Origin of the sequence: Rhodococcus triatomae (assembly GCF_014217785.1) — a bacterium.
GTDB classification, from domain to species: Bacteria; Actinomycetota; Actinomycetes; order Mycobacteriales; family Mycobacteriaceae; genus Rhodococcus_F; species Rhodococcus_F triatomae.
The window spans coordinates 1,255,319-1,312,989 of the sequence record NZ_CP048814.1 but is presented as its reverse complement, the minus strand read 5'-3'; the positions used below and the strand labels follow the sequence as shown (position 1 = coordinate 1,312,989).

The window sequence follows — 57,671 nt, the reverse complement described above, 5'->3', positions numbered from 1 at the left end:
ACCGAGCGTCACGGCGTCCTGATCGGGAGCACCGTCTGCCCGATCCCGTTGTGCCCGATCATCAATCCTCCGAGCACCGGAACTCCCAGTGACCCGAGTCGATCCCGGAGAACATCGAGGATGTTCCAACCGCGGGCGGTCCGGTGCGGCAGAGTCATCGCGTCATCCTCGCGGACGAGTGGTCCCGCGTCGTTCGCCACGCGATGTTCGGATTCCTCACGGACCTGCGGGACCTGCTGGTGTGCCTTAAAAATCCCGAGTGCGAGAAATGTCGACTCTCCTCGGGGCCGGACGTATGTTTTTGCGACCACACCACGCCCCGGGAGTCTGCTCATGCCCCAGTGTTCCAGCTGTCGTAGCTGACAGCTTTCGCATCTCGCTCCGGCTCGTCGCCGGCTGCCGCGACCTCCCGACTCGCGGCACACACTCTCGGCTCTACTCGACCGCGACTCTCGCGGCCTGAAACAAGGAAGAATTTCGATGACTCGTACCCGTTTCACGCGGGCTCTGACCGCTGCCGCTGCACTGCTGACCGCCACCAGCGTGGTGGCGGCCTGCTCCGGTCAGTCACAAGCCACCCAGACCGAGGACGGCAAGACCGTGCTGCGGTACGAGGGTTCCGCCTCCCAGGTCGGGTTCGTCGAGCTGGCCGAGGACCTCGGTTACTTCGAGAACGTCGAACTCGAATGGGTGGGTGACCAGACCAGCGGCCCGCAGAGCATTCAGAACGCCGCGACTGGAGAGACCGACTTCGGCGGGGCGTTCAACGGCGCCGTGCTCAAGCTCGCCGCGGGCGGCGCGCCGATCACCTCGGTCATCTCGTACTACGGGTCGGATCAGGAGACCTTCAACGGCTACTACGTCCTCGAGGACAGCCCGATCCGCTCGGCCCGCGACCTCATCGGCAAGAAGGTCGGCATGAACACCCTCGGCGCGCACCACGAGTTCGTGGTGCGAGAGTGGCTCGAACGGGAAGGATTGACCCCCGACGAGATTCGCCAGGTCGAACTGATCGTGGTCCCCCCGGTCAACACCGAGCAGGCACTGCGCCAGGGCCAGATCGACGTGGGCACTCTCGGCAGTGTGTTCCGCGACAGCGCCATCGAGCGCGGCGGCATCCGCCCGCTGTTCACCGACGAGACGCTCTTCGGTTCGTTCAGTTACGGGACGATCCTGTTCCGGGACGACTTCATCGCGAAGAACGAAGACGCCGTCGCCGACTTCGTCCAGGGCACTGCGCGGGCGATCCGGTGGACACAGACCCAGCCACGGGAAGCGGTGATCGAACGTGCCAAGGAGATCATCGAGAAGCGCGGCCGCAACGAGAACACCGACCTCGTCGAGTACTGGAAGAGCCCCGGAGTCGCGGGCCCCGGTGGAGTGATCACCGAGGAGGAGATCCAGACCTGGATCGACTGGCTCGAGCGCAACGGTGAGCTGGAGCCGGGTGCCACCGCCCCCGGCGACGTCTACACGAACGAGTACAACCCGTACTCCAACGGAACCTATTCGCCCGAGAGCGGACCCGACGGCGAAGCACTGGAGGGCTGAGATGACCGGCACCACGAGCAAACTCAGTATCGAGCACGTCAGCAAGACCTTCCCGATCCGTGGCACCGGTGAGCAGTTGACCGCGATCGAGGACATCGACATCCGGGTCGCCGAGGGGGAGTTCCTCGTCCTCGTCGGCCCCAGCGGCTGCGGAAAGTCGACCCTGCTCGATCTGCTCGGTGGGCTGACGACGCCGAGTACCGGCCGGATCCTCCTCGACGGGGTCCCCGTGTCCGGTCCCGGTCTCGATCGCGGAATCGTCTTCCAGCAGTACGCGTTGTTGCCGTGGCGCACCGCCCGGCACAACATCGAGTTCGGGCTGGAGGCGAAGGGCCTGCCGAAGAAGGAGCGGCGCGAGATCGCCGACCACTACCTGGAGCTCGTCGGGCTGAGCGGGTTCGCGGAGCGGTACCCGCACGAGCTGTCCGGGGGGATGAAGCAGCGGGTGGCGATCGCGCGCAGCCTCGCCTTCGACCCCGAGGTGCTGCTCATGGACGAGCCGTTCGCCGCGCTCGACGCACAGACCAGGGAGTCGTTGCAGGACGAGCTGCTCCGGATCTGGAAGACGACCGGCAAGACGATCCTGTTCATCACGCACGGAATCGACGAGGCCGTGTACCTCGGACAGCGGGTTGCGGTCCTCACCTCGCGTCCCGGCCGGGTGAAGACGTTCGTCGACGTGGACATCGATCGTTCCGGGGAGGACACCCGCTCCTCCGAGCAGTTCCGCGAATACCGCCACCGCATCTGGAGCCTCCTGCACGGTGAGGTCGAGCGCGCCCAGAAGAAGGAGATCGCCCATGTCTAGCGCACTCGCGACCCCACCGGTCGAAGAGCCCACGGTCTCGCCGACGCCGGCCACCGCAGCCCCCGAGCCGCCGGTGGTCCGTGGTGCCGCGACGCGAGCGGCGCTGTGGCGGGTGACCAAGCCCTCGATCGCGATCCTGGCGTTCCTCGGCTTGTGGGAACTCGCACCACGGGTCGGGCTCGCCGACGAGGTCTTCCTGCCGCCGTTCAGTACCGTCATCGACGCGCTCTTCGGTCTCGCGTCCTCGGGTCAGCTGTGGGAACACCTGTCGGCCAGCCTCACTCGCGCCGTCATCGGATTCTCGATCGCCGTCGTGATCGCCATTCCGCTCGGTATCGCCATCGCGTGGTACCGCCCGGTCTCGGAGTTCCTCAGCCCGATCCTCGAGGTGTTCCGCAACACCGCGGCACTCGCGTTGCTGCCGGTGTTCGTCCTCATCCTCGGCATCGGCGAGGAGTCGAAGATCGCGCTGGTGATCTTCGCCTGCACCTTCCCGATCCTGCTGAACACCATTTCCGGGGTGCGCACCGTCGACCCCCTGCTCATCAAGTCCGCCTCCTCGCTCGGCCTGCCTCCCGTGCGGCTGTTCCAGAAGGTGGTGCTGCCCGCCGCGGTGCCGACGATCTTCACCGGTATCCGGATGGCTGCAGCGGCATCCATCCTGGTGCTCATCGCCGCCGAGATGGTCGGCGCGAAAGCGGGGCTGGGATACCTGATCACCGCCTCGCAGTTGAACTTCCAGATCCCCGACATGTACGCGGGCATCGTCGCGATCTCGATTCTCGGGGTCACGCTCAATGCCATCCTCGTCACTATCGAGCGCAGGCTCTCACGGTGGCGTGAGACCAACTAGAAGAGACGGTTCATGACCAAGCAGTTCCACCTCAACGCCTTCCTGATGGGCGTAGGTCACCACGAGGCGGCGTGGCGGCATCCGCGCACCGACGCCCGCCGGGTGCTCGACGTCACGCACTTCCAGGAGTTGGGCCGTATCGCCGAACGCGGCAAGCTCGATTCGGTGTTCTTCGCGGACGGGCTCGCGGTCGGCCCGCGGATCAAGCACAACTCGCAGGCGATCTTCGAGCCCGTCACGCTGTTGTCCGCCATCGCCGTCGTCACGGAGCGGGTAGGGCTCATCGCGACCGCCTCGACGAGCTACGGCGATCCCTACCACCTCGCTCGCAAATTCGCGTCCCTCGACCACATCAGTGGAGGACGCGCGGGCTGGAACATCGTGACATCGGCGGGCGCCGACGAGGCCGCGAACTTCGGTCTCGACGGCATCCCACAGCACCGAGGGCGCTACGAGCGGGCCGAGGAGTTCGTCGATGTCGCGCTGGCCCTGTGGGACAGCTGGGAGGACGGTGCGGTCGTCCTCGACCGCGAGAGCGGTGTGTTCGCGGACCCGGTCAGGGTGCACCCCGTCGACCACGTCGGTGAACGTTTCCGGGTGCGCGGGCCGCTGAACTCGCCGCGATCCGAGCAGGGTCGTCCGCTTCTGGTCCAGGCCGGATCCTCGGAGAGCGGCAAGGAATTCGCCGCCCGGCACGCCGAGGCGGTCTTCACCGCACAACGGTCCCTCGATCAGGGGCAGGAGTTCTACCGGGACCTGAAGGCGAGGGTGGTGCGGCACGGCCGGCACCCGGACGAGTTGAAGGTGCTCCCGGGAATCGTGCCCTTCATCGCGGACACCGAGGAGGAGGCGAAGGCGCTCGAACAGTCCTTCACCGACCTGATCTCGCCGGAGTACTCGCTCCGGCAGCTGTCGACCCTACTCGGCGTGGACCTCACCGAGCACGCTCTCGACGCGCCACTGCCCCCGTTGCCACCGCTCGAACAGATCGAGGGACACAAGAGCCGCTACCAGTTGGTACGTGACCTCGCGGAGAGCGAATCACTCACGGTGCGTGAGCTGATCGCGCGTCTCGGCGGCGGTCGCGGACACCGTACCTTCGCCGGCACACCCGAGCAGATCGCGGACGAATTGCAGGTCTGGTTCGAGCAGGGCGCCGCGGACGGATTCAACATCATGCCCCCGTATCTGCCCGGTGGGCTCGAGGACTTCGTCGACCGAGTGGTGCCGATCCTGCAGCAGCGAGGGCTGTTCCGGACCGACTACGCCGAGACGACGCTGCGCGGTCACTACGGGCTGGCGGAGCCGGGCAACCGGTTCGCCGCGGACGGAGGGCGGCACGCAGGGCGCGACGTGAGCGCATGACGCGGAGTTCGTCACCGCTGCGTCCCTTCTTCGGCACCGTGTTCGTCCCGGCCGCCATCTTCGGGATCGGCCAGGGTGCGGGCGCCCCGGTCATCGCGCTCGTCGCACGCGATCTCGGTGCGTCGGTGGCGGTGTCCGGCCTCATCGTCGCGGCCGTCGGGCTGGGTGCGGTGCTCGGCGACCTCCCCGCGGGCCGTCTCGTGGCGAAGTTCGGCGAGCGTCGGTCGATCATCGGCGGCAGTCTCCTCGGTGCCGCCGGTGTCCTGGTGGCCCTCTTCTCGGTGGCCCCGTGGATGCTCGCGGTCGGCGCGCTGATGACGGGCCTGGCGAATGCGGTCTGGGGGCTGGCGCGGCAGAGCTACCTCGCCGAGGCCGTCCCGATCGAGGCACGGGCCAGGGCGATGTCGGCATTCGCGGCGATGTGGCGGCTCGGGTTCTTCATCGGCCCCCTGATCGGTGCCGGCGTGATCCTCCTTCTCGGCGTGCGCGGCGGTTTCGTCGTGCAGTTCGTCGGAATCCTCGTCTCCGGCTGGCTGATGGCGCGGGTGCCCGACATCCCGCGAGCCGCCTCGGGCAGTGCCACGGGCCCCACTCACGCGACGTTGCCGTCGATCCTGTCCCGCCACCGGCGGTTGTTGCTGACGCTGGGATCGGGGTCGCTGCTCATGGGCGCCGCCCGTGCGTCCCGGGAAGCGGTGCTGCCGCTGTGGGCCGCGCACATCGGACTCGATGCGGCCCAGGTCAGTCTGGTGTTCGCCGTGGGTGCCGCCGTCGATCTGCTGTGCTCGTATCCGGCTGGACGGCTCATGGACAGGTACGGCCGCAGATTCGTCGCGGTGCCGTCCCTGCTCGTTCTCGGGCTGTCCTATGCGCTGATACCTCTGTCCCATGATCTCGTCACGATCATGGCGGTCGCGGTGGTGCTCGGCATCGGAAACGGCTTCGGGAACGGCGTCATCATGACCCTCGGCGCCGACACCGCTCCTCCCGCCACTCGCGCGGAGTTCCTCGCCGCCTGGCGACTGACCCACGACTCCGGCATGTTCGCCGGGCCGTTCGCGGTGGGCGCCCTGGCCGCGGTCGTCCCGCTCGGCGGCGCGATCGTCGCACTGGGCGGATCCGCGGTCCTCGGTGCCGGAATCCTGTTCCGGTACATCCCCCGTTACGTGCCCTGGCCGCCACCGCGTCCGGCCGTGCCGACGGAGCCGGCGAGCAGCCCGCCGGGCCGTTCCACCGCGGAGAAAGCCGCATCACCTCAGGCCACGACAGTGTAGATAGGATCCGGCACATGCGATTCGGTTTGTTCATTCCCCAGGGCTGGCGTCTCGATCTCGTCGGCGTCGACCCCGCCGACCAGTGGGCGACGATGCGTGATCTCGCGCTGCGCGCCGACCGCGGGCCGTGGGATTCGCTCTGGGTCTACGACCATTTCCACACCGTTCCTGCACCGACCGAGGAAGCCACCCACGAGGCGTGGACGCTGATGGCGGCGTTCGCGGCCGTCACCTCGGAGGTGCGGCTCGGTCAGATGTGCACCGCGGTGAGCTATCGCAACCCGGCCTACCTCGCGAAGGTGGCGGCCACCACGGACATCATCTCCGGCGGCCGTGTCGAGATGGGCATCGGCGGTGGCTGGTACGAACACGAGTGGCGGGCATACGGATACGGTTTTCCCTCGGCGGGAACGCGTCTCGGACGCCTCGACGAGGGCGTGCAGATCATGCGGCAGGCCTGGACCACGGGAACGGCCACCCTCGACGGCAATCACTACCAGGTGGACGGCGCGATCGTCCGGCCGCTGCCACTGCAGGACGGCGGCATTCCCCTGTGGATCGCCGGAGGCGGCGAGAAGGTGACACTGAAGATCGCCGCGAAGTACGCCCGATACACCAACTTCGACGGCACCCCGGAGGGCTTCGCCGCCAAGTCGGACATCCTGCGTGAGCACTGCGCCGACGTCGGCACCGACTTCGACGCCATCGTCCGCTCGTCCAACTACAACGTCGCCATCGGGTCCACCGAGGCCGAGGTCGAGCAGCGGTTGATCGATCTCCGGAACCGGTTGACGCCTCACGTGGGGGAGGCTGCCGCCGAGGGTGCACTGCAGGCATTCCGAGGGATGCCCGGTGTGGGCACGCCGGAGCAGATCGTCGAGAACCTCGGCCGGCTGAAGGAACTCGGCCTCGGGTACGGAATCTTCTACTTCCCCGAGGCCGCCTACGACACCTCGGGCATCGAACTCTTCGAGCGGGAAGTACTGCCCGCACTCCGGTGAACCCGGTCAGCGCAACTCGTCCGGCAGTTCGGCGATCGGAAGCACCTGCCGCTGTGCGCGGCTGGTCCGGATCTGCTCGGCCTCGTCGATGCGGGACGCGAGGAACTGCCATTCCACGTCCGGGATCTGTGCCTCGGCGCGGGCATGGACGGCGACGTCGCGTGTGCCCCACTCGACGGGCATCAGGCTGACCATCTCCCAGGTGTCGTCGCGATTGCGCTTGGTGCGGTCGTTGAGCAGGCCCACCGACGGCACCCGGTCGCCGACGCGTGGCCGCTGCTTCGGCCGCACCGGGATGTTGCGGGTCACCAGCGCATAGGTCGGCCCGTGGCCCGGCTTGGCGACGTCGATCAGCGACAGCAGCGTCACCCCGCGGGGATGCACCGTGCCGACGACGGCGGGAACCAGAGGCCCGTTCGCGTACAGGTCCTCGATGCTGCCCACCTTGCGCGGTACCCACAGCACCAGCCAGATACAGGTGAGGGCGGCTGCCGCGACGACGACGCCGAGGATCGTCGACCACAGGTCTCCGACCACGAACAGCACCACCGCCCCGACGGTGAGAGCGAGGGCCACCACGCCGGAGGACACCTGGAGGCGGCGCATGTCCGCGAGGGTCTGATTCACCGACCGGGCATGGCCGTGATCGACGGGGAAATCGAAATGTCGCACACGTCGAAACTATCGGATCGGGAGTGCGGCGTGCCCCGCCAGCCCGGTCGAAGCACTCGAGCAGAATGCACAGAACATCGCAATTGCACGCGAGCATGTTCGGACACTGTGTCCTGCCCCACACTCGACGGAAACCGCGACTCGGTAGACGCGGGCCCGAAACGAGAAGGTGGGCAACGATGCTCGTAGCACTCGGCTTCCTCATGGTCGCCACGTTCATGTATCTCATCCTGGCCAAGCGGGCGACGCCCGTCGTCGGGCTGATCCTCGTCCCGGTCGCATTCGGGCTGGTCGCGGGGGCAGGCACCGATCTGGGATCGATGGTTCTCGACGGGATCGAGAGCCTCGCGCCCACCGCGGCGCTGCTGTTCTTCGCGATCATCTTCTTCGGGATCATGATCGACGTCGGCCTGTTCGATCCGCTGGTCCGACTGATCCTGCGGCTGGTCCGCGACGATCCGGCCCGGCTGGTCGTCGGCACCGCAGTACTCGCGATGGTGGTCTCGCTGGACGGCGACGGGTCGACGACGTTCATCATCACCACGTCCGCGATGCTGCCGCTCTACCTGAAACTGCGGGTCAGCCCGGTGGTCCTCACCGTCGTGGCCGGGCTCTCGAACGCCACCATGAACATCATCCCGTGGGGTGGACCGACCGTGCGTGCGGCGAGTGCCCTCGGCCTCTCGCCGTCCGAGGTGTTCGTGCCGATGATTCCGTCCCTGATCGCCGGCCTCGTCGTCGTCATGCTGTTCTCGGTCCACCTCGGGGTGATGGAGCGACGGCGCATCGGCAAGCTGGTCCTCACCTCGGAGCCGATCCTCGCGGCGGCCGGCTCGACCCGGACACCGACCGGCTCCGCGGGTGGTGACGAGCCCCGCACCGGCGGCGGGTCCGGCGACGCCGGTGGCGGCGAGGTCGGCGAGGTCGGGCAGCTGGCGGGAGGCCTCGACCCGAATCGTGCCACGCTCCGGCCCCGTCTGCTGCCGTTCAATGCGGGACTCACCGCCGTACTGCTGGTGGTGCTCGGGCTCGACATCCTCCCGATCCCGGTGCTGTTCATGATCGCCGCGGGCATCGCCCTGGCCGTGAACTTCCCCCGCGTCGCCGACCAGTCCGAGGCGATCGCCCGGCACTCCTCGTCGATCGTCTCCGTCGTGGCGATGGTGTTCGCCGCCGCGGTCCTCACCGGAGTGTTCCAGGGGACCGGGATGGTGGAGGAGATGGCCCTGTGGCTCACGGGTGTCATCCCGGACGGACTCGGCCCCTTCCTCGCCGTGATCACCGGCGTCCTGAGCATCCCGTTCACGTTCTTCATGACCAACGACGCGTTCTACTTCGGCGTGCTCCCCGTACTCACCGAGACCGCCGCGCAGTACGGCATCGAGCCGGTGGAGATGGCCCGGGCCTCCATCACCGGCCAGCCGGTCCACATGCAGAGTCCGCTGGTTCCGGCGATCCTGTTGCTGGTGACTCTGGCCGGGGTCTCGCTGGCCGACCACCACCGCAAGGTGCTCTGGCGAGCGGCGCTGGTGTCGATCGTGATGCTCGTCGTCGGCGTCGTCCTCGGCCAGATTCCGTTGGGATAGCCCGGTGAGCCGTGCAGACTGAGGTGATGTGCGACCGGGAGCGAACGTGAGGCTGCGGACCCAGGTCCTCGTGTTGCAGACGGCCGTCGTCGGAGTGGCGCTCGTCGTCGGATACGGGTTCTTCGCCAGCACCACCGAGGGGCGGGTGACCGACGAACACGGTCAGCGCGCACTGGCCGTGGCGCGGTCGGTGGCCGCGGATCCGATGGTGCGCGCGGACGTCGGCCGCCTCGCCGCCGCCGACGACGGGGTGGTCGGCCCGGGAAATCCCGAACTCGTCGACGGCGTCGTGCAGCGCACCGCCGAGTCGATCCGGACCGCCACCGAGTCGCTGTTCGTCGTCGTCACCGACGAGAAGGGGCTGCGGCTGGCGCATCCGGACCCTGCTCTGCTCGGTCTGCGCGTGAGCACCGATCCGGACGAGGCGCTGGCAGGGCGTGAGGTCGTGGTCCGCGAACGGGGGACACTCGGGGACTCGGTGCGGGCGAAGGTGCCGGTCACCGATCCCGGCAGCGGAGCCGTCGTCGGCGAGGTCAGCGTCGGGGTGTCCACCGAGCAGGTGCGCGCGGATCTGTGGTCCGACCTGCGCTGGACGGCACTGGTCGCCGGGCTGGCGCTGCTCGCCGGCATCGTCGGGTCGGCGTTGCTCGCCGCCCGCTGGAAGCGCCTGACGCTGGGGCTGGAACCGGAGCAGCTCGCCCAGATGGTCCGCGAGCAGGAGGCCGTCCTGCACGGGCTCGGCGAGGGGGTCGTCGGTGAGGACGGCGACGGCACGGTCACGGTGGCGACGGCGGAGGCGGTCCGCCTGCTGCAACTCCACGGTGGTCCGGGCGACGACGTCGACGAGATCGGGCTGACGCCCCGGCTCCGGGAGGTGCTGCGCACGCTGCCCGACGAGCCGGTCGCCGCGGCGGTGGGGGACCGGGTCGTCCTCGCGATGGCCAGCCGGGTCGAACGCGACGGCATCGACCTGGGAACGGTGATGTCGGTGCGGGACCGCACGGACGTCCAGACCCTGACCCGGGAACTCGACGCGGTGCGTTCCCTCGGCGCCGTCCTGCGCGCACAGCGGCACGAGTTCGCGAACCGGCTGCACCTGCTCCACGGGCTGCTGGCCGGCGGCGAGACGGAGGCTGCGGCCGCGTACCTCGACCGACTCGTCGAAGGGGGACCCCTCGGTGAGGACCTTCCGGGCATCGAGACGGTCGAGGACCCGTATCTGCGGGCATTTCTCATGGCGAAGGCCGCGCACGCGCGCGAACGGGGCGTGAATCTGGTGCTCGGTGCGAACACGTGGGTGACGGGCAGTCTGCTCGAACCGGTCGACGTGACGACGGTGGCCGGCAATCTCGTCGACAATGCAGTGGACGCGGCGGCCGCCGGAGAGGCACGGCCCGCGGAGGTGGAGATCGAACTGGTCGAGCACGCCGGCGATCTGATCGTCACCGTGGCCGACACCGGCCCGGGCCTCGAGGTGGACGAGCCGGACGACGTGTTCCGCGAGGGGGTGACGACGAAACCCGCCGGAGATCGCCCGGGTGGCCGCGGTATCGGGCTCGCGTTGAGCCGGCAGCTGGCCCGCCGGTACGACGGCGACGTCGTCGTCGGCGACCCCGGCGGGAGGCGTACCGGCGACAATCCCACGGGCGGCGCGGTATTCGTGGCGACGCTACGGAACGTGTGCGAAGGAGGGACGGCATGAGTGGCGCCGAACTGGCCGTGCTGGTGGTGGACGACGACTTCCGGGTCGCCGAACTGCACGCCGGAACAGCCTCGGCGGTCATCGGCTTCCGGGTCGTCGCCACGGTGGGCACCCTGGACGCCGCACGCGCGGCGGTCGAGGAGCACGCGGTCGATCTCGCGCTCGTCGACGTCTATCTTCCGGACGGCTCGGGAATCGATTTCGTTCGCGAATTACGCTGCGATGCCTTCGTTCTGGGCGCGGCGACGGAGGGACGTGCGGTCCGGGACGCCATGGCGGCAGGTGCGCTGGTGTATCTGGTCAAACCGTTCACCAATACCGAACTGGCACGCCGACTCGGTGCCTATGCGCACTACCGCCGCATCGTCGACGCCGCCGAACTCGATCAGGGACGGATCGACAGTGCCGTCGCCGCTCTCCGGTCGGCTCCACCGCGGGAAGCGTCCCCGCAGCAGTCCGTCACGCGCCGGAAGATCGTCGACCTGCTCGCCCGGGCGCCCGAGCCGCTGTCCGCGGCCGAGGTCGCCGCCGCGATCGGCATCTCGCGGGCGACGGCCCAGCGCTACCTCGCCGCGCTGGTCGCGAAGGGACGGCTGCGGATGCAGCTGCGGTACGGCAGCACCGGCCGCCCGGAGCAGGAATACGCGCCCAGCGGCCGGTGACTCACCCGATGGCGGGGCCGAGGAGGTCGTCCGCGTCGGTGATGCGGTACGCGTATCCCTGTTCGGCGAGGAACCGCTGCCGGTGTGCCGCATACTCCGCGTCGAGGGTGTCCCTGGCGACCACCGAGTAGAAGTGCGCCTGGCCCCCGTCCTGCTTGGGGCGCAGGAGCCGCCCGAGCCGCTGCGCCTCCTCCTGGCGGGATCCGAAGGTGCCGGACACCTGAACTGCGACGGACGCCTCGGGCAGATCGATGGAGAAGTTCGCGACCTTGCTGACGACCAGCGTCTGGAGCTCGCCGGTACGGAACTTGTCGAACAGCTCCTCGCGTTCCCTCGTCTTGGTCGACCCCTTGATGACCGGCGCGTTCAGCGCCTCACCGAGCTCGTCGAGCTGGTCGAGGTACGCGCCGATGACGAGGGTGGGTGCATCGGTGTGCTTGGCGAGGATCGACTTCACGACCGGGATCTTCGTGTGCGCCGTCGAACACAGCTTGTACCGTTCCTCCGGCTCGGCGACGGCGTAGGCCATCCGCTCCGCGTCGGTCATCGTCACCCGGACCTCGACGCAGTCCGCGGGCGCGATCCAGCCCTGCGCCTCGATGTCCTTCCACGGTGCGTCGTAGCGTTTGGGGCCGATGAGGGAGAAGACGTCCCCCTCGCGGCCGTCCTCGCGGACGAGTGTCGCGGTGAGCCCGAGGCGCCGACGCGACTGCAGATCCGCGGTCATCCGGAACACGGGCGCGGGCAGCAGGTGCACCTCGTCGTAGATGACCAGGCCCCAGTCGCGCGAGTCGAACAGCTCCAGGTGCTTGTACTCGCCCTTGCTCTTGCGCGTGATGACCTGATAGGTGGCGATGGTGACCGGGCGGATCTCCTTCTTCTCGCCCGAGTACTCGCCGATCTCCTCCTCGGTGAGGGACGTGCGGGCGATGAGCTCGCGCTTCCACTGCCGGCCGGCCACGGTGTTGGTGACCAGGATCAGCGTCGTGGCCTTCGCCCTCGCCATGGCGGCGGCACCGACCATCGTCTTCCCGGCACCACAGGGCAGGACGACGACACCGGAGCCGCCGGCCCAGAACGAGTCCGCCGCCATCTCCTGATAGTCGCGCAGTTCCCACGTACCGTCCGCCGAGCCGGGCGTGCTGCCGTCGAAGTCGAGGTCGATCGCGTGCGCCTCGCCGTCGACGTATCCCGCGAGGTCCTCCGCCGGCCAGCCCACCTTGAGCAGCATCTGCTTGAGGCGGCCACGTTCCGACGGGTGGACGATCACCGTGTCCTCGTCGACCTTGGCGCCGAGCATGGGGGCGATCTTCTTGTGCCGCGTGACCTCGGTGAGAACCGCGCGATCCAGACTGACCAGGGTCAGGCCGTGTGCGGGGTTCTTCACGAGCTGGAGGCGGCCGTACCGTGCCATCGTGTCGACGATGTCCACCAGCAACGGCTGGGGCACCGCGAACCGGGAGAACGTGACCAGCGCGTCCACGACCTGTTCCGCGTCGTGCCCGGCGGCGCGCGCGTTCCAGAGCGCGAGCGGGGTGATGCGGTAGGTGTGGACGTGTTCGGGTGCCCGCTCGAGTTCGGCGAAGGGGGCGATGGCCTGGCGGGCGTCGTTCGCGTGCTCGTGATCGACTTCCAACAGCAGGGTCTTGTCGGATTGCACGATCAACGGTCCGTCGGTCACGGATACCTCCTCGTCGGGGCCGGGTGCGGCCAGCCTTTCCATTCTGCTCGTGACATGGGTGACTGCGCCACGTCGTCGTTGTCTCAACACCGCACGACGGAGTTTTATTCAGCGCTAGCGAGTCCGTTGACCAGGGTATTCACCGCCGATACGGTCGCCGTACCCAGGTGGAGTGGCGCGGGCAGTGTGAACGTGATCATGGTCCGCCCTGGTGCAGGTCCACGGCGAGCGACGTTCACGGAAGGGGATCCGATGCGGACCGATCGCGTCCCGGGTCGCTCCCGGGTACCCGGTGCCAGTGCCGGGACCGTCCTGCGTGCCGTCCTGGACCGTGGGCCCATCGCCCGGAGCACCGTCGCCCGGATCACCGGTCTCTCGCCGGCGACCGTCTCCACGGCGAGCAGCCATCTCCTCGGTCACGGCCTGCTCCGCGAACTCCCCGAGATCGCCGGACCCAGCGGCCTCGGCCGTCCTCATGTCCCCGTCGCGCTCGACGAGAACCGCTACCTCGTCTACGGCATCCATCTGGCCTTCACCCACGTCACCACCGCCCTGGTGAACCTGCGCGGCGAGGTCCTCGCGAGCAGGCGCGCCGAGCACACCGGTCGCGGACCGGCGCAGGTCCTCGCGGACGCCGTCGAGTCGCTGGACGGACTGGCCGACGAACTCGACCACCCGCACACCGCGATCGGGATCGGGTTCGCCGCCGGCGGATGGATCGACTCGGCGTCCGGGGTGGTCCGCGACCATCCGATCGCAGCGTGGCGGGGATACCCGGTGCGGACCGATCTCGAGCATCGGACCGGCCTCGCGGCCCGTGTCGACTCGCACGCCCGGGCGCTCGTCGACGCCGAGGTCCTCTTCGGGGACCCCCGCGCTCGCGAGAGTGTGGTGCAACTGTTCGTCGGCAACGTCGTCGATGCCGGCTTCGCCACCGGAGGAGTGGTGCACCGCGGCCCGCACGCTGCAGCCGGTGCCGTCGCGCACGTCCCGCTGGAGGACAGTCACGAGGTATGCGCCTGCGGACGCACCGGATGCGTGCAGGCGACCGTGTCGGACCGGGCGCTCGCGCGACGCGCAGTGGAAGCGGGCATCGTGGCGCGCCCGGTCTTCGCGGACCTGCTCGCCGCGGCCACCGGCGGGAGGCCGGAAGCCCTGGCGCTGCTCACCCGTCGCGCCTACACGGTCGGCGTGGTCGCGGCCCGGCTACTCGATCTCTTCGACCCCGAGGTTCTCGTCGTGTGCGAGCAGGGCGTCAACAATCTGCCCGCCTGCCTCGACGCGCTGCGACGCGGCGTCGCCGATGCGTCCGCGACCTGTCTCGATCCCTCAACCTCGGTGGTTCCCACCAGCTTTCCCGGACGGGCATTGCCGGTGTCGGCCGGGGCGGTCGTCCTCGCCGAGCTCTACCGATCCCCGCTCGACAGCTTCGTGCACCCGCTCGCCGACATCTCGTGACACGCATCACACGCGCCGACTTAATTCGGCAAGACGCAATGTTTACTCAGAATTCCTTGGAATACAAGGTTATTGATGTGAACACCTCGAGGATGCATGCTGCGCGCCGCTCGTGTCGGCGCCCGGGCCGTTGTCGGCTCACCGGCGTTCCCCGCTGTCGTCGCTGACGACCAGCTCGTGCACTCGGCCTGCAGAGCCGAATTCTCTTCTGCCTTCTACTTTCCCGTACTCCCTTCACCGAGGACCATCCATGTCTCGATCTGCCCTGCTTCCACGCGCTCGCCGGCTGTCGCGCATTGCGCTCGCCGGTCTGCTCGCCGTCGGAATAGCCTCCTGCTCAACAGGTTCAGGGGGCGATACGCTCTCTGCGTCGGATCCGATTCCCGACGAAGTGCCGGAGGGTGTCTCGCTCAGTGTCGCCGTGAAGACCGCCCGTATCCAGAGCCAGGTCACCGACCTGTTCGACGATCTGCCGTTCACCGTCTCGGACTGGCCCGACGTCCAGGGTGGACCCGACGTCATCCAGGCCTTCCGTGGTGGTGCCGTCGACCTGGCGACGAACGCGGCGATTCCGCCGATTCAAGCCGAGGCGACCGGTCTCGACGCGCGGATCGTTGCGGTGCGCGAGAAGGAGATCGCGTCGTACCAGATCGCGACGGCGCCCGAAACCGATATCGAAACGCTCTCCGATCTCCGCGGCAAGAAGATCGCCATCTCGCCCGGGCAGGCCCAAGGCGTCGTCGTCCTGCGTACTCTCGCGGCCGAGGGTATCGGACTCGACGAGGTCGAGTTCATCGAGCTGCCCAGCCCGCAGTTCCTCACCGCACTGCAAGCCAAGCAGGTCGATGCCGCCGTGCTGAGCGAGCCCGCGATCACCAAGTATCTCGACCAGTACGGCGCGGACGGTGCACGTGGAATCCCCACGGAGGCGCTCGATCTCCTGTCGATTCTGTGGGCACCCGTCGAGGTCCTGGAGGATCCGGCGAAGGCGGCGGCGATCAAGGCATTCATTCCGCTCTGGGCCCGTGCCGACGTGTGGACGTGGGAGAACAAGGACGAGTGGGCCCGGAAGTACTACGTCGACAGCGAGGGAGTCTCCGTCGAGGACGCCCAGCGGATCATCGAGACCGTCGCACAACGCCCGAACTATCCGGCCAGCTGGGACGAGGCGGTCGCCTGGACGCAGGAGACCATTGATCTGCTCGACGAGAGCGGCTATTTCGAGAAGTTCGACGCCGAGAAACTGTTCGACCGCCGCTTCGAAACCGTCGCGTCCGATGCGGTTCCTGCCGAGTACCGGACAGGAGTCGAGGGATGACGAACACGCTCTCCGCTCCGCCTCCGCCACGGCTGGCACCCCGGGAACCCTCGGTTGCCCCGGTCGCCGGAAGCAGCCGGGATGTCCGTCGGCTCGGGCTCCGCAAGTCCTTCCCGTTCGCGAGATTGTCGGGAGTATTTCTGCTGCTGGCGATCTGGGCAGCCGGCAGCGCACTCGGGCTGATCGACGAACGCAAGCTCTCCGCCCCCTGGACCGTTGTCGCCACGACGTTCGAGTTGATCTCCACCGGTGTCCTGCAGCAGCACATCGTGGCCTCGCTGGCCCGGGCGGTCACCGGTTTCGCGATCGGTGTCGTCATCGGAACGGCATTGGCGGTGGCAGCCGGACTCACCCGAGTCGGTGACGCCCTCATCGACGGGCCGATTCAGCTCAAGCGTGCGATTCCGACACTCGGCCTCATCCCCCTGTTGATTCTCTGGCTCGGCATCGGGGAGACGTTCAAGATCACGATCATCGCGCTCGGCGCGATCGTCACGATGTACATCCAGACCCACAACTCGCTGACGTCGATCGACAACCGATACGTCGAGTTGGCCGAGGTGCTGGGTCTGTCTCGTGCCACGTTCATCCGCAAGGTCGTCCTTCCCGGGGCACTGCCCGGATTCTTCCTCGGCCTGCGGTTGTCGATCACCGGAGCCTGGCTGACGCTGATCGTGGTCGAGAGCATCAACGCGATCACCGGTCTCGGGAAGATGATGTTCAACGCTCAGAACTACGGCCAGTCCGATGTCATTCTCGTCGGTCTCTTCGTCTACGGCGTCTTCGGACTCACGTCCGACGCACTGCTGCGCATCGCGGAGAGGAGGGCCCTGTCATGGCGCAAGACACTGGCCGGATAGATCGGCCCACCGTCGAGGTACGCGGACTGGTCCGCCGTTTCGGCGAGAAGGTCGTCCTCGACCACATCGACCTGGAGATCCCCGACGGCCAGTTCGTCGCTCTGCTGGGCAAGAGCGGCTCGGGCAAGAGCACCTTGCTGCGTGCCCTCGCCGGACTGGACTACGACGTGGAGGATCGTGAAGGTTCGTTGATCGTCCCCACCGACGTGTCGGTCGCGTTCCAGGATTCGCGGCTGCTGCCGTGGCTGCGTGTCCTCGACAACGTCACTCTCGGGCTCGGCAGTGGTGGCACGGAGCGGGGTGTCGCGGCGCTCGACGAGGTCGGCCTGTCGGGACGTGAATCGGCGTGGCCGAAGGAACTGTCCGGTGGTGAACAGCAGCGTGTCGCCCTGGCCCGCGCCCTGGTGCGTGAGCCCGCACTGTTCCTGGCGGACGAGCCGTTCGGAGCACTCGACGCGTTGACCCGGATCAAGATGCACGGACTGCTCCAGGAGCTGATCGACCGGCATCGCCCGGCTGTCCTCCTCGTCACGCACGACGTCGACGAGGCGATCATCCTCGCCGACCGGGTCCTCGTCATCGACAACGGTCGCATCTCGGTGGACGAGTTCGTCGACCTCCCCTCGCCGCGATCGCTCGCGGACAGCGCATTCCAGGATTTTCGACACATGCTGCTCGGCGCACTCGGCGTCGCAGCGGCAGCACACTGAGGAGCAACCATGGGTACATCACGACGGAAGCTGCATCTGAACGCCTTTCTCATGGCAACCGGCCACCACGAGGCGGCCTGGCGCCTGCCCGAAAGTGACCCGAACGCGAATCTCGATATCGATCACTACATTTCACTCGCACAGACGGCGGAGCGAGGCAAGTTCGATTCGGTCTTCCTCGCGGACAGCCCCGTGCTGTTCACCCACACCGAACGGCGCCCCAGCGGCAAGCTCGAGCCGACGATCATCCTCACCGCCATCGCAGCGGCCACGAAGAAGATCGGGCTGATCGCCACGGCATCGACCAGCTACAACGAGCCGTTCAACCTGGCCCGGCGGTTCGCCTCGCTCGACTTCGTCAGCGGTGGCCGCGCGGGATGGAACATCGTCACCACCGCCGGCGCCGAGGCCGCGCAGAACTTCGGACTCGACGACACCCCGGCGCACCGCACTCGCTACGAGCGCGCGGCCGAGTTCGTCGAGGTGTCGACCAAGCTGTGGGACAGCTGGGAGGACGACGCGATCGTCGCCGACAAGGACGCCGCCATTCACGGCGACTCGTCGAAGGTGCACGTCATCGGCCACGAAGGCGAGTTCTTCAAGGTTCGCGGTCCGCTGAACGTGCCGCGTTCGCCGCAGGGATACCCGCTACTGGTGCAGGCCGGGTCGTCGGAGGATGGCAAGGAGTTCGCGGCCAGGTACTCGGAGGCGATCTTCACGGCACAGCCCACCCTGGAGGAGGGCAAGGCGTTCTACGCGGACGTCAAGGACCGAGTCTCGCGGGTGGGCCGCGATCCCGAGCAGGTGTTGATTCTGCCGGGCATCGTCCCGGTCATCGGCGACACCGAAGAGGAGGCCCGAGAGCTCGAGGCGGAGTTGGAGCGGCTGATCTCGCCGGAGTACGCGCGTGCACAGCTGGCCTCGCGGTTCGGCGTCGAGCCGCACGAGCTGGCACTCGACGAGGAACTGCCCGAGGATCTGCCCTCCGAGGACGAGATCGAGGGAGCGAAGAGCAGGTACACGCTGATCGTCGAACTCGCTCGCCGGGAGAAGCTGACCGTGCGACAGCTCATCGGACGGCTCGGTGGCGGTCGTGGTCACCGGACGTTCGCGGGAACCGCGCAGCAGGTTGCCGACACCATCGAGCACTGGTTCACCAACGACGCAGCCGACGGCTTCAACATCATGCCGGCCGTGCTGCCGTCCGGGTTGGAGAAGTTCGTCGACCAGGTGGTGCCGATCCTGCAGGAGCGTGGTCTGCTGCGCACCGAGTACACCGAGTCGACGCTGCGTGGTCACTACGGTCTGGCTCGTCCGGAGAACCAGTTCACCGAGGAGTCCGCGCTGGTGTCTGCCCGGTGACGATCGCCAGTACGGGAGCTGCCGGAGCTGCCGCCGACACCGGTTGGCTTCGTTACCTTTTCGGCTATTGTCTGCGGCAACGTCGCGACTTCGTCCTCGCGTACGGTGCGGCGGTGGTTGCCGCGGCAGCCACCGCCGCCATTCCGCTGGCCGTCCGCCACGTCGTCGACTCCTTCGACGGCGTGGCGGACGAGTCGCCGCTCGGGATCTGGATCGCGCTGCTGGTGTTCCTGGCGCTGGTCCGGTTCGTCGCCGCATACACCCGGCGGTATCGATCGGGGCGGGTCTCGCTCGGCGTCCAGTACGAACTGCGCGGGGACGCATTCCGCTCCCTGCTGAGACTGGACGGCGTCAAGCAGGACGGGCTGCAGACGGGGCAGGTGGTGAGCCGCTCGATCTCCGACATCACGCTCGTCCAGATGCTGCTGCAGATGTTCCCGCACATGACGGGGAATCTGCTCATGTTCGTCATGTCGCTGTCCGTGATGGCAGTGCTGTCGCCGACTCTGACGTTGGTGGCGCTCGCGATCCTGCCTGCCCTCTGGTTCATCTCGCTGCGCAGCCGCGCCGATCTGTTCCCGGCGAACTGGCATGCACAGGAGCAGTCGGCGGTCGTCGCCGGTGGCGTCGAGGCGGCCGTCACCGGCGTGCGGGTGGTGAAGGGCTTCGGCCAGGAAGAGCGTGAACTCGCGGATCTGGAGGCCAGGGCGGGCAACCTGTTCCGTTCGCGGCTCCGTGTCATCCGGTTCACGAGCCGGTACAACCCTGCGTTGCAGTCGGTTCCGATGATCGGGCAGGCATTCGTCCTCGTCGTGGGCGGCTGGCTCGCGCTGCGCGGCGAGCTGAGTCTCGGCACGTTCGTCGCGTTCACCGCGTACCTCGCCGGATTCGCGGCCCCCGTCCGTCAACTGGCGACGTTGCTGACCGCGAGCCAGCAGGGGCGCGCCGCCGTCGAACGCATCCGGGAGGTCATCGACAACGAGCCCTCCGTCACCGACGCAGCGGATGCCGTGGCCCTGCCGCAGGGGCCACTGTCCATCGAGTTCGACGCGGTCGGTTTCGGATACGTGCCGGGACGTCGACTCCTCGACGGGCTGTCACTGCGTATCGAGCCGGGTGAGACGGTCGCGATCGTCGGATCGGCCGGATCGGGCAAATCGACTCTCGCCATGCTGGTTCCGCGGCTCTACGACGTGGACTCCGGCTCGGTGGCCGTCGGCGGCGTGGACACCCGCGCCCTGTCGTCGGCATCGCTGCGGTCGGCGTCGGGGGTGGTGTTCGAGGAGAGCTACCTCATGTCCGACACGATTCGTGCGAACGTCGCCTACGGCCGTCCGGACGTCGACGAGGAGCGTATTCGTGAAGTACTGCGGATCGCTGCGGCCGAGGACTTCGTGGACGCACTTCCCGAGGGGCTCGACACCGTGGTCGGCGAACAGGGTGTGACTCTGTCGGGCGGTCAGCGCCAGCGGATCGCGTTGGCACGGGCGCTGGTCACCGACCCACGGATCCTCGTCCTCGACGACGCCACGTCCGCAGTCGACGCCCGGGTCGAAGCGCAGATCCACCGAGGTATGCACGCCGAGACGACGGGCCGCACGACGTTGATCACCGCCCACCGACGCTCGACGCTGACGCTGGCCGATCGCGTCGCCGTCCTCGACGGTGGCCGGATGGTCGACATCGGTACCACTGCCGAACTGGACGAACGATGCGCGTTGTTCCGGACCCTGCTTCGCGGTGGGGAGGACACCGCGGAGGCCGTGAATCGCGCGTCCGTGCCAGCGGTGAGCGGAGAGTCCGACATCACCGAAGAACTGTGGCGCCGTGAGGATGCGGATGCCGGGGAAGGTGGCCTCGGTGCCCGGGCTGCGGCCGCGTTCGCCACTGCGGCGGCAGGTTCGAGCGGACCGGGACGCGGTGGTGCGGGGGGCGGCAGCGTGCTGTCCGCGGCCCCGCCCAGCGAGCAGGTGCTGGCACGGATTGCGGAACTTCCGACGCCGACCGGCGACCCGGAGGTCGACCGGGTGCAGACCCGTGCCGCCGATCCGAGTTTCGGGCTCGGCCGACTGGTCGCGCCGTTCGCGTGGCCACTCGCAGCGGGCCTCGTGCTGGTCGGGCTCGACGCTCTGGCACAGATCGCCGTCCCGGTACTGGTGCGTTTCGGCGTCGATCACGGTGTGCTCGACGGATCGGGCACCGTACTGGGGTGGGCAGCGGCGGCCACGCTCGCCGTCGTCCTCGCGAACTGGGCGGTGGGTGTCGCGCAGGTGCGGGTCACCGGGCGGACCGGCGAGCGTCTGCTGTACACCTTGCGGGTCAAGACGTTCGCACAGTTGCAGCGCCTCGGATTGCAGTACTACGAGCGCGAGCTCGGCGGACGCATCATGACGAGGATGACCACCGACGTCGACAGCCTGTCCAACTTCCTGCAGACGGGTCTGGCGACAGCGGTGGTGAGCGCCGCCACGATGGTCGGCGTCCTGATCACCCTGCTGGTGATCGACGTCGAGCTCGCCGCGGTGCTGCTGCTGATCGCTCCGATACTGGTCGTGGCGACGGTGATCTTCCGTCGTAAGTCGGTGCCCGCCTATGCCGAGGCGCGGGACCGGGTCGGCATCGTCAACGCGTATCTGCAGGAGAACGTCACCAACATCCGCGTCACCCAGGTCTACCGGCGGGAGGCGTACAACTCGGTCCAGTTCTCACAGCGCGCGTGGGCATTTCGCGATTCGCGGCTGCGGGCACAGCGTTACATGGCGCTGTACTTCCCGTTCGTGGAGTTCCTGTCGGTCGTGACGACCGGACTGGTGCTCGCGATCGGCGTGGGCCGCGTTCACGACGGGACGCTCACGGTGGGCACCCTCATTGCGTTCGTCCTGTACGTCGAGTTGTTCTTCGCGCCGGTCCAGCAGCTGTCCCAGGTCTTCGACGGCTATCAGCAGGCAGTGATCGGGCTCGGTAGGCTACGGGGCCTGATGCGCACGCCGACCACCACGCCGCAGGCAGCCAGACCGATACCGGCACCGCGGCTGCGGGGCGAGATCGAGTTCGACGACGTGCACTTCGGATACGGAACCGGCGCCGGTGAGGCGTTGCGCGGGGTGTCCCTGCACATCGCTGCGGGCGAGACCGTGGCGCTGGTCGGCCGGACCGGTGCCGGCAAGTCCACGGTCCTCAAGCTCCTCGCGCGATTCTACGATCCGACCTCCGGAGCGGTACTTGTGGACGGAACCGACACGCGAGCATACGATCTCGGATCGTTCCGGCGGCGACTCGGTGTCGTCCCGCAGGAACCGCACCTGTTCGGGGCCACCGTGCGCGATGCCATCGCCTACGGCCGTCCCGGGGCGAGGGATGCCGAGATCGAAGCCGCGGCACGGGCCGTCGGCGCACACGAGATGATCGCCGAGCTGGCACTGGGGTATCTGCAGCCGATCGGGGAGCACGGGCGCAACCTGTCCGCCGGTCAGCGCCAGCTGTTGGCGCTCGCCAGGGCCGAACTGGTGGACCCGGACATCCTGCTGCTGGACGAGGCCACCGCGTCGCTCGACCTGGCGACCGAGCAGCGGGTGCGTGCCGCCACCGATGTGCTCACCCGGCGCCGGACGACGGTGATCGTGGCGCACCGGCTGGCGACCGCGGTCCGAGCGGATCGTGTCGTCGTGCTCGGCGACGGTGTCGTTCTCGAGGTCGGCACCCACGCCGAACTGCTCAATCGCGCCGGAGCGTATCGAAAACTGTGGGACGCATACGCACCGAGCGGAGACGAGGCCGTCCCGGCCGGCTGACAGGGGCTGTAGGTCCGCCGAGGCGTCGGGTGGGTCTGCTTGGATGTGGGCATGACACAGCCACCGCAGCAGCCGCCGTTCGGGCAGTTCCCCGGTGGGCACTCCTTCCCGCCGGGCGGTGGATTTCCGCCGCCGAAGAAGTCACGCAAGGGCTGGATCATCGCGGTGGCCGTGATCGGCGTGATCGGCGTGATCGGCGTGCTCGTGGTGCTCGGCGCAGTGGCGCGGGTGGGTGTGAACGTGGTGGCGGACAGGCAGGCGACCGCATTCGAGGTCGGCGACTGTCTCGAGGCAGCGGTGCCCAGCGGGAGTGTGCCGCTCTCGGAACTGGATTCGGTGCCCACCCGGCGTGATTGTGCCGACGAACGCGCCATCTACGAGGTCGCGAACACCGGATCCGGTCCCGACGAATGCGGGGTGTTCGACAGCGTTCTCTCGCGAGACGGTAAGGCGCTCTGCCTCATGGCGAACTTCCACGAGGGACGTTGCTACGCGGTCAGCGAGGTCGGTGTCGAGATCGTGGCGGCCTCGTGCGCCGTGTCCGCGGGAGAGTCCGGAGCAGACATGGTGATCCGGGTGGTCCACCGGATCGACGACCTCGGTGGTGCCTCGTCCTGCGACGAGGCCCTCGCTCCGATGGAGTACGAGGAGTACGGACGACTGTATTGCTTCGAGGTCCTCTGAGTTTTCGATCACGCAGCGGTCCTGGTACTCCGCGTCCCGACTATGCCGTGTTCCGACTATTCCACGTCCCGACTATTCCACGTCCCGACTATTCCACGGGGCGCACCGAGATGATCCGGTGCAGGGTGAACCTGCGGACCGCGCCGGTGCCGGGATCGAAGGCCTCGAGTTGGCCGCCTCCCACCCCGATGGGGTCGACGATCCGGTGCATCGCCACACCCTGCGCATCGACGTAGCCGATCGCGACACTGGTCCGGTTTCGGGCGGCCGTCGCCAGCATCGCGACGGTGGCCGCGCTGCTGGCGCGGGACCCGTCCGAGCGGATGCCCGAGGTCTTTCCGGTGTCCGCGGCGAGGTCGCCCGCCCGCATGGTGCGTACCATCGAGGCCAGTTGCTCCGCGTCCGGAGTCGCGACTGCGCGGGTACGTCCCGAGCGGTTCCGCCGCACCGGCACCCGCGCGCCGCGGGGGCGCAGGTCGACCAGGGCTCCGGACGAATCCTCGCCTGCCGGAGCGAATCCCGCGGCGCGCAACTCCTCCAGCACGGCCCGCAGGGGCGCCTGGGACACCGCGACAGTGGGTGCCAGGGCGCGCAACGCGAGCGCCTCCGCGACCGGTGAGGCGAGAACCTCGGCGAGCAGAGCAGGATCTTCGCAGCGCAGGAACGACGACGCGACTCCGGCCCGGAGCCTCCCGTGTCGGCGCGCGACGTCGTCCACCAGGTAGGTGAGGGACTGGGGCACCGGTGTGCGTGAGTGGGTGCCGAACAGGGCGCGGATCTCGGCAGCGGTCATGCCCGCGTCGAGCGCCCGTCGGATGCTGTCCTCGCTGATCCGGTACATCGACGCCGCACCCGCGGACTCGATGTCCGCCACCAGGGTGACCCGGTCCAGCAGGTCCGCGGTGAGCGGGCCGGGCGCGACGATCGTGAGATCGGCCTGCACCAGTACGTAGTCGATCGGATCGGGCAGCACCTGCGCCATCTGGGCCTCGGTGTCGCCGCCGTGGAGCAGCGCTCGCCCCGGAGAGCTCAGTGCCCCGCGAGCAACCAGCCCCACCGCCGCGGCCTCGTGCAGCGTGTTCTCCACGGACCGGGTACGCAGCCGAGACGACCACCGGGGCCGCTGCCAGGAGAGGGAGACGCTCACGTCGGCCGGCGGAACCGCGTCGCCCGGTTCGAGCTCGGCGAGCACCGAGAGGATCGCGCGACGATCCTCGGGCGCCGAGGGTGCGCGGCCCTCCTCCGAGAGCGCTGCGATCGGCTTGTCGGCGGAATCTCGCTGGCCGATGAACCAGGGCATACGGGGCATCTCGTACCACGCACCGGCGAGCGTGTACCAGCGGTGCGCGGTGGACGCGTTCAACCACGAGTCGGCTGCCGTCGTCGGCGCCCAGTAACTGTCGCCGGTGTCGGACACCGGCGGATCGGGCGGGCCGGCGGCGACCAGCCCGGCGGCGACCAGGATCTCCACGACCACCCCGAGCCGGGTCTCGTCGATACCGGTCGCCTTCACCAGTCGCTTGAGCTCGCGCACCCCCAGCCCGCCGGCACGCAACACGGGCGCGGGGGAGGCCCCGAGTGCCGCGAGGACGTCCTCACCGTGCCGAATGAGCTCGAGCGCCTCGCCCGCGGCCGCCGCGTTCACGTCGGCGGGCTTGTGATGCGTCGTCCGCACCGGCGGTGGCCGCAGGCTCGCGGGGTCGTAGGCGACCTCGCCGCGGAGTACCTGACCCACCTCGTGGGGGAGTTCGACGGTGTCGTCGTCGATCCAGCGCAGTAGCTGTGCCGCCAGCAGGCGTTGCACCGGGCGGTCCGGGGGTGTGCCGGGCGCGGCGTCCCTGGTGCGCCCGAGCGGACTGGAACCGGCGAGTGTGTCGAGGAGGTTCCGTTCCGCGGGCTCGATCCGCTCCAGGGCCGCGACGATCTCGTCTTCACCGAGCGTCGTCGCTCCGTCGATGGCCCGTCCCACCCGCCAGGGCAGTGCCGACGTCGCGGCCGGGACGAGGCGCAGCCCGGTGTCGTCACCCCAGACGAGGGCCCGGGCGCGAAGCATGTCCAGCACCCGCCGCAATTCCTTGACCGGGACCCGCCCGTTGACGGCGTCCCGGAGCACGTCGAACGTGACCGGCGCCTCCTCGGCCCGTTCGAGCGCGAGCAGTTCGATGACGGAGAAGTGCAGCGACGTCAGGCCGTCCGCGACCCGCATCACCGAGGTGCGCTGTTCGGCTCTGCCTGCGAGTACGGCGACCGTCGCCGGGGGCGGCACCGCCAGGTCCGGTCGCAGCCGTAGCAGGTCGGCGAGTTCGTCGTCGCTGCGACCCGACAGCCATTCCGCGAGGTTCGCGGCAGGCTGCCGGGTGCCGCGAGGGCGCTCCGGTCGGGGGGCTGTGTCGGTCATCGCCCCTCAGATTAGTGACCTGGGCTGTACTGCGACGAAGGCTGGTGTCAAAATGTCTGCGTGGCTAACAAAGCGAAGAATCAGTATGTGGATCCAGGCTGGCCGGACGTCGCTGACGGTGACCATGCGGTGACGGAGTTGTCGTCGTCCCGTGCAGGCGGTCTGTCGCCGTTCGGTGAGGACACCGAATTCCCGCTTCCTGTCGAGTCCCTGCCCTACGCGCACCCGCACACCGTCATCAATCGCTGACACGGCATCCGACGGAAAGGCCCCGCACCACACCGGTGCGGGGCCTTTCCGTCGTGTTATGTCGCGTGTGCCGCGTGTGTTCGCTCGCGATCCGCGGGGTTCACGACAAGATGAATGGCACTTTCATCGCCTCAGGGGCGATGAAAGTGCCATTCATCCGGTGAAGCTGTCTTACTTCAGCAGGTGGCGGTTCGCGTCGATGAACGCGAGGACCTGCGGGTCGAGTTCGATGCCCTGCGCACGGACGGTCTCGATCGCGGTGTCGATGACGTCCTGGACCTGGGCGGCACCGTCGACGGTCGGAACCTCGGTGACGGCCGGTGCGGGAGTGGTCTCCGCTGCCGTTGCCGGGGCCTGACGCTGCGTCGGAGCGCTCGACAGGCCGAGGCTGGACGAGCAGGACGGCCAGGCGCCCCAGCCCTGGGACTCGAGGACGCGCTCGGCGACGACGATCTGCTGTTCGCGGCTGGCGTTGTGGGCGGAGGCGGCGAATTCTCCGCCGCCGTGTGCGTTCCAGGTGCTGGGCGAGAACTGCAGCCCACCCTGGTATCCGTTTCCGGTGTTGATGGCCCAGTTGCCGCCGGACTCGCACTGTGCGAGGCGGTCCCAGTCGGAATCGGGTGCAGCGTTGGCGGTGCCGGCGAATGCGGCTCCGGCGACACCCATGATGGCGCCGGTGACGGCGACCTTGGCGACGTTGCGGCCAGTGTTCGTGGGCTTGCGATGGCGTCCGCTCATGATGGTCGAGATCCTCTCCACGCGCGCCTGCGAGGTCAGCTGTCGGGTTCGAGCTGAGAGGTCGCTCGGCCTCGCCTTTCCTGGCGGGAAAGGGCCTGGCTTCACCCCGAGGCCGTGGCATGCGGTGCATGTCGCGGCCGGTGTCCTGTGCGGAAACCGGAGTCTCCTGGAGGACTGTGGGTCCCCCGTCCCCGTCCCTCGGATTGCTTCGTCGGGAATCCGGTTCCCACGGGACAGGGTTTGGCGCGGCGGGACCGGATCTGGCCGAGGTTTCCTCGACCGGAGACGACGGTAACGCTCCTCGGCCCTCGTGTCACCATTTGGTAACGCGGCGCGTCTCCCGTTGTTCCGGTCCGGCTTTCGGCCCGCATCGCCTCTTCCCAGCTAGTCGGCCCGAACGGTGGCCGAGAGCTGCCGTACACCTGTCCGTTATAGGCTCGTTATGTGAGGAAGGTCACATCGAGTGGGGAATGGTCGCGCTCGGTTCCACGTGCGGGTGGCACTCGGTTCCACGTGCGGGTCGCACTCGGTTCCACGTGCGGGTCGCACTCAGTTCCACTGCGTGGGCCGTGCGTCGACGTCGACGATGTCCTTGCCGAGTGGCATCAGGGAGATGGGGATCATCTTCAGGTTCGCGATCGCGAGGGGAATGCCGATGATCGTGATCGCCATCGCGATCGCGGAGACGACGTGGCCGATGGCAAGCCAGATGCCGGCCACGATCAGCCAGATGACGTTTCCGATCAGTGAGCCGACTCCGGAGGTCGGCTTGTCCACCACGGTCTTTCCGAACGGCCACAGTGCGTAGACGCCGATGCGGAACGCTGCGATCCCGAACGGGATGGTGATGATGAGGATGCAGCAGATGATTCCGGCGACGAAGTAGCCCAGCGCCAGCCAGAGGCCACCGAAGACCAGCCAGATGATGTTCAGCAGGATCCGCACGATCGAGTCCTTTCGAGGGGCCGGCCGGGGGTGCCCGAGGGCGTCACCGACTTCGGCGACCGGAGGTCAGGGCATAGACGATAGCGAGCAGGAACCCGAGCGGGCAGGCGAACATCGCGACCACGTAGAGCGCCAGGTTCGGGGCGTCGTCGGAGAACGCGTGCAGGAGGAAGACCGCCACGATGGCGGCGAGCCCGACCACGAACGACACGACGGCCGAGTAGAAGAGCGCTGGCGAGTGTTTGGGAGCTCTGGTCACGACTCCACGTTATGCCACTCCCGCTGCACAGCGACGTGTCGCCTACCGCGGCCCGCCCGCGCCCCGGGAAAGGGCGTGCCCGGCGCCCGGAGCACAGGCTAGACTCGAAGTATCGGCGCGTCCTGCAACCAGGTAGGGCGCGTTGTTTTGCATTATCCACGGGCCGCATTCACACGGAGTGCGGCTGCTGTCAGCGGAGCGGGTGAACACGGTGCCGACCGGCAAGGTGAAGTGGTACGACGTCGAGAAGGGCTTTGGCTTTCTGTCGCAGGAGGACGGTGAGGACGTGTATGTACGTGCGTCCGCGCTGCCCGCGGGCGTCGAGGGCCTCAAGGCCGGCCAGCGCGTGGAGTTCGGGATGGCCGCCGGGAGGCGCGGGCCGCAGGCACTGAGCCTGAAGGTGCTCGATCCGGCCCCGTCCCTGCGTGCGGCCACCCGTCGGGAGCCGGCCGCCAAGAAGCACACGCCGGACGAGTTGCACGGGATGGTCGAGGACATGATCACGCTCCTCGAGGCGAAGGTGCAGCCGGATCTGCGCAAGGGGCGCTACCCGGACCGCAAGACCGCGCAGCGGATCTCGGAAGTCGTGCGGGCGGTCGCGCGCGAGCTGGACAGCTGAGCAGACACCGACAGCGACACGACACGGCGAGGCCGCGGAGACCGAACTCGGTCGCCGCGGCCTCGCCGTTCGCTATGCAGCTCTGCCGTGTCGCTATGCAGCTCTGCCGTTCGCTACACCAGGGTCTGGATCGACCAGACTGCGTGCACGAACGGGCGCTCCTGCTCGTCCACCACGGAGGACGGAAGCTGGATCTCGACGCCGATCAACGGATTCTCGATCGACGAGGGCACCGTCACCGCAGAGGCGTCTCCGGGTGCGAAGAGCTGTTCCTCGACGGTGCCGCCGTCCGCGGTCTCGTACACGGCGAGCAGGCGCCAGCGCACCGAGGAGACCTCACTGGGCAGTGACAGCTGCAGCGGCGATCCCGGCCGGAGCTCGAGAATCGTGACGTCCCCCTCGGTGCAGTCCTGCAGATCCATGGTGCAGTACTGGAACGGCGGGACCGTCACGGACGTGCCGTCGGCGAACGCGGTGACGGTCACCGGCCGCGGATCCGAGTTGCGGATCAGCACCGTCAGCACCGCAGTGAAGGCCACCAGGGTGACGAGCAGCCCGGCGGCGACCGCGATGACGATCTTCTTGGTGCGTGCCTGCATGTTCACTTACTTCACGGTTCCCGTCGGTCGGTCGACCCGGTGGGTCGAGAGGGGCTCGGTCACTTCCTGCTTCGCGAGGTTCGGTCGCTTGCCGCCCAGCCCGGGCAGCAGTGTGCTTCCACGGTAGGACAGCACTGTCTGGAGCAGACCGAGGGTCAGCACCACCGACACCACGGTGAAGCCGATCCAGAAGGTGGTGGGCAGGAGCACCCCCAGGGTGCCGCCGACGACCCAGCTCAACTGGAGCACCGTCTCGGAGCGGCCGAATCCGGACGCGATCGACTCCTCCGGGAGATCGTGCTGGAGGGAGGCGTCGAGCGAGACCTTGGCCAGGGCGCTCGCCGCCGAGGCGACGAGTGCCGCCAGCGCCGCGGCCAGCAGGTTGTCGGTGACGGCGGCGAGGACGGCCACCACCCACACCGCGCCGGTGCAGCGGACGACGATGAGGGCGGGACGGCCCAGTCTCAGTCGCGCTCCGGTCGCGTTGCCGGCGAAGTTGCCGATACCGGCTGCCGCGCCCACCAGGCCCAGCATCGCGGCCTGCATCAGCGGTTCGTGTTCGGTGGTCGCCTTGGCCACGAAGGCGATGTACAGCGTGAGGAAGCCGGTGAGAACGCGGATGGTTCCGTTGCCCCAGAGGCCGACGATCACCGACCGGCCCAGCGGCTGCCGCCGCTTGTCCGGCTGGACCGGGGTGGTCACCGGATCGATGACGGCGGTGCGGGCATCGTCACCGTGATAGGTGATCGTCGCGGGCACCTCACCCTCGGTGACCTCGACCCAGGACGGGATCCGCATGCTCAGGTAGGTGCCGAGCGCGGTGACGAGGGCCGCGAACCACAGTGCACCGGCCGAACCGGTCAGCGCCGCCAGCGCCGCTGCGACGGCGCCCGCGCCGATCGTGCCACCGATGAGACCGAACACGGTCAGTCGGGAATTGACCCGGACCAGGTCGATCTCCGGGGGGAGCACACGTGGTGTCACCGCGCTCTTGAGCACCGAGAACGACTTGCTCAGCACCATCATGCCCAGCGCGGCCGGATACAGGATCCAACTGTCGAAGTTGAAGACCAGCAATATCGCCAGCACCGTGCGCAACGCGAACGAGGTGGCCAAGGCGAGCCTGCGTCCGTGCTGGAGCCGGTCGAGGAGCGGACCGATCACCGGAGCGATCACCGCGAACGGTGCGATCGTGATCAACAGGTAGAGGGCGACCTTCGTCTTGTCCTCGCCCGTCGCCGCCGAGAAGAACAGCGTGTTCGCCAGTGCGACGGCGATCGCGGCGTCGGTCGCGAAGTTCGCCATGACCGCGTACGTCAAGGCGGTGAGGCCGGACTTGTCCGCCCCGTCGGCCTTGGCGGCTCGCTGGAACGTCGCGATGCCCCTGTTGGTCAGTTCGCGGCTGCGCATCGCCGCGACACGGGTCACGGTCAGCTTGCGCGGCATCGGGGGAGCCTTCGGTGTGCCCTTCGGGTCGCGGGGGGTGTCCTGGGGGTCACGCCGGGCGCCGTTGTCGCCGACCGGGTGCAGCGGCGGGAGCGGGGTGCGCCGCGCCGACTGCCGACTGGCCGGTGGGTACCGGTCGTAGCCGGGGTGGGCCGACGGATCGCCCTCCATCCGGCGCGTCGGAGCCGGACCGTCCGGGCGCTGCCCCGACCGATCCCTGCCGGCGTGCCGACGTGGATCAGGTTCGTTGCGGTCACTCGGTCCGGTCACGGTTCCAATTCTGTCCTAGTCCGGGAGCGAACGCCCACACCCGCCCGCCGGTTACTGGTCACTCGGCCCGTCACGGAACGAATCGGACCTCGAACATGCTCGGCCAGTACTTGCCGGTGACCAGGAACCGATCCGTGCCGGGGACGGCGGCGATGCCGTTGAGGACGTCCGCGGGCCGCTCACCGGCATCGATGTCGAGTGACGCACGCAACTGCCCGGCGTCGATCCGCGCGGTGACCGCCCCGGTGCCGGGATCGATCCGCACGATCGTGTCCTCGGTCCAGATGTTGGCGTAGACCGCTCCGTCGTCGGTGCACTCGAGTTCGTTGAGTCTGTCGACGCCACCGGTGTGGTCCGTGACCCGGACCGTGTCCACCGGGTCGAACGTGTCGCGGTCGCGGAAAGTCAGGGTGTCGGAGCCGTCGGAGGTCACGAGCCGGTCGCCGCTGCGGCAGATGCCCCAGCCCTCACCCTCGATCGGGATCTGCCTGCGCTCGACGAGAGTGTCCCGATCCCGTTCGATCGCGATCCCGTTGCGCCACGTGAGCTGCCACAGTGAGTCCTCGTCCACCGTGATGCCCTCGCCGAACAACGGCGCGGGAAGATCCACCCGCACCCGCGGGGTTCCGGTGTCGAGGTCCCGGGCCTCGACCCAGGACTCGCCGACCAGGCCGGTGCCCTCGAAGATCTCGTCGCCGGAGATCTCGAGGCCCTGGGTGAAGGCATCCGGATCGTGGGGAAGGGTCCGCACCACCTCCACCCGCAGGTCGGTGACCGGGCCGTTCGCGGCGGCCGAGGCGTCCGCGGGCGGTCCGTCCTCCGCCGAGCAGCCGGCGACGAGCGCGGCGGCGGCGATCGAGACGACGGTCGCGGAGAGGGCGCGGCGGCGGATCATCGGTCCAGGATGGCAGCCCAGGTGAACGTCCGGGGCCCGGGTGCGGCAAACTGGACGGGTGAGTGTTGCTTCTTCGCCCGAACGCTCGGTACCACGCGTCCTCGCCGACGCGGTAGACCTCGCCCGAGATGCGGTGGTCGCACTGCACGAAGGCGGCGTGGGCGACTATCTCGGTGTCGCCTACGAGGACGAGTGGGCCGCCACGCATCGATTCACCGCCGACCTGGCCGGTTACCACGGCTGGCAGTGGGCGGTGGTGGTTGCCGCATATCCGGAGTCCGACCACGCGACGATCAGCGAACTCGTGCTGCTGCCGGGGCCGGACGCCCTCGTCGCGCCCGAGTGGGTGCCGTGGAACGAGCGGATCCGGCCCGGTGACCTGTCTCCCGGCGACCTGCTCGCGCCGTTCCCCGACGACCCGCGCCTGGTCCCCGGTTTCATGGCCACGGGCGACCCGGTCGTCGACGACACCGCGCTCGAGGTCGGCCTGGGCCGCGCCCGGGTGATGAGCCGGGAAGGTCGACTGGACGCCGCCGAACGCTGGTACGAGGGCGATCACGGCCCCGATACCGAGATGGCGAAGGCCGCGCCCTCCACCTGCGGTCTCTGCGGCTTCTACCTGCCCCTGGCCGGTTCGCTGCAGGCGGCGTTCGGCGTGTGTGGCAACGAGATGTCCGCCGACGGGCAGGTCGTCCACGCCGAGTACGGGTGTGGCGCACATTCGGACACCCTGCTGCCCACCGGTGGCGGTAGCCCGCGCTACGACGCGTACGACGACGGTGCGGTGGAGGTCGTCACGGTGACGACGTCCCAGACACCTGACACGACCGAGACGCCCGAGACCACCGAGACGCCCGAGAGTCCCTCGATGCAGGACAGCACATCGTCGAGCTAGCCGATCCGTTCGGCACCGCCGGCCTGCGTGCCGCGACGCTGGAGGGCTGGCGGAGTTCACCGACCCGGTTGCGTGAGGACGCCGCCACCGAGTCCGATCTCGTGCGGTCCGGGTATCGGGACCGATTGCTCACCGAACTGGCGCAGAACGCGGCCGATACCGCGGCACGCGCCGGTGTCCCCGGATTCCTGGACGTCCGGGTGGACGGCGACCTGCTGTCCGTGGCGAACAGCGGTGCCCCCCTCGACGAGCAAGGAGTGCAGGCGCTGTCCGCGTTGCGCGCCTCCGGCAAGCGAGAGGGGGTCGGCCGGTTCGGCGTCGGCTTCACCGCGGTGCGGTCCGTCGGTGACGAGGTCGAGGTGCGCTCGTCGACCGGTTCGATCGAGTTCTCCGCGGAGCGCACGGGGCGGGCTCTGACGGCGGCCGGACTGCCCGTTCCGGAGGACGGGGTACCGGTGCTGCGGCTGGCCTGGCCGTCGGCCCCGGCTCCGCGGGCGGGATTCGCCACCGAGGTCGTGATCCGGCTGCGTGCCGACATCGACGCGGACCGGCTCCTGGACGCGATGGCCGAGGAGGCCACCGATCTGCTGCTCGAGCTGCCGGCGCTGCACGCGATCACCGTGGGCGACACCGTGGTCGAGCGCGCCGAGCGTGCACTCGACTCCGGTCTCGTCGAGGTGCGGATCGGGAGCCGGACCTGGTGGCGGTACGACACCGAGCATGCGCGATGGTTCGTGCCGGTGCGGGACGGAATCGTCCGTCCGGTAGGGGAGGACGTGCTGCGGGCACCGACCCGTTCCGACGAGCAGCTGTCCCTTCCCGCCCTCGTGATCGGCGACGTGGCGATGCAGCCGGACCGCCGCCGCGTACTGCCCGGTGCCCCGGTGCAGCGGCTCGCCCGGGGCTACGCGGGGCTGGTGGCGGCCGTGCCCGCGGCACAACGCACCGCGCTGGTGCCGGCTCCGACCTTCGCACGCAGCGAGGTCGACGGCCTGTTGCGCGAGGCCTTGCTGGCCGAATTACGTGACGCACAGTGGCTTCCGGTCGTTCCGGATCCCTCCGTCGGCGGCGTGGCCGTGGTCGCTCCACCGCGGGCGCACCTGGTGCCCGGTCTCGACGACGCCCTGGCCGCCGCACTGTCCGACGTGGTCGGGGATCTCGTGATTCCCGACCTGTCGTCGCCCCGGCACCAGCAGGCGCTGGCCGCGGTCGACGTGCACCGGATCGGTCCCGCTCGCATCGCCGAACTACTCGCCGGAGTGCGACGTGAACCGTCCTGGTGGCGAGCGTTGTACGCGGCGCTCGAGCCGCTCGTCGTGGACTCCGTGGTCGCGGAGGAACTGTCGGCGATTCCCGTACCGCTGTGCGACGGCAGCACCGTGACCGGCCCGCGCACGGTGCTGCTGGGCACGGGGATGGATGCCGGACCTGTCGTCGACTGGGCTCGGGTGGTGCATCCCGAGGCGGCGCATCCCCTGCTGGCACGGCTCGGCGCCGCCGCCGCCACTCCGGTGGACCTGTTGTCCGATCCCGCGCTCCTGGCCAGGATCGAGGAGCTCGAGGACGGCGACTTCGAGGACGGTCACCCCGGCGGCGACGAGATCGAGAGTTCAGGCACCGCAACCGAACTCGCCGCGACCGTGCTGTCGTTGGCGAACGGCGCGGCGCCCGGGACGTTGCCGTCGTGGCTCGGGCGCCTGCCGATTCCGGACGCGGACGGCGAACTCCGCCCCGCCGACGAGCTGCTGTTGCCGGACGCACCGCTCGCCGACGTCCTCGACGAGGATTCCCCGTTCGGTTGTGTCGATGCGGCGTTCGCGGAGCGGGTCGGGGAGCGGGCGTTGCGTGCGGTCGGTGTCGGTGCCGGGTTCACGGTGCTGCGCGTCGAACTCCCGTCGGGGCCGGACCACGACCTCGACGACGAACAGGCGTGGTGGGGGAGTCTCGGCGAGGATCCCGAGGTGCTGGAGGCGGTCCGGGATCTCGATCTCGTCGATCCGGCCCGCTGGCGGCAGGCGCTGACGTTGCTCGCGCAGGACCCGTCGACGCGTCCGCTCCTGGCCGACCCGCACGGCTACACCGCGTGGTGGCTGCGCAGGCACGCGGTGCTCGACGGTGTCGCCTGGGGCACGCTCCGCGCTCCGGAGGACCGGGTGTTCGCAGGTCTGCTCGACATCGCCGATCACCCCGACGCCGAGGTCCTTCGTGCCACCCTGGCACCGGCCCGGGTGGATTCGGCGGAGTTCGCGGACCTGCTCCTGCAGCGGCTGGCGGACGCCACGCGCAGTCCCGCACCGGGAGTCGTGACCCGAGCCCACCGCTTGCTGGGTGAGGCGGCCCGCCACGGAGTCCTCGACCTCGACGACATCGACCTGCCGCCCGGCGTGCGCACGCTCGACGGGACCGTCGCGGACCCGGACGATGCGATGGTGCTCGACCGGCCCTGGCTCGCCGCGGTGGTCCCGCCGTCCCGGTTGGTGGTGGGCACCCCGGACACCGCGGACGCGTTGGCGGATCTTCTGGACCTCCCGACCGCCGGTTCGGTGGTGCACGGTGTCGTGATCGGGACCGGCCGCGTGACCAGGTGGGCGGACGAGCCCGGCGCCGTCCTCGCGGCGGCGCTGGCCGGCACCGATGTCCCCGACGGCCCGGTGACCGTCCACGAGCGACTCGCCGTTCGCGTCGGCGGAGCGGTCGACGGCGAGGTCGACGTGCCCTGGTGGGTGGACGAGGACGGCACCACGCACTGCACGACGGAGTGGCGGTGGCCGGTGGCGGCGAGTGAGGCCGCGCGTCGGAGATGAGCGTGGATCTCGAGGTACTCGACGGGGCCGTTCACGCCCGTTCGGCGTGGCTGGTGGATGCGGTCACCGTGTTCACGCACACCGGTGGGACGCTCGCGATGTGGGTGGCGTCGGCGGTCGTGGTGCTCGCGCTCTGGATCCGGGCGCGCCGGGCCGATGCCGTACTGGTCGGCGCCGGAATGCTGGGCGTTCTCCTCGTCATGAGCGGGCTCAAGCGCCTGTTCGCGCGGGAGCGTCCCCCCGTCCCGGAACGCCTCGTCGACATCGACTCGTACTCGTTCCCGTCCGGTCACGCCATGATGACGGCGGCCTTCGTGGTCCTCGTCGCCGTCGTCCTCGCCCGGACCCCACTGCCGGCACCGGTACTCCGGGTGACCTGGGTGCTGCTGGCTCTCTACACGTGTGCGATCGGGTGTTCGCGTCTCTACCTCGCCGCGCACTGGCTCACCGACGTCCTGGCCGGGTGGGTGTTCGGAGTGGCTTGGGCCATGGCGTGTGTCCTGATCGCCCGGTGGGTCTCGGCGCGCAGGCAACCGGCCTGACCGAGGCCCGACCGCTGTCCCGAGGGTGCTACACGAGGCCCTGCTGTGCGCCGCGGTCGCCGCGGAGCGCGGCCCGCCGTTGGAGTCGGAAAAGTCCGTATCCCAGGGCCCCCACGGCGATTCCGGCCAGACAGATCGGCAGTGCTTCCGACCACTTCTCACCCGTGACGATCACCACGACGACCGCGACCGCCCACGCCGACGTGCCCACGATCAGTGCTGGTCGAGGGTCGGAGAGACGGGCGAGGCGCTGCCTCGGGTCGGAGCGATCGTCCACGTTCGCGACTGTACCCCTCGCCGCGTGACTTATTCTCCCAGTGCGCGTCGGCGCGAGGCGCCCACACGTCCGCGTCACCAGCAGGCGTCAATCAGCAGGCGAAAGAAGAGACGATGAGTGCCGGGTCGAAGCTGCTCGACAACTATTTCAAGATTTCCGAGCGTGGCTCGACGATCGGTACCGAGGTCCGCGGCGGTGTCGTCACGTTCGTCGCGATGGCCTACATCGTCGTCCTCAACCCACTGATCCTGGGTAGCTTCTCGCCCGACGACGCGGTGGCCAAGACCGACGTCCTCGGCAACATCCTCCCCGTCAACCAGGTCGCCGCGGTCACCGCGCTCGTCGCCGGTCTGATGAGCATCGTCTTCGGGATCGTCGCCAACTACCCGTTCGCTCTCGCGGCAGGCCTGGGTATCAACAGCCTTCTCGCCGTGACGATCGCTCCGCAGGTCACCTGGCCCGAGGCGATGGGTCTGGTGGTCATCAACGGCGTCATCATCGTCATCCTCGCGCTCACCGGGTTCCGGACCGCGGTGTTCAACGCGATTCCGCCGGAACTCAAGTCGGCGATCGCCGCGGGCATCGGCATGTTCATCGCGTTCATCGGCCTGGTCGACGCCGGATTCGTCCGCCGGGTCCCGGACGCGGCGGGAACGACCGTCCCGGTCGGCCTCGGTATCGACGGATCGATCGCGTCCTGGCCGACGGCGGTGTTCGTCTTCGGCCTGCTGCTGATGGGCGTGCTCGTGGCCAGGAAGGTGCGTGGCGGCCTGCTCATCGGCATCGTCGTCACCACGGTCGTCGCCGCGGTCGTCGAGGCCGTCGCGAACGTCGGGCCCTCGCTCGGCACCAATCCGAAGGGCTGGAACCTGTCGACCCCGGAGTCGCCCGGTGTCGTCGCCGAACTTCCCGATCTCAGCCTGGTCGGCGAGGTCAGCCTCCTCGGCGCGTTCACCCGCATCGGTGTCCTGGCGGCCAGCCTGCTCGTGTTCACCCTCGTGCTGGCGAACTTCTTCGACGCCATGGGCACGATGACGGGGCTCGGCAAGGAAGCCGGACTGACCGACAAGAACGGAACGCTGCCGCGGGTCGGGCGCGCCCTCGTCGTCGAGGGCGCCGGCGCGGTCGCCGGCGGTACCGCGTCGGCGTCCTCGAACACCGTGTTCGTCGAATCCGCCTCGGGCATCGCCGAGGGGGCACGCACCGGCCTGGCGAACGTGATCACCGGCTTGCTGTTCCTCGCGGCCATGTTCCTCACGCCGCTGTACTCGGTGGTCCCGATCGAGGCGGCCGCCCCGGCCCTGGTCGTGGTGGGTGCGCTGATGATCGCGCAGGTGCGCGACATCGATTTCTCCAAGTTCGCGGTGGCACTGCCCGCATTCCTCACCATCACGGTGATGCCGTTCACGTACTCGATCGCCAACGGTATCGGCGTCGGCTTCATCTCGTGGGTCGTCCTCCACGCGGCGAGCGGGGGAGCAAAGAAGATTCACCCCTTGCTGTGGATTGTGGCGGCGCTGTTCGTGGCCTATTTCGCCGTCGGGCCGATCACCGACGCGGTTACGTGAGCTACTTCCCGGCTTCTGCACTATTGTCATGCGCGTGACCACGGATTCTCGCGCTCTCGCCAGCGACCTGTCCCTGGCGGTCGTGCGCCTCACGCGGCAGCTGCGCGGCCGTCGTGCCGACGCTCAGGTGACGCTGACGCAGCTCTCCGCTCTCGCGACGCTCGCCCGCGAAGGCGCGATGACCCCGGGGCACCTGGCGGCGCGGGAAAGTGTCCAGCCGCCGTCGATGACGCGCGTGATCGCCTCGCTCGTGGAGGCAGGACTCGTCGGGCGTGCACCGCACCCCACCGACGGCCGCCAGATCATCGTGACGCTGTCCGAGTCCGGTGAGGCGCTCATCGCCGACGAGACGCACGCTCGCGAGGTGTGGATGAACGAGCAGCTCGCCCGCCTCGACGAGGAGAAGCTCGCCACGTTGCGCGCCGCCGTCGACATCATGACCGAGATGCTCAGCGACTCCGAGTGACGTGTGACGCGGGTCGTGTGACCGACCCGGCGTAGAGCACGGGGAGGTCGAGCTCCACCTCACGTCGGTGCGGGTGCAAGATGGAACGGTGCCTGCCGATCCCGAGACCGAGCCCGCTCCGGCGGATCGGCCGGGAATGTTCGCGGCGCTGAGAACGCGGAACTACCGGCTGTGGGCGTCCGGGCAGATCGTGTCGCTGGTCGGCACGTGGATGCAGCGGGTCGCCCAGGACTGGCTGGTCCTGACTCTCTCCGACGGCAACGCCCTGGCCGTCGGCATCGTGATGGCGTTGCAGTTCGGGCCCACGCTGTTCCTGTCCGTGTGGGGCGGGGTACTCGCCGATCGGTACGACAAGCGCCGCATCCTCATGGTGACGCAGGTGGCGATGGCGCTGTGCGCGTTGGTACTCGGTGTCCTGGACGTCGGCGGCGTCGTCGATCTGTGGCACGTGTACCTCATCGCATTCGTCCTGGGCTGTGCGTCGGCGATCGACGCGCCGGTGCGGCAGTCGTTCACCATCGAGATGGTCGGCCCGGAGCGTCTGTCCAACGCGATCGCGTTGAACTCCATGACCTTCAACACGGCCCGGATCATCGGCCCCGCCGTCTCCGGCGTCCTCATCACCCTGATCGGCACGGGGTGGGTGTTCCTGCTCAACGTCGTCACGTTCGCCGCGGTCCTCGTCGGACTGCTGCTGATGCGCGTGGACGAACTGATGCCGGCGCCGGCGACGGAACGGGCGAAGGGCCAGGTTCGCGAGGGCTTCCGGTACGTGTGGGGGCGGGCGGATCTCCGTGTCCTCATGGCCGCGGTGTTCATGGTGTCGACGTTCGGCCTGAACTTCCCCATCAGCCTGGCGGTGATGGCGCGCAACACGTTCGGGCACGGGGCGGACGCGTACGGGCTGCTCTCGACCACGCTGGCGATCGGAACCCTCGCGGGAGCGGCGCTCGCCGCCCGGCGCAAGACACCGCCGCGGCTGCGGACCCTGCTCGGTGCGGCCGCCGGGTTCGGCGTCTTCGAGATCGCTGTCGGCGTGATGCCGACCTACGCCCTGGTCGCGATCATGCTCGTGCCGACCGGCGCACTGACTCTCACCTTCACCACCGCCGCGATGAACATTCTGCAGATGTCCGTGCCTTCCGAGATGCGAGGGCGCGTGATGGGGATCTATATGCTGTGCTTCCTCGGCGGCACGCCCCTCGGCAGCCCGGTACTCGGGTGGCTCGCCGACGTTCTCGATCCGCGAGCACCCCTCGTCGTGGGCGGGGTGATCTCGCTTCTCAGCGGGCTGCTCGCGGCGGCCTACCTGATGCGGCACGAACAGTTGCGGCTGAGAGTGCGCCGCCCTTCGTCGGGGCGGTACCTACCGATCGTCGAACTGCGCAATACGGTCGTCTGTGACGCCACGGAACAGGCCGTCGAGGCGGGAAGCGACGCTCGGCGAACATGAGAAGGCCGCTCGGCGCCCTCGCACTCGGCCCAGCTGTCTGCACCTCCAGTTCGTCCGTTGCCGGCTGGACGGGGTGCACGGAGCCGGAGAGGGCGCAAGGGTCGGGCCCCAGGTGAGAGGGTGCCGACGGGCGCTGATCGGGATACGGGACGATAGAGCGGTGGCACATGTTATCGACATCGACGACCCGGCCGATCCCCGGCTGGACGACTTCCGCGACCTGAACTCGTCGGATCGGCGGCCGGACCTGCCGGACGGCAAGGGGCTGGTGATCGCCGAGGGCGTACTCGTCGTCCAGCGGATGCTCACGTCCCGCTTCTCCGCGTTCGCCCTTCTCGGCGTGGATCGGCGTCTGGCCGAACTCGAGGAGGATCTCGACGGCGTCGACGTGCCGTTCTATCGCGCCTCCGCCGAGTTGATGGCCGAGGTCGTCGGGTTCCACCTCAACCGCGGGGTCCTCGCGGCGGCGCACCGCCCCGCCACGCTCTCCGTGGACGAGGTCCTGGACGGTGCCCGCACCGTCGCCGTACTCGAGGGGGTCAACGACCACGAGAACCTCGGCTCCATGTTCCGCAATGCCGCCGGGCTCGGCGTCGACGGGGTGCTGTTCGGCAAGGGCACCGCAGACCCGCTGTACCGGCGTTCCGTGCGCGTCTCGATGGGGCACGTGCTGCGCGTTCCGTTCGCGCACGTCCCGCGCTGGCCCTACGATCTGGAGCATTTCCGGGACAAGGGTTTCCAGTTGATCTCACTGACACCGGATCCCGGTGCGATCACTCTCGCGGACGCGATGACGGGGGAGAAGGTGGCGCTGCTGCTCGGCGCGGAGGGGCCGGGCCTCACCGAACACGCCATGCGTGCCACCGACGTCCGGGCTCGGATCCCGATGGCGCCGGGCACGGATTCGCTGAACGTGGCCACGGCCGCCGCGATGGCGTTCTACGAGCGGGTGCGGACCGGACGATGACGCGATATACGCCGTTTCGGCCGCCGACGCCCTGGGGTACCGGACTGCTCGTGTCCCTCTTCTCGACCGTGGTGGTGGCCACGGCCGCGATCGTGTTCGCGTCGCAGTTGGCGCGGGTCAGCGTGGTACTCGCGGTGGTACTCAACGTGATCGTCGGTGTCGGCGTGGTTCTCACGGTGTGGCACTGGCGGACCCGGCCGACCTGGCGGTGGGTGGTCTACGGAATCTGTGCGGGCATACCCGTCGGCTGGGTGGCCGCGCTCGCCGGGGCGTCCTGACATCACGCCTGTGCATTGTCGTCACGCCTGTGCATTGTCGTCACGCCTTGAAGCCCAGCCAGCGCAGCAAGCTCGGTGACCGCTTGGCCGGGGCCGGGCTCTGCTCACCGTGATCGGCCGGGGGGGGCCGGATCCGGATTCCGGGTTTCGGGGACCTGCGGCGGCGCGGGAGCGACGGGTGCTCCGGCCCGGAAACCGTGGACGAGTAGCCGGGCCGGGTCGATGGCGTCGTCGGGTTGTACTGCTGTGTAGCGAAATCCGAGCCATGCGCGGTTCGCGGCCTCGGCGAATCGCTGAGGGTGGAAGGGCAGCATCTGCGGGTCGGGGAACACGTCGAGCGGATACGTCATCGGAAACTCGCCCGCCCAGAACGGTCGCTCCCACACCTGCGGGACACCGATATCCTCGAAGATGTCGGCGGCATCGGCGCTGAACGATCGGCGCAGTTCCTCACCCCGCCACTCCGCGAAACCTGCGCGTGCGCCCGCCACGGACGAGGCGACGAACAGCGTGCGCCCGGACGATCCGGCACGTCGCCAGTGTTCCGGTAACTCCGACGGCAGCATCGTCGCGGGGAAATCGGCACACACCACTGTCACGCCCGGATACACGCCGACGTACAGGACATCGGGAGTCCCGGCCGCCACGTGGGCGAGGGGTACCTGCCCGAGGGGCGTCACGTCGTCGTCGAACAGAACGCGTGCGATTGCCTGCCCGGACCGCGCGTCGGGCGCGGGATACCCGCGTAATGCGAGCGCGGGGCGCGGCGAATCGACGTACCAGATCGTCGACAGCTCCGCCCCCACCGAACCTCCCTGTCCGACCTCAGGGTGCGCGTCTACGTGTCAGCGACCGCTGCTGCGGACGCCGAGCAGCACATCGTCCCACGAGGGGAGGGACGGCTTGCCGCGCTTGTCCTTGTTGGTCGCGTGATGCGGGGCGACCTTCGGGTTGGCTGCGGTCGCATCCGGTTCGGGCGCCGATCCGGATTCCGGTACCGGCGCATCCTCCACCTCGGTGGTTTCTGCGTCGATGATCTCCGGCTCCGGTCCCACCTCGGGATCGGACACCTGCTCGGCCGGGTACTCGGCGAGCTCGAGCTGGTCGGGATCGCCGCCCGCGACCGCGGAGAGCCCTCGCAGGGGGCGGCCGAAATCGGGATCGATCAGATCGAACGCGGTGTCGTCGAGGGCGACGATGGTGCCGCCGTGCGCATCCGGCTGGTACCGCCAGTGTGCCGAGTTCGTGGTTCGGCCCGCCTGCCACTGCAACTGGGCCACCCAGTGGTTCTCCTCGTCGCGCCATGCGTCCCACGCGGCGTCGTCGAGATTGTGACCGCGTGCACGGAACGCCTGGGCGACGATCTCGGACAGTGTTTCCACGGCGGGACCGTCGCCGCGGACGGGGTGGCCGCCCTGGGCCATGTCCGCCGCGCGGGAGCGCTCGAGCAGAACCGGGTAGGCGAAGCGTTCGACCTTGGCGAGGGGGATGCCTGCCTCCTCGGCGACTTCGTCGACGGAAGCGCCGGCACGGATGCGGGCCTGGATTTCGCGGGGCCTGAGCTGACTGTCCATTTCGATCTCAATCTGGCCGAGTCGAGCGATGTCTCCGCGGGAAGCCGCACGGAGCTTGTCATCGGCGGGTAGCCGGAATTTCTCGCCGGTCGACGGATCGGCGCAGACCACATGCGAGCCGTCAGGCTCGAGACCGATCACTCGAAGCTCTCGCACTTTGAACCTCCCTATCGCGCCGGCTCGCGATGTCCGTCCCGACTGTAATCGACTTGTGACGCACTCTCGGGGAGGACACGCACGCACCGGCGCGGAGTTGTCCGGTCAGGGGAGTCGCGACTGCTCGTCAGGGGAGTCCGTGTCGCGACTGCTCGTCAGAGGAGTCCGTGTCACGACTTCTCGTCAGAGCAGTCCATGCCTCGGCGGGAGCGTGCCGGACAGCGCCCATCGCCCGATGTGCTGCAGCTTCCAGCGTGTCGGGTCGTGCAGCGTGTGGGTGCGCGCGTCGCGCCAGTGGCGGGAGCGATTGGCGGACTCCGAAGCGCTTCGCGTACCGCCGAGTTCGAACAGGACGGTCGACGCCTCGAGCGACGCACGGGCCGCCGCGACCTTGGCCGCTGCCGCCGCGATCGACGCCTCGGCGGCGCTGTGCTCGGTGAGGTCACGTCGGGCGGCGTCGACGGCCCTGGCGCCCTCGCCCAGCAGCGCGAGCGCCCCGCGCACGGTGACCGTGGCCTCGCCCGCCGCCTGGATCAGCAGTGGATCGTCCACCGCACGATCGACGTCCGCCTCGAAGTATGGGCGGGCGGCACGGGCGGCGGCGACACCCTCGGCCAGGGCCGCCACGGCGATCCCGGCGTCGATCGCCGCGTGCAGGATCTGTGCCTGCGCGCCGTAGGTGGTGGGCACGTCGAAGATCGGCGAGTACGCGACGACGTGCGCCGCCGGGACGCTCACGTGGTCGAGGGTGACGGTGCCGCTGGCGGTGGTCTTCTGGCCCAGGCCGTCCCAGTCGTCCTCGACCGTGACCCCTGGGGTGTCCCTCGGGACGAATGCCACCGCCTTGGCCGGCCGCCCGGCGGGGGACTCCGCGCCGTCGAAGCTCGCCCGCACCGCGATCCAGTCCGCGAACAGAGCTCCGGTGCTGTAGTACTTGCGCCCGTCGAGAACGTAGTCCTCGCTTCGTGAGGTGAGGGTGGTGTCGTCCCGGTCGATCGTGGTCGTGCCGCGTTCGCTCTGGGCGTTGGCGAACGTCTTCCCGGCGAGGACTTCCCCGTAGAAGTAGCTGCGCTGGGCCTCGGTGGCCTGCAACCGGAGCACTTCGAGGAACGTGAAGTGGCTGTGCGGGATCTGCGCGACGCTCGGGTCCGCCTCGGCGAGGATTCGGAAGATCTCGGTCAGTGTCTCGGTGCTCACGTCGATACCGCCGTGCTCGGCGGGCACGGTCGACGCGAGCAGCCCGGACGCGGCGAGGGCACGGATCTGCTCGTGCGGCAGCACTCGCCGCGCATCGCGGTCGGCGGCTCCCGGGGCGAACTGTGCGGCGAGCTCGCGCGCCGTCGTGAGTGCGTGCTCGGGGCCGGTGAGGCGGCCGGGCGTCGTGGCGGACGTGCTGTCGACGATGGTCATGCGTACTTCCTGCAGGTAGAGGTGTGCCGGGCACAGCCTGACGCCGGTGAGTCCGGCGGGGAAGGGTTCGGTGCGTCACGATCACAACCCTGGGCGTCGAGTCGGTGCGCGCGTTCCATACAGCCATGTCTACCGAACGCGTCACGGACGAGGTCAAGTTCGCCTACTGGGTGCCCAATGTCAGCGGGGGTCTCGTCACGTCCGACATCGAACAGCGGACCAGCTGGGATTACGAGTACAACAAGAAGCTGGCCCGGACCGCCGAGGACAACGGCTTCGAGTACGCCCTCAGCCAGGTGCGATACGAGGCCAGTTACGGTGCCGAGTACCAGCACGAATCGACCAGCTTCAGTCTCGCGCTCCTGCTGGCGACCGAGCGGCTGAAGGTGATCGCCGCGGTGCATCCAGGGCTCTGGCAGCCGGCCGTCCTGGCCAAGCTCGGCGCCACCGCCGACCACCTGTCGAACGGACGGTTCGCCGTCAACGTCGTCAGCGGCTGGTTCAAGGACGAGTTCACGCACCTCGGCGAGCCGTGGCTCGAGCACGACGAACGCTATCGGCGCAGTGGCGAGTTCCTGCAGGTGCTCCGCAAGATCTGGACCGAGGACGACGTCGACTTCCGCGGGGACTTCTACCGGATCCACGATTTCACGCTCAAGCCGAAGCCACTGAACTCGCCGGAGCGTCCCAATCCCGAGTTGTTCCAGGGTGGCAATTCGTCGGCGGCACGGGTCAACGGCGGCCGCTACGCGGACTGGTACTTCTCGAACGGGAAGGACTACGACGGTGTCACCGAGCAGATCCTCGACCTGCGTCGGCATGCACGGGAGGCCGAGCGGGAGGTCAAGTTCGGGCTCAACGGCTTCATCATCGCGCGGGACACCGAGAAGGAGGCCCGCGACACCCTCCGCGAGATCGTCGACAAGGCGAACAAGCCTGCCGTGGAAGGATTCCGCTCCGCCGTCCAGCAGGCCGGAAACTCGACCGCCGACAAGACGGGTATGTGGGCGGATTCGTCGTTCGAGGACCTGGTCCAGTACAACGACGGATTCCGGACCCAGCTGATCGGTACGCCCGAGCAGATCGCGCACCGCATCGTCGAGTACCGGCGCCGCGGCGTCGACCTGATCCTCGGCGGGTTCCTCCACTTCCAGGAGGAGATCGAGTATTTCGGGGCCAACGTCCTGCCGCTGGTCCGCGAACTCGAAGCTGCCGAGAGCGGAGATCGCGAGCTCGTCGGCGTCTGACCGGCTGCTGCCTATTGCGACCGGTTGCGACCTGCGACAACGCAATGCGCCCCACCTTCGAAGGTGGGGCGCATTGCGTTGTCAGGAGCCGGAACCCGGCCGGTCGATCAGAGCTGGCCGACGACCCAGTCGATGGCCTTCGTCAGCTGCGTGACGTCCTCGGGATCGATCGCCGGGAACATGCCGATGCGCAGCTGGTTTCGGCCGAGCTTGCGGTACGGCTCGGTGTCCACGACGCCGTTGGCGCGCAGGATCTTCGCGACCGCGGCGGCGTCGACGGCGTCGTCGAAGTCGATGGTGCCGACGACCTGCGATCGCAGGGCCGGGTCGGTGACGAACGGCGTCGCGAACTCACTGGCCTCGGCCCACTGGTACAGCCGCGACGACGAGTCCTTCGTGCGTGCGGTGGCCCAGTCCAGACCGCCGTTTCCGTTGATCCACTCGATCTGGTCGACCAGCAGCAGCAGCGTCGCGAGGGCAGGCGTGTTGTACGTCTGATCCTTGCTGCTGTTGTCCACCGCGATGGGCAGGGACAGGAAGTCGGGCGTCCAGCGGCCCGAGTCCTTGATCTCCGCGACCCGCTCGAGCGCCTTCGGGCTCATGAGGGCCAGCCACAGGCCGCCGTCCGCGGCGAAGGACTTCTGCGGTGCGAAGTAGTAGACGTCCGAGTCGGTGACGGTGACGGGCAGGCCACCGGCGCCGGACGTCGCGTCGATCGCGACGAGCGCGTTCTCCGAACCGGCGGGCCGGGTGACCGGAACCGCGACACCCGTCGACGTCTCGTTGTGCGCCCAGCCGATGAGGTCGACCGACCCGTCAGCGACGATCTCCGGTGCCGAACCCGGGTCCGCCGACACGACGACCGGATCGCCGATGAACGGGTTGGCCTTCGCGACGGAGGCGAACTTCGAGGAGAACTCGCCGTAGGTGAAGTGCTGCGAGCGCTCCCGGATCAGGCCGAACGCCGCTGCGTCCCAGAACGCGGTGGTGCCGCCGTTGCCGAGGACGACCTCGTAGCCCTCGGGCAGCGAGAACAGCTCACGCAGCCCGGAACGCACGCGCCCGACGACGTCCTTGACCGGCTTCTGCCGGTGGCTGGTGCCGAACACCGACGCACCCACGTCGACCAGCGACTGCAGCTGCTCCGGTCGCACCTTGGACGGGCCACAGCCGAAACGTCCGTCGGCGGGCAGGAGGTCGGCGGGGATGATCGGTGTGGTCATCGGTGAGAGGTGTCCTTCTGGTCGTGGTCTGACTCGACGTGCGGTCTAGCTGTGCGAGATCTGGTCCCAACCCTCGACCGAATCGGGGTCGCGGGGAGCGGGGCCGGTGTAGATCGCGGCGGGGCGGACGAGCTTGCCCAGACGCTTCTGTTCCAGGATGTGTGCGCACCATCCGGCGGTGCGGCCACAGGTGAACATCGCCGGCATCATGTGCGCCGGCACCTCGGCGAAGTCGAGGATGACCGCGGCCCAGAACTCGACGTTGGTCTCGATCGCGCGGTCCGGGCGGCGTTCGCGCAGCTCCGCGAGCGCGGCCTGTTCGAGCGCGGCCGCAGCCTCGTATCGGGGCGCGTTCAGGCGCTTGGCGGTGGCGCGGAGCACACGGGCACGGGGGTCCTCGGCCCGGTACACCCGGTGCCCGAAGCCCATCAGCTTTTCCTTGCGGTCGAGGATGCCCTTGACCAGTGCGCGCGCGTCGCCGGTCTTCTCGGTCTCCTCGATCATCGGCAGCACCCGGGCCGGGGCACCGCCGTGCAGCGGGCCGGACATGGCACCGATGGCGCCCGACAGGGACGCCGCGACGTCCGCTCCCGTCGAGGCGATGACCCGGGCGGTGAAGGTGGAGGCATTCATGCCGTGCTCGGCGGCGGACACCCAGTACGCGTCGATCGCCTCGACGTGCGCCGGATCCGGCTCGCCCTTCCAACGGACCATGAACCGCTCCGTGACGGTCTTCGCCTCGTCGATGCGCTTCTGCGGAACGGCGGGCACGTAGATGCCGCGGGCGGACTGGGCCACGTAGGACAGCGCCATCACCGAGGCGCGGGCCAGGTTCTCCCGCGCGGTGTCGTCGTCGATGTCCAGCAGCGGCTCGTATCCCCAGATCGGGGCCAGCATCGCGAGTCCGGCCTGCACGTCGACGCGGACGTCGCCGGTGTGGATGGGGAGGGGGAACGGCTCGGCGGGCGGGAGGCCGGGGCCGAAGCGCCCGTCCACGAGCAGCGCCCACACGTTGCCGAAAGTCACCTGGCGGCCGACCAGGTCCTCGATGTCGACGCCGCGGTACCGCAGGGCACCGCCGTCCTTGTCCGGTTCGGCGATGTCACTGGTGAAGGCGACGACGCCTTCGAGTCCGCTGACGAAATCCTCCGGCACTGCGCTCGCTGCCATGCTCGTGAACTCTCCTCGGTCGAGTGCCCCCGGTCCGAGCGGCACTGTCCACACGTTCGTTGTCTGCGCTTCGGGTGCGCGCGGGATGAGCGCGCCGGGCCACGCAATCGACTGTTCCACCTGCACAGCTCGCGTCTGCGATGCCCCGTGCCAGATGATGTCGACGTGAACTCTAGCCGGTCTCACCACGCCGCCGACGGTCGCGTACCCAAGAGTAGCGTTCCGCTCCGTGGCATCTGATATCGATCCGACGAACCGCGGCCGCGACCTCGCGGGCATGCGGGTGGGATACGGGGAACGCGGGGCCCGCGCGGAGGAACCGCACCTCGACGCGGACGCGGTGGCCGACGGCTGGCTGCCGTTGCTGCGGGTCTGGCTCGAGGCCGCCGTCGAGGCGGAACTCCCCGAACCCAACGCCATGACTCTCGCCACCGTCGACCACGACGGTCGGCCTCGCACCCGCACCGTTCTCTGCAAGGGACTGAGCGAGGACGGCGTGCTGTTCTTCACCAACTACGACTCCGACAAGGCCCGCCAGCTCGCCGCATCCCCGTACGCCGCGGCGACGTTCACCTGGGCGCCGCTCGCCCACCAGGTGACGGTGTGCGGGCGGGTGGAGAAGGTGGACCCCACGGTCACCGAGGAGTACTGGAGCAGCCGTCCCCGCGGATCCCAGCTCGGTGCGTGGGCCTCACGCCAGTCCCGCCCGATCGCCTCCCGCGCCGACCTCGACGCGGCACTGGTGGAGGCGGGGCACCGGTTCGGTTCCGGTCGCATTCCGGTCCCGCCGTTCTGGGGCGGGCTGCTCCTGCGGCCGGAGTCGGTCGAGTTCTGGCAGGGCCGGGCCGACCGCATGCACAACCGCATCCGGGCCACGCAGGCGGACGGCCGATGGCGCGTGGAGAGGCTGCAACCGTGAGCGCGGTGCCGTGGGGAGTTCACGCCGGAGGAAGCCGGTGAGGCGTTTCCTCGCCGACACCACGCCGCTGCGCAACACGGACTATCGCCGACTGTGGACGGCGGGCATCGTCACCGTCATCGGCGGCCAGCTCAGCATCGTCGCCGTGCCGCAGCAGGTGTTCGACATCACCGGCAGTTCGGCGTACGTCGGCCTGACGGGGGCGTTCGCCCTCGTTCCGCTCATCGTCTTCGGGCTGTGGGGCGGCGCGCTCGCGGACGCGATGGACCGCCGGACCCTGCTGATGATCACCTCGGGCGGCCTCGGGATCACCGCCGTGCTGTTCTGGGCGCAGGCCGCGGCGGGCCTGGACAACGTGTGGGTGGTGCTGTCGCTGCTCGCCTTGCAGCAGGCGTTCTTCGCGGTCAACCAGCCGACGCGCAGCGCGATCATCCCGAGGCTGATACCGGCGACGCAGCTGCCTGCCGCCAACTCGCTCAACATGACGGTGATGCAGTTCGGCGCGATCGCGGGCCCACTGCTGGCCGGCGTGATGATCCCGGTCGTCGGACTGTCGACGCTGTACCTCCTCGACTCGGTGGCACTGCTCGCCACGCTGTGGGCGGCCTACAGGCTGCCCGCCCTCAGACCCACCGGCGAGTCCCGGCGGGCCGGGCTCCGGGAGGTGTTCGCGGGGTTCGCCTACCTGGCGACGCAGAAGGTGCTGCTCGCCTCGTTCGTCGTGGACATCATCGCCATGGTGTTCGGTATGCCGCGGGCGCTGTTCCCGCAGATCGCCCACGAGACGTTCGGTGACCCGTCGTCCGGGGGACTCGCCCTCGGTCTGCTGTTCGCGGCGATGTCCGTGGGCGCGGTACTCGGCGGCGTCTTCTCCGGCTGGTTGCCACGGGTCCGCAGACAGGGGCTCGCGGTGATCGTGTGCATCGTCCTGTGGGGCCTGGCGATGGTGGGCTTCGGTGTCGTCGTCGGGCTGGCCGCGCCCGGCTCGAGCGCGGTGTTCCTGTGGGCCGCGTTGGCCTTCCTGGCGTTCGGTGGTGCGGTCGACATGATCTCGGCGGCGTTCCGCAGCACGATGCTCCAGCAGGTCGCCACCGACGAGATGCGCGGCCGGTTGCAGGGCGTGTTCATCGTCGTGGTCGCCGGTGGCCCGCGGATCGGTGACGTCGCGCACGGTGCCGCGGCGTACGCGGCCGGAACCGCCGTGGCCGCCGCCGGTGGCGGAATCCTCGTCGTCGTGGGCGTGGTGATCGCGGCGTTCGCCTTCCCGATGCTGGTGCGCTACCGCGTGCAGCGCTGACGGCGCATCCGGACGACGTGGATCGTCGTTGCGGGACGGTGGAATTCGTGCACTATGGGTGCATGGCCGAGCCGGTGTCGTACGAGATTCGTGGTGGGGGATATCGCGCGGTCGTGCTCTCCGCCGGAGCCGCGCTCGCCGCGCTGGAGCGGGAAGGCACCGGAACGCCGCGCGCACTCACCGAGACGTGGGACGTCACCGCCCGCCCGCCGCTCGGCGCGGGCTCGATCCTCGCGCCCTGGCCCAATCGGATCCGCGACGGCCGGTTCGACTTCGACGGCGTCCCCCACCGGTTGGCGATCACCGAACCCGCACTCGGCAATGCCAGTCACGGGTTCGTCCGGCGCCTGCCGTGGCGGGTGACCGATCGCGCGCCGGACCGGGTCACGCTGGCCGTCGACATCGGCCTGCACGAGGGCTGGCCGTACCCGCTCCACACCACCGTGACCTACCGGCTCGCGGCCGACGGGCTGACCGTCACGCACACGGCCGTGAACACCGGCGTGGTGCCCGCCCCGTTCGGGCTGGGTGTCCACCCGTACCTCAGGGCCGGGGACTTCCCCGTCGACGAGTGTTCGCTCACCTTGGCGGCGGGTACCCGGCTCCCGCTGGACGATCGGATGATCCCTGCCGCGCCGTCACAGCCGGTCGCTGGTTCGCGGTTCGACTTCACCTCCCCGCGGCCGCTGCGCGGCGTCGTCCTCGACACCCCGTTCAGCGCGCTGCTCCCGGACGGCGACGGGCGGGCGCGGCACCGTCTGAGCTCGCCGGACGGCATCGCCACCGAGTTGTGGACGTCCCCGGCCTTCCGCTGGTTGCAGGTGTTCACGGCCGGGGACGAGGTCGGCAAGCCGTTCCCGGGCCGCGGGCGCGCCCTCGCGGTGGAGCCGATGACGTGCCCGCCCGACGCCTTCAATTCGGGTGTCGACGTCGTCGTCCTCGCGCCGGACCGATCGTGGGAGGGCAGCTGGGGCCTGGCGGCCGTGTGGGAGTGACGGCGGTGTGGGAGTGACGGCGGTGTGGGAGTAACGGCGTGGCGTCGGCTCTGATCCCACATTCTGCACGGTCGGTTGTGTAACGGCCTGCGGCCGTCTGCCGATAGTACTGGGCCCCGGTCCTGTGATAATCCCGGTTTGCGCAGGTAGGATGGGAAATCCGGAGGAAAGTCGTGCGAGGACGGGTCGCCGGATCCGGGTCGGACGAACTACCCTCCGTGGGCGCCTGTTCGCCAATGGGACTAGTTTCTCAATGACCGAAGGTTGTTACCCAAATGGTTTGAGCTTGAGAGGGATGCTTCGTGCCTGACAATGACACAAAGCCCACGCTTACCTACCCAGGTGGTGAGCACACGATGTCGATTGCCAAGGCAACCGAGGGCAACGACGGGATCGAGCTGGGCAAACTGTTGGCCAGCACCGGGTACGCCACCCTGGACCCGGGCTTCGTCAACACCGCCTCCACCAAGTCCGCGATCACCTACATCGACGGTGAACACGGCATCCTCCGTTACCGCGGCTACCCGATCGAGCAGCTCGCGGAGAAATCGACGTTCCTCGAGGTCAGCTACCTGCTGATCTACGGCGAGCTGCCCTCCACCGCGGAACTCGACTCGTTCACCGACCGCATCCGCCGGCACACCATGCTGCACGAGGATCTCAAGCGCTTCTTCGACGGCTTCCCTCGCAACGCACACCCGATGCCGGTGCTCTCGAGCGCCGTCAACGCGCTGTCGGCGTACTACCAGGACTCGCTGGACCCGGCCGACCCCGAGCAGGTCGAGCTGTCCACGATCCGCCTGCTCGCGAAGCTCCCCACGATCGCGGCCTACGCCTACAAGAAGTCCGTCGGGCAGCCCTTCCTGTACCCGGACAACTCGCTCAACCTGGTCGAGAACTTCCTGCGGATGACCTTCGGATTCCCCGCGGAGCCGTACGAGATCGATCCCGAGATCGCGCGCGCCCTCGACATGCTGCTGATCCTGCACGCCGATCACGAGCAGAACTGCTCGACGTCGACGGTGCGCCTGGTCGGTTCGTCCGACGCCAACCTGTTCACGTCGATCTCCGGTGGCATCAACGCGCTGTGGGGCCCGCTGCACGGTGGTGCGAACCAGGCCGTCCTCGAGATGCTCGACGACATCAAGGCTTCCGGTGGCGACGCCACCGAGTTCGTGCGCAAGGTCAAGAACAAGGAAGACGGGGTGAAGCTCATGGGCTTCGGGCACCGCGTCTACCGCAACTACGACCCGCGTGCGGCGATCGTCAAGAAGACGGCCCACACCATCCTGGAGAAGCTCGGCGGTGACGACGAACTGCTCGAGATCGCGATGAAGCTCGAGGACGCCGCGCTCACCGACGACTACTTCATCGAGCGCAAGCTGTACCCGAACGTCGACTTCTACACCGGCCTGATCTACCGCGCGATGGGCTTCCCGACGCGTATGTTCACGGTGTTGTTCGCTATGGGACGCTTGCCGGGGTGGATTGCCCACTGGCGCGAGATGCACGAGGACCCGACCACCAAGATCGGTCGCCCCCGGCAGATCTACACCGGGCACACCGAGCGTGATTACAAGGACGCGGCACACCGCTGAGTCCCCGACTGTCGAGGTTCTCGGCCGTGGCGCGGTCGATCTCGACGAGGAGAAGCATGAGCAAGCCCGAGATCGAGTTCCAGGGCGGACCGGCGCCCACGGATCTGGTGGTGAAGGACCTCGTCGTCGGCGAGGGCGCCGAGGCAATCCCCGGTGGCACCGTCGACGTCCACTACGTGGGCGTCGAGTTCGACAGCGGCGAGGAGTTCGACTCCTCGTGGAGCCGCGGCCAGTCCATCCAGTTCCCGCTGCGCGGCCTGATCAAGGGCTGGCAGGACGGCATTCCCGGCATGAAGGTCGGCGGCCGTCGCCAGCTGACCATCCCGCCGGAGCTGGCCTACGGCCCCGCCGGTTCGGGTCACCCGCTCTCCGGCAAGACCCTGGTCTTCGTGATCGATCTGCTCGACGCCAAGGAGTGAGCGCCGTCAGGCCCTGAGCACGGGGCCTGCGGTCCCTTCCGCACGTGTCCTTCCGGCCGAATGTCACCCGCCCCTGTTCGGGGACGGCGGTGGCATTCGGCCGGAGTCGTTCGGGGCGCTGCCTCGGGGTGCGCCGACCGGAAGTGCGGGTGCGGTTCAGTTCCCGTTCGGTCCGCGCGCGATGGGGAGTTCGACGACGAGGCGGGCGCCACCGAGCGGGCTGTCGGTGAAGTAGGCGCGCCCCCCGTGCAGGGCGGCCTGTTGGGCGACGAGCGCGAGGCCCAGCCCGGAACCGCTCTTCACGGCAGCGCTGCCGCGCCGGAACCGCTCGAACACCGCGGCGCGTTCGGCGTCGGGAATCCCGTGCCCGTCGTCGTCGACGAGGATTGTCACCATCCCGTCGGCGCCGCGGTGCAACCGGATCTCCACGGTGCGCGCCTGTCCGTGCCGGAGAGCGTTGCTGACGGCATTGTCGAGGGTCAGCCGCAGCCCGCCGGGCAGGCCACGCACCATCACCGGCTCGGCGTGGACCGTCACCGCGGCGTCGGGGAAGTGCCGCCGCGCGTCCTGTGCGGCGAGGTCGGCGATGTCGCGGAGGTCGGTGTTCGCGAAGTCCTTCTCGGTGGACAACTCGCCCTTCGCGAGCCGCTCCAGGTCCGACAGGGTCGCCTCGATCCGTAGTTGGGCTCGGGCCAGGTCGGCGAGGATCTCGGTACGCTGCTCCTCGGTGAGCTCGAGGGTGCTCAGCACCTCGATGTCCGTCCGCATGGCGGTGAGCGGGGTGCGTAACTCGTGCGCGGAGACCGCGGCGAAATCCCGGGCCGTCGCCAGCGCGGCCGTGGTGGCTTCCTGGGCGTCCGCCACGTCCCGCAGCATCGACTCGGCGGCCGTGGCGAGCGCGTCCGCCTCCCGGACGCCGGACGAGGCCGGGGTGAGGTCGGGTTCGCGGTTCGCGATCCGACGGGTCAGATCCACCAGCGGGCGCACGGCGCGGCCGCCGAACAGCCAGCCGAGCGCACTGGCAGCAGCCACCGCGAGGACACCGACGATCACCACCTGCTGCTGCTGGTCGCTCGTCACGTCCTGCGCCTCGGCGAACGGGACCGCGATCGAGATCCGGAAGTCGGTGGCGGGAACGGTCGCGGTGTAGGTGCGGAAGGCGATGTCGTCGATGCGTACGGTGTGGGCGCCGTTGTCGAGCTCGGGCAGCCGCGTCGGTGTGCTCGAGCGCACGCCGCCCCCGTTGTCCCGAATCGTCACGGCGAAGGCGCCCTCGTCGCCGAAGGCACCCAGGAAGGGACCGGCGATCGCGGCGTTGGGGACGAAGATGCTCGAGGCCGCTTCCAGCCGGCGGTCCAGTTGGGCGAGGTTGTTCTGAGCGATCGCGTGGGCGACGAGGACACCGAGTGCGGCGACGATGATCGTCGCGCCGAGCCCGGTCGCGACGGCCACGCGGGTGCGGAGCGACAGTGGCAGCCTCACTCCGGCTCCCGCAACACGAAACCCACGCCGCGCACGGTGTGCAGGATCCGCGGCGCCCCGTCGGTCTCGAACTTGCGGCGCAGGTAGCCGACGAACACGTCGACCACATTCGTGTCCGCGACGAAGTCGTACCCCCACACCAGTTCGAGCAGCCGCTCACGACTGAGCACGATGCCCTGGTTGCGGGCCAGTACGTCGAGGAGTTCGAACTCGCGTTTGGTGAGGGGGATCTCCGAGCCGTCCCGGCGCACCCGGTGACCGGCGAGATCGATGTCGAGACCGCCGATCCGTACCGGTGCCGTCGCGTCGGACGGCGGAGCGGCGCCGCGGCGACGCAACATCGCCCGGATCCGGGCGATCAGTTCGGCCAGCACGAACGGTTTCACGAGATAGTCGTCGGCGCCCGATTCGAGTCCGGAGATCCGGTCGTCGACGGTGCTGCGTGCGCTGAGTACACACACCGGGATGTCGTTGCTCATCGCCCGCAGCGCGGTGACCACGCCGGTGCCGTCGAGGACGGGCATGTTCATGTCCAGCACCATCGCATCGGGGCGGAGTTCGTTGACCTTGCGCAGGGCGTCCGCGCCGTCGACCGCCGTCACGACGGTGAACCCGGACAGTCGCAGCCCGCGCTCGAGCGAGGTACGCACGTCCTCGTCGTCGTCGACGACGAGGACACTGGTGGATTCGTTCACACGGCTATTGTGCACTCGTGCACGGGGTGCGGCGGTGCACTCGTGCACCGGATGGAGCGGTGCACTCGTGCACCGGTGGCGCCTTCGTGATCCGTACACTGCATGGGGATGATTCAACGACTGTCCATCGGGGAACTGCACGCTTTCGAACTGACCGAGACGAGCCGCACCTGGCTCGTGGAGCGGCCGATCCAGATCGCGGTCTACGTCGTTCTCGCGATCGTCCTGAGATTCGCTGCGCACCGGCTCATCGACCGGATGACCAGGCCTCGCTCGTCCGGTACCCCGCCGCTGTTGCGTCCCCTCCAGGAGCGGGCGCCGCGCGGCCTCAAGGATCCCGTGGTCGCCGAGCGACGGGCACAACGGGCCCGCACGATCGGCTCGGTCCTCAAGTCGACCGTGTCGATCGTCGTCCTGGTCTGGGTGGTGCTCCAGATCCTCGGCACGCTCGGGGTGAACGTCACGCCGTTCATCGCGTCCGCGGGCATCATCGGCGTCGCGCTCGGCTTCGGCGCACAGAACCTGGTGCGCGATTTCCTCTCCGGAATCTTCATGCTGCTCGAGGACCAGTACGGCGTCGGTGACGTCGTCGATCTCGGTGAGGCCACCGGCACCGTCGAGTCGGTGGGCCTGCGGGTCACCACCATCCGCGACGTCGGCGGCACGCTCTGGTACTGCCGCAACGGCGAGATCATCCGGGTCGGCAACATGAGCCAGGGCTACGCGGTGGCGGTGGTCGATCTTCCGATCGCGCACGCCGCCAACGTGCACCGTGCCTGTGAGGTGGCGCTGCGGGCCGTCCTCGAGTCCGCCCGCGCGGACGCGATCGTGGAGGACGTGCTCGACGAGCCGGAGATGCTCGGTGTGAACTCGGTGACCGCCGAGTCGGTGATGTTGCGGATCACCGCGAAGGTCAAGCCGGGTCGCCAGTGGGCGGTGCAGCGCGCGTTCACGCGGGCCGCTCTGGTGGCGTTCGAGCAGGACGACGTCGAGGCGCCCTACGTGTCGGTGCTCACCTCGTCCCGCAACGGGGCCTGACGGGGAACGGGGGCGGCAGGCGTGGGCGGAGTCGGCCCGACCGTGCTGTGGTTCCGCCGCGACCTGCGCCTCGGTGACCATCCCGCGCTGAGTTCCGCTGCCGGCGACTCCGGCGGCGACCACGGGGACCGCAGCGTGCTGGCGTTGTTCGTCCTCGACGACCGGTTGCTGTCTCCCGCGGGCGCTCGGCGCCGCGAGTTCCTGTTCGCCTCGCTCCGTGCCTTGGACCGGCAGCTGGGTGGGCGTCTCCTGATCGTCTCGGGTGACCCGGCCGCGGTGGTCCCGGCCGTCGCCCGAGCGGTGTCCGCGCCGGCCGTCCATGTCAGCGCCGACCACGGCCCGTACGGGCGGGCCCGGGACCGCGCCGTGGCCGAGCACGTCGATCTGGTCGCCACGGGCTCGCCGTATGCGATCGCGCCGGGTCGCGTGCGCAAGGACGACGGCGACCCGTACCGGGTGTTCACCCCGTACTTCCGGCGCTGGCTCGACCACGGGTGGCGTGGGCCGGCGCGCACCGGCGCCGACACCGCCTCCTGGGTGGATCCCGCACGGATCGACCTCGGGCAGGTGGCACTGTCGCGAATCGACGCCACGGCGACGTCCGCACCGCGCGTCGACCTGCCGGAGGCGGGGGAGGAGGCGGCGCTCGCACGGTGGCAGCGATTCCTGGACGAGGATCTCGTCGGCTACGACGAATCCCGCGACCGGCCCGACCTCGACGCGACCAGCGTCATGTCGGTGCACCTGAAGTTCGGGAGCATCCATCCGCGCACGATGCTCGCCGACCTGGCGCGCCGTCGCGGCACCGGAGCCGAGCAGTACCGGCGGCAACTCGCGTGGCGCGAGTTCTACGCGGACTTCCTCCACCATCATCCGGAGACGGCCCGGCAGAACTACGATCGCCGATTCGACGCGTACCGCTTCGACAGCGGCCCGGACACCGAGGAGGCCTTCCGCGCGTGGACGTCGGGACGGACGGGATACCCGATCGTCGACGCCGGTATGCGCCAGCTCGCGCAGACCGGCTGGATGCACAACCGGGTCCGCATGATCGTCGCGTCGTTCCTGGTCAAGGATCTGCACTTACCGTGGTGGCGGGGTGCCCGTCACTTCATGTCGGAACTGGTCGACGGCGATCTGGCCTCCAACCAGCACGGCTGGCAGTGGACGGCCGGGACCGGGACGGACGCGTCCCCGTTCTTCCGGGTGTTCAACCCGATCAGCCAGGGAGAGAAGTTCGACCCCGACGGCGACTACATCCGGCGGTGGGTGCCGGAACTGCGCGGCGTCGCGGGTTCGGCCGTGCACCGCCTCCGAGAACGCCCCGAGGGGTACCCGCCACCGATCGTGGACCACGCGGACGAACGCCGCGTGGCGCTCGCCCGCTACGACCGGATCCGCCGCTGACGCCCACGACGGCATGCGGGGGTCAGCAGTCGGTG

52 protein-coding genes are annotated in these 57,671 nt (G+C 69.0%); 34 read left to right on the top strand and 18 right to left on the bottom strand.

Features of this window, described 5'->3' with window-relative positions:
* Positions 1–8: 8 nt before the first annotated feature.
* On the bottom strand, positions 9–158 hold the full coding sequence (locus G4H71_RS06160) for a hypothetical protein (protein WP_174561815.1): 150 nt from the start codon (positions 156–158) through the stop codon (positions 9–11).
* Between the two features lie 322 nt (positions 159–480).
* Between G4H71_RS06160 and G4H71_RS06155 the strand changes: the two genes are divergently transcribed.
* Genes G4H71_RS06155 through G4H71_RS06130 form a run of 6 tightly spaced genes read left to right on the top strand, consistent with a single transcriptional unit; the run spans position 481 to position 6,852 of the window.
* Positions 481–1,551, top strand: coding sequence for an ABC transporter substrate-binding protein (locus G4H71_RS06155; protein WP_072736086.1), 1,071 nt, complete (start codon positions 481–483; stop codon positions 1,549–1,551).
* 1 nt (position 1,552) lies between these two features.
* Entirely contained in the window at positions 1,553–2,359 is an 807-nt protein-coding gene (locus tag G4H71_RS06150) for an ABC transporter ATP-binding protein (RefSeq protein ID WP_072736085.1), read from the top strand.
* Positions 2,352–3,212 (top strand): ABC transporter permease, encoded by an 861-nt coding sequence (locus tag G4H71_RS06145; RefSeq protein ID WP_072736084.1) that lies wholly within the window; start codon positions 2,352–2,354, stop codon positions 3,210–3,212. The genes G4H71_RS06150 and G4H71_RS06145 overlap by 8 nt, the downstream gene beginning before the upstream one ends.
* 12 nt (positions 3,213–3,224) lie before the next feature.
* Positions 3,225–4,577 carry an LLM class flavin-dependent oxidoreductase gene (locus G4H71_RS06140; RefSeq protein WP_072736083.1) on the top strand — a complete coding sequence of 451 codons (1,353 nt, stop codon included), beginning with the start codon at positions 3,225–3,227 and terminating at the stop codon, positions 4,575–4,577.
* Complete coding sequence (locus G4H71_RS06135; protein ID WP_072736082.1) at positions 4,574–5,851, top strand: MFS transporter; 1,278 nt, start codon at positions 4,574–4,576, stop codon at positions 5,849–5,851. Before G4H71_RS06140 ends, G4H71_RS06135 begins: the two co-directional genes overlap by 4 nt.
* A 14-nt stretch (positions 5,852–5,865) precedes the next feature.
* Positions 5,866–6,852: an LLM class F420-dependent oxidoreductase gene (locus tag G4H71_RS06130; RefSeq protein ID WP_072736081.1), complete on the top strand. Its 987-nt coding sequence runs from the start codon at positions 5,866–5,868 to the stop codon at positions 6,850–6,852.
* A 6-nt stretch (positions 6,853–6,858) separates the two neighbouring features.
* On the opposite strand, the gene G4H71_RS06125 is transcribed toward G4H71_RS06130, so the two are convergent.
* Positions 6,859–7,524, bottom strand: coding sequence for a DUF3239 domain-containing protein (locus G4H71_RS06125; RefSeq protein WP_072736080.1), 666 nt, complete (start codon positions 7,522–7,524; stop codon positions 6,859–6,861).
* A gap of 179 nt (positions 7,525–7,703) precedes the next feature.
* On the opposite strand from G4H71_RS06125, the gene G4H71_RS06120 reads away from it, so the two are divergent.
* Genes G4H71_RS06120 through G4H71_RS06110 form a run of 3 tightly spaced genes read left to right on the top strand, consistent with a single transcriptional unit; the run spans position 7,704 to position 11,474 of the window.
* Complete coding sequence (locus G4H71_RS06120) at positions 7,704–9,110, top strand: CitMHS family transporter (protein WP_072736079.1); 1,407 nt, start codon at positions 7,704–7,706, stop codon at positions 9,108–9,110.
* Between the two features lie 46 nt (positions 9,111–9,156).
* Positions 9,157–10,812: an ATP-binding protein gene (locus tag G4H71_RS06115; RefSeq protein ID WP_185284902.1), complete on the top strand. Its 1,656-nt coding sequence runs from the start codon at positions 9,157–9,159 to the stop codon at positions 10,810–10,812.
* Positions 10,809–11,474: a response regulator gene (locus tag G4H71_RS06110; RefSeq protein WP_072736078.1), complete on the top strand. Its 666-nt coding sequence runs from the start codon at positions 10,809–10,811 to the stop codon at positions 11,472–11,474. Before G4H71_RS06115 ends, G4H71_RS06110 begins: the two co-directional genes overlap by 4 nt.
* A gap of 1 nt (position 11,475) precedes the next feature.
* Here G4H71_RS06110 and G4H71_RS06105 read toward each other — a convergent pair whose 3' ends face one another.
* On the bottom strand, positions 11,476–13,155 hold the full coding sequence (locus tag G4H71_RS06105; protein WP_072736331.1) for a DNA repair helicase XPB: 1,680 nt from the start codon (positions 13,153–13,155) through the stop codon (positions 11,476–11,478).
* Positions 13,156–13,407: 252 nt separating this feature from the next.
* On the opposite strand from G4H71_RS06105, the gene G4H71_RS06100 reads away from it, so the two are divergent.
* The 7 genes from G4H71_RS06100 (at position 13,408) to G4H71_RS06070 (ending at position 23,338) form a co-directional block, all read left to right on the top strand.
* Positions 13,408–14,613, top strand: a complete 1,206-nt coding sequence (locus G4H71_RS06100) for an ROK family protein (RefSeq protein ID WP_072736077.1) — start codon at positions 13,408–13,410, stop codon at positions 14,611–14,613.
* A gap of 250 nt (positions 14,614–14,863) precedes the next feature.
* On the top strand, positions 14,864–15,931 hold the full coding sequence (locus G4H71_RS06095; protein WP_072736076.1) for an ABC transporter substrate-binding protein: 1,068 nt from the start codon (positions 14,864–14,866) through the stop codon (positions 15,929–15,931).
* Positions 15,928–16,791, top strand: coding sequence for an ABC transporter permease (locus tag G4H71_RS06090; protein WP_072736075.1), 864 nt, complete (start codon positions 15,928–15,930; stop codon positions 16,789–16,791). Before G4H71_RS06095 ends, G4H71_RS06090 begins: the two co-directional genes overlap by 4 nt.
* Complete coding sequence (locus G4H71_RS06085) at positions 16,767–17,501, top strand: ABC transporter ATP-binding protein (RefSeq protein WP_072736074.1); 735 nt, start codon at positions 16,767–16,769, stop codon at positions 17,499–17,501. The genes G4H71_RS06090 and G4H71_RS06085 overlap by 25 nt, the downstream gene beginning before the upstream one ends.
* 9 nt (positions 17,502–17,510) lie before the next feature.
* The gene (locus tag G4H71_RS06080; RefSeq protein ID WP_072736073.1) at positions 17,511–18,863 is read left to right on the top strand and encodes an LLM class flavin-dependent oxidoreductase; all 1,353 of its coding nucleotides are present in this window, start codon (positions 17,511–17,513) and stop codon (positions 18,861–18,863) included.
* Positions 18,860–22,654, top strand: coding sequence for an ABC transporter ATP-binding protein (locus tag G4H71_RS06075; protein ID WP_169847105.1), 3,795 nt, complete (start codon positions 18,860–18,862; stop codon positions 22,652–22,654). Before G4H71_RS06080 ends, G4H71_RS06075 begins: the two co-directional genes overlap by 4 nt.
* 51 nt (positions 22,655–22,705) lie before the next feature.
* Complete coding sequence (locus G4H71_RS06070; protein WP_072736072.1) at positions 22,706–23,338, top strand: hypothetical protein; 633 nt, start codon at positions 22,706–22,708, stop codon at positions 23,336–23,338.
* Positions 23,339–23,426: 88 nt separating this feature from the next.
* Here the strand turns inward: G4H71_RS06070 and G4H71_RS06065 are convergent, their stop codons facing one another.
* Positions 23,427–25,736, bottom strand: a complete 2,310-nt coding sequence (locus tag G4H71_RS06065; protein ID WP_072736071.1) for a helicase-associated domain-containing protein — start codon at positions 25,734–25,736, stop codon at positions 23,427–23,429.
* Positions 25,737–25,796: 60 nt separating this feature from the next.
* Between G4H71_RS06065 and G4H71_RS06060 the strand changes: the two genes are divergently transcribed.
* Complete coding sequence (locus G4H71_RS06060) at positions 25,797–25,985, top strand: hypothetical protein (protein WP_072736070.1); 189 nt, start codon at positions 25,797–25,799, stop codon at positions 25,983–25,985.
* 171 nt (positions 25,986–26,156) lie between these two features.
* Here the strand turns inward: G4H71_RS06060 and G4H71_RS06055 are convergent, their stop codons facing one another.
* From G4H71_RS06055 to G4H71_RS06045, 3 genes are all read right to left on the bottom strand, one after another.
* Complete coding sequence (locus G4H71_RS06055) at positions 26,157–26,723, bottom strand: resuscitation-promoting factor Rpf1 domain-containing protein (protein ID WP_072736329.1); 567 nt, start codon at positions 26,721–26,723, stop codon at positions 26,157–26,159.
* A gap of 549 nt (positions 26,724–27,272) precedes the next feature.
* Positions 27,273–27,668, bottom strand: a complete 396-nt coding sequence (locus G4H71_RS06050; RefSeq protein WP_072736069.1) for a YccF domain-containing protein — start codon at positions 27,666–27,668, stop codon at positions 27,273–27,275.
* Between the two features lie 43 nt (positions 27,669–27,711).
* Positions 27,712–27,927: a hypothetical protein gene (locus tag G4H71_RS06045; protein ID WP_072736068.1), complete on the bottom strand. Its 216-nt coding sequence runs from the start codon at positions 27,925–27,927 to the stop codon at positions 27,712–27,714.
* A gap of 211 nt (positions 27,928–28,138) precedes the next feature.
* Between G4H71_RS06045 and G4H71_RS06040 the strand changes: the two genes are divergently transcribed.
* A complete protein-coding gene (locus G4H71_RS06040) occupies positions 28,139–28,546 on the top strand; it encodes a cold-shock protein (protein ID WP_072736328.1) in 408 nt (135 codons plus the stop codon).
* A 113-nt stretch (positions 28,547–28,659) separates the two neighbouring features.
* Here the strand turns inward: G4H71_RS06040 and G4H71_RS06035 are convergent, their stop codons facing one another.
* The 3 genes from G4H71_RS06035 to G4H71_RS06025 form a co-directional block, all read right to left on the bottom strand.
* Positions 28,660–29,145 carry a DUF2771 domain-containing protein gene (locus G4H71_RS06035; RefSeq protein WP_072736327.1) on the bottom strand — a complete coding sequence of 162 codons (486 nt, stop codon included), beginning with the start codon at positions 29,143–29,145 and terminating at the stop codon, positions 28,660–28,662.
* Between the two features lie 6 nt (positions 29,146–29,151).
* Positions 29,152–30,861 carry an MFS transporter gene (locus G4H71_RS06030; protein ID WP_371842119.1) on the bottom strand — a complete coding sequence of 570 codons (1,710 nt, stop codon included), beginning with the start codon at positions 30,859–30,861 and terminating at the stop codon, positions 29,152–29,154.
* Between the two features lie 70 nt (positions 30,862–30,931).
* Positions 30,932–31,756: a glutaminyl-peptide cyclotransferase gene (locus tag G4H71_RS06025; RefSeq protein ID WP_072736066.1), complete on the bottom strand. Its 825-nt coding sequence runs from the start codon at positions 31,754–31,756 to the stop codon at positions 30,932–30,934.
* 58 nt (positions 31,757–31,814) lie between these two features.
* Here G4H71_RS06025 and G4H71_RS06020 point away from each other — a divergent pair, with 58 nt between their 5' ends.
* From G4H71_RS06020 to G4H71_RS06010, 3 genes are read left to right on the top strand one after another with little or no spacing between them, the layout of a single operon-like run.
* Positions 31,815–32,651: a DUF3027 domain-containing protein gene (locus G4H71_RS06020; RefSeq protein ID WP_083342805.1), complete on the top strand. Its 837-nt coding sequence runs from the start codon at positions 31,815–31,817 to the stop codon at positions 32,649–32,651.
* Between the two features lie 23 nt (positions 32,652–32,674).
* Positions 32,675–35,455, top strand: coding sequence for a sacsin N-terminal ATP-binding-like domain-containing protein (locus G4H71_RS06015; protein ID WP_083342804.1), 2,781 nt, complete (start codon positions 32,675–32,677; stop codon positions 35,453–35,455).
* Positions 35,452–35,997: a phosphatase PAP2 family protein gene (locus tag G4H71_RS06010; RefSeq protein WP_072736063.1), complete on the top strand. Its 546-nt coding sequence runs from the start codon at positions 35,452–35,454 to the stop codon at positions 35,995–35,997. The genes G4H71_RS06015 and G4H71_RS06010 overlap by 4 nt, the downstream gene beginning before the upstream one ends.
* Positions 35,998–36,025: 28 nt before the next feature.
* Here the strand turns inward: G4H71_RS06010 and G4H71_RS06005 are convergent, their stop codons facing one another.
* Complete coding sequence (locus G4H71_RS06005) at positions 36,026–36,274, bottom strand: DUF2530 domain-containing protein (RefSeq protein WP_072736062.1); 249 nt, start codon at positions 36,272–36,274, stop codon at positions 36,026–36,028.
* Between the two features lie 113 nt (positions 36,275–36,387).
* On the opposite strand from G4H71_RS06005, the gene G4H71_RS06000 reads away from it, so the two are divergent.
* The 5 genes from G4H71_RS06000 to G4H71_RS05980 all read left to right on the top strand — a co-directional run bounded on the left by G4H71_RS06000 (position 36,388) and on the right by G4H71_RS05980 (position 41,006).
* Positions 36,388–37,842: an NCS2 family permease gene (locus tag G4H71_RS06000; protein WP_072736061.1), complete on the top strand. Its 1,455-nt coding sequence runs from the start codon at positions 36,388–36,390 to the stop codon at positions 37,840–37,842.
* 34 nt (positions 37,843–37,876) lie between these two features.
* Positions 37,877–38,308 (top strand): Rv0880 family HTH-type transcriptional regulator, encoded by a 432-nt coding sequence (locus G4H71_RS05995; RefSeq protein WP_072736326.1) that lies wholly within the window; start codon positions 37,877–37,879, stop codon positions 38,306–38,308.
* A gap of 136 nt (positions 38,309–38,444) precedes the next feature.
* A complete protein-coding gene (locus G4H71_RS05990; RefSeq protein WP_072736325.1) occupies positions 38,445–39,761 on the top strand; it encodes an MFS transporter in 1,317 nt (438 codons plus the stop codon).
* A gap of 160 nt (positions 39,762–39,921) precedes the next feature.
* Positions 39,922–40,728, top strand: coding sequence for a TrmH family RNA methyltransferase (locus G4H71_RS05985; protein ID WP_072736060.1), 807 nt, complete (start codon positions 39,922–39,924; stop codon positions 40,726–40,728).
* Positions 40,725–41,006, top strand: coding sequence for a DUF2537 domain-containing protein (locus G4H71_RS05980; RefSeq protein ID WP_072736059.1), 282 nt, complete (start codon positions 40,725–40,727; stop codon positions 41,004–41,006). The genes G4H71_RS05985 and G4H71_RS05980 overlap by 4 nt, the downstream gene beginning before the upstream one ends.
* A gap of 104 nt (positions 41,007–41,110) precedes the next feature.
* Here G4H71_RS05980 and G4H71_RS05975 read toward each other — a convergent pair whose 3' ends face one another.
* The 3 genes from G4H71_RS05975 to G4H71_RS05965 form a co-directional block, all read right to left on the bottom strand.
* Entirely contained in the window at positions 41,111–41,812 is a 702-nt protein-coding gene (locus tag G4H71_RS05975; protein ID WP_260440804.1) for a DUF6928 family protein, read from the bottom strand.
* 39 nt (positions 41,813–41,851) lie between these two features.
* Positions 41,852–42,736: a septation protein SepH gene (gene sepH / locus G4H71_RS05970; protein WP_083342803.1), complete on the bottom strand. Its 885-nt coding sequence runs from the start codon at positions 42,734–42,736 to the stop codon at positions 41,852–41,854.
* A 183-nt stretch (positions 42,737–42,919) separates the two neighbouring features.
* A complete protein-coding gene (locus tag G4H71_RS05965; protein ID WP_072736056.1) occupies positions 42,920–44,146 on the bottom strand; it encodes an SfnB family sulfur acquisition oxidoreductase in 1,227 nt (408 codons plus the stop codon).
* 125 nt (positions 44,147–44,271) lie between these two features.
* On the opposite strand from G4H71_RS05965, the gene sfnG reads away from it, so the two are divergent.
* The gene (sfnG, locus tag G4H71_RS05960; protein ID WP_072736055.1) at positions 44,272–45,393 is read left to right on the top strand and encodes a dimethylsulfone monooxygenase SfnG; all 1,122 of its coding nucleotides are present in this window, start codon (positions 44,272–44,274) and stop codon (positions 45,391–45,393) included.
* 107 nt (positions 45,394–45,500) lie between these two features.
* On the opposite strand, the gene serC is transcribed toward sfnG, so the two are convergent.
* Complete coding sequence (serC, locus tag G4H71_RS05955) at positions 45,501–46,616, bottom strand: phosphoserine transaminase (protein ID WP_072736054.1); 1,116 nt, start codon at positions 46,614–46,616, stop codon at positions 45,501–45,503.
* A gap of 45 nt (positions 46,617–46,661) precedes the next feature.
* On the bottom strand, positions 46,662–47,786 hold the full coding sequence (locus G4H71_RS05950) for a citrate synthase 2 (RefSeq protein ID WP_072736324.1): 1,125 nt from the start codon (positions 47,784–47,786) through the stop codon (positions 46,662–46,664).
* A 277-nt stretch (positions 47,787–48,063) separates the two neighbouring features.
* Here G4H71_RS05950 and pdxH point away from each other — a divergent pair, with 277 nt between their 5' ends.
* From pdxH to G4H71_RS05925, 5 genes are all read left to right on the top strand, one after another.
* Complete coding sequence (gene pdxH, locus G4H71_RS05945) at positions 48,064–48,705, top strand: pyridoxamine 5'-phosphate oxidase (protein WP_072736053.1); 642 nt, start codon at positions 48,064–48,066, stop codon at positions 48,703–48,705.
* A 37-nt stretch (positions 48,706–48,742) separates the two neighbouring features.
* Complete coding sequence (locus G4H71_RS05940; protein WP_072736052.1) at positions 48,743–50,002, top strand: MFS transporter; 1,260 nt, start codon at positions 48,743–48,745, stop codon at positions 50,000–50,002.
* A 62-nt stretch (positions 50,003–50,064) separates the two neighbouring features.
* Complete coding sequence (locus G4H71_RS05935) at positions 50,065–50,997, top strand: aldose 1-epimerase family protein (protein ID WP_072736323.1); 933 nt, start codon at positions 50,065–50,067, stop codon at positions 50,995–50,997.
* Positions 50,998–51,299: 302 nt separating this feature from the next.
* Positions 51,300–52,595 (top strand): citrate synthase, encoded by a 1,296-nt coding sequence (locus G4H71_RS05930; protein WP_072736051.1) that lies wholly within the window; start codon positions 51,300–51,302, stop codon positions 52,593–52,595.
* A gap of 56 nt (positions 52,596–52,651) precedes the next feature.
* Positions 52,652–53,014 carry an FKBP-type peptidyl-prolyl cis-trans isomerase gene (locus G4H71_RS05925; protein WP_072736050.1) on the top strand — a complete coding sequence of 121 codons (363 nt, stop codon included), beginning with the start codon at positions 52,652–52,654 and terminating at the stop codon, positions 53,012–53,014.
* Positions 53,015–53,170: 156 nt separating this feature from the next.
* Here G4H71_RS05925 and G4H71_RS05920 read toward each other — a convergent pair whose 3' ends face one another.
* Both G4H71_RS05920 and G4H71_RS05915 read right to left on the bottom strand, forming a co-directional pair.
* Positions 53,171–54,496, bottom strand: coding sequence for a sensor histidine kinase (locus tag G4H71_RS05920; protein WP_072736049.1), 1,326 nt, complete (start codon positions 54,494–54,496; stop codon positions 53,171–53,173).
* A complete protein-coding gene (locus G4H71_RS05915) occupies positions 54,493–55,191 on the bottom strand; it encodes a response regulator transcription factor (RefSeq protein ID WP_072736048.1) in 699 nt (232 codons plus the stop codon). The genes G4H71_RS05920 and G4H71_RS05915 overlap by 4 nt, the downstream gene beginning before the upstream one ends.
* A 108-nt stretch (positions 55,192–55,299) precedes the next feature.
* Between G4H71_RS05915 and G4H71_RS05910 the strand changes: the two genes are divergently transcribed.
* Positions 55,300–56,229, top strand: a complete 930-nt coding sequence (locus G4H71_RS05910; protein ID WP_072736322.1) for a mechanosensitive ion channel family protein — start codon at positions 55,300–55,302, stop codon at positions 56,227–56,229.
* A 21-nt stretch (positions 56,230–56,250) separates the two neighbouring features.
* Positions 56,251–57,636, top strand: coding sequence for a cryptochrome/photolyase family protein (locus G4H71_RS05905; RefSeq protein ID WP_072736047.1), 1,386 nt, complete (start codon positions 56,251–56,253; stop codon positions 57,634–57,636).
* Positions 57,637–57,671 lie beyond the last annotated feature (35 nt).

Excerpts from the sequence above, each read along its gene's own strand:
- G4H71_RS06160 (WP_174561815.1), bottom strand. The coding sequence starts at position 158 with ATGACTCTGCCGCACCGGACCGCCCGCGGTTGGAACATCCTCGATGTT.
- G4H71_RS06155 (WP_072736086.1), top strand. The coding sequence starts at position 481 with ATGACTCGTACCCGTTTCACGCGGGCTCTGACCGCTGCCGCTGCACTG.
- G4H71_RS06150 (WP_072736085.1), top strand. The coding sequence starts at position 1,553 with ATGACCGGCACCACGAGCAAACTCAGTATCGAGCACGTCAGCAAGACC.
- G4H71_RS06145 (WP_072736084.1), top strand. The coding sequence starts at position 2,352 with ATGTCTAGCGCACTCGCGACCCCACCGGTCGAAGAGCCCACGGTCTCG.
- G4H71_RS06140 (WP_072736083.1), top strand. The coding sequence starts at position 3,225 with ATGACCAAGCAGTTCCACCTCAACGCCTTCCTGATGGGCGTAGGTCAC.
- G4H71_RS06135 (WP_072736082.1), top strand. The coding sequence starts at position 4,574 with ATGACGCGGAGTTCGTCACCGCTGCGTCCCTTCTTCGGCACCGTGTTC.
- G4H71_RS06130 (WP_072736081.1), top strand. The coding sequence starts at position 5,866 with ATGCGATTCGGTTTGTTCATTCCCCAGGGCTGGCGTCTCGATCTCGTC.
- G4H71_RS06120 (WP_072736079.1), top strand. The coding sequence starts at position 7,704 with ATGCTCGTAGCACTCGGCTTCCTCATGGTCGCCACGTTCATGTATCTC.
- G4H71_RS06110 (WP_072736078.1), top strand. The coding sequence starts at position 10,809 with ATGAGTGGCGCCGAACTGGCCGTGCTGGTGGTGGACGACGACTTCCGG.
- G4H71_RS06100 (WP_072736077.1), top strand. The coding sequence starts at position 13,408 with ATGCGGACCGATCGCGTCCCGGGTCGCTCCCGGGTACCCGGTGCCAGT.
- G4H71_RS06095 (WP_072736076.1), top strand. The coding sequence starts at position 14,864 with ATGTCTCGATCTGCCCTGCTTCCACGCGCTCGCCGGCTGTCGCGCATT.
- G4H71_RS06090 (WP_072736075.1), top strand. The coding sequence starts at position 15,928 with ATGACGAACACGCTCTCCGCTCCGCCTCCGCCACGGCTGGCACCCCGG.
- G4H71_RS06085 (WP_072736074.1), top strand. The coding sequence starts at position 16,767 with ATGGCGCAAGACACTGGCCGGATAGATCGGCCCACCGTCGAGGTACGC.
- G4H71_RS06080 (WP_072736073.1), top strand. The coding sequence starts at position 17,511 with ATGGGTACATCACGACGGAAGCTGCATCTGAACGCCTTTCTCATGGCA.
- G4H71_RS06070 (WP_072736072.1), top strand. The coding sequence starts at position 22,706 with ATGACACAGCCACCGCAGCAGCCGCCGTTCGGGCAGTTCCCCGGTGGG.
- G4H71_RS06065 (WP_072736071.1), bottom strand. The coding sequence starts at position 25,736 with ATGACCGACACAGCCCCCCGACCGGAGCGCCCTCGCGGCACCCGGCAG.
- G4H71_RS06055 (WP_072736329.1), bottom strand. The coding sequence starts at position 26,723 with ATGAGCGGACGCCATCGCAAGCCCACGAACACTGGCCGCAACGTCGCC.
- G4H71_RS06035 (WP_072736327.1), bottom strand. The coding sequence starts at position 29,145 with ATGCAGGCACGCACCAAGAAGATCGTCATCGCGGTCGCCGCCGGGCTG.
- G4H71_RS06025 (WP_072736066.1), bottom strand. The coding sequence starts at position 31,756 with ATGATCCGCCGCCGCGCCCTCTCCGCGACCGTCGTCTCGATCGCCGCC.
- G4H71_RS06010 (WP_072736063.1), top strand. The coding sequence starts at position 35,452 with ATGAGCGTGGATCTCGAGGTACTCGACGGGGCCGTTCACGCCCGTTCG.
- G4H71_RS06000 (WP_072736061.1), top strand. The coding sequence starts at position 36,388 with ATGAGTGCCGGGTCGAAGCTGCTCGACAACTATTTCAAGATTTCCGAG.
- G4H71_RS05990 (WP_072736325.1), top strand. The coding sequence starts at position 38,445 with ATGTTCGCGGCGCTGAGAACGCGGAACTACCGGCTGTGGGCGTCCGGG.
- G4H71_RS05980 (WP_072736059.1), top strand. The coding sequence starts at position 40,725 with ATGACGCGATATACGCCGTTTCGGCCGCCGACGCCCTGGGGTACCGGA.
- G4H71_RS05965 (WP_072736056.1), bottom strand. The coding sequence starts at position 44,146 with ATGACCATCGTCGACAGCACGTCCGCCACGACGCCCGGCCGCCTCACC.
- sfnG (WP_072736055.1), top strand. The coding sequence starts at position 44,272 with ATGTCTACCGAACGCGTCACGGACGAGGTCAAGTTCGCCTACTGGGTG.
- serC (WP_072736054.1), bottom strand. The coding sequence starts at position 46,616 with ATGACCACACCGATCATCCCCGCCGACCTCCTGCCCGCCGACGGACGT.
- G4H71_RS05950 (WP_072736324.1), bottom strand. The coding sequence starts at position 47,786 with ATGGCAGCGAGCGCAGTGCCGGAGGATTTCGTCAGCGGACTCGAAGGC.
- pdxH (WP_072736053.1), top strand. The coding sequence starts at position 48,064 with ATGCGGGTGGGATACGGGGAACGCGGGGCCCGCGCGGAGGAACCGCAC.
- G4H71_RS05935 (WP_072736323.1), top strand. The coding sequence starts at position 50,065 with ATGGCCGAGCCGGTGTCGTACGAGATTCGTGGTGGGGGATATCGCGCG.
- G4H71_RS05925 (WP_072736050.1), top strand. The coding sequence starts at position 52,652 with ATGAGCAAGCCCGAGATCGAGTTCCAGGGCGGACCGGCGCCCACGGAT.
- G4H71_RS05910 (WP_072736322.1), top strand. The coding sequence starts at position 55,300 with ATGATTCAACGACTGTCCATCGGGGAACTGCACGCTTTCGAACTGACC.